General features: G+C 66.2%; 45 protein-coding genes and 1 riboswitch (1 of these 46 running past the window's edge). Of the genes, 16 read left to right on the plus strand and 29 right to left on the minus strand.

The genetic code is table 11. The annotated features are described in order from the left end of the window. The first annotated feature begins 381 nt into the window (after positions 1 to 381). Complete coding sequence (locus ACM9HJ_RS24190; protein ID WP_416574348.1) at positions 382 to 636, plus strand: TraK family protein; 255 nt, start codon at positions 382 to 384, stop codon at positions 634 to 636. Positions 637 to 645: 9 nt separating this feature from the next. Here the strand turns inward: ACM9HJ_RS24190 and ACM9HJ_RS24195 are convergent, their stop codons facing one another. The 9 genes from ACM9HJ_RS24195 to ACM9HJ_RS24235 all read right to left on the minus strand — a co-directional run bounded on the left by ACM9HJ_RS24195 (position 646) and on the right by ACM9HJ_RS24235 (position 16,151). After that, positions 646 to 3,795 carry a tetratricopeptide repeat protein gene (locus ACM9HJ_RS24195; protein ID WP_416574349.1) on the minus strand — a complete coding sequence of 1,050 codons (3,150 nt, stop codon included), beginning with the start codon at positions 3,793 to 3,795 and terminating at the stop codon, positions 646 to 648. Between the two features lie 5 nt (positions 3,796 to 3,800). After that, positions 3,801 to 4,937 (minus strand): AAA-like domain-containing protein, encoded by a 1,137-nt coding sequence (locus ACM9HJ_RS24200; RefSeq protein ID WP_416574350.1) that lies wholly within the window; start codon positions 4,935 to 4,937, stop codon positions 3,801 to 3,803. A 293-nt stretch (positions 4,938 to 5,230) separates the two neighbouring features. Beyond that, complete coding sequence (locus ACM9HJ_RS24205) at positions 5,231 to 6,928, minus strand: thiamine pyrophosphate-binding protein (RefSeq protein WP_416574351.1); 1,698 nt, start codon at positions 6,926 to 6,928, stop codon at positions 5,231 to 5,233. Positions 6,929 to 7,089: 161 nt separating this feature from the next. Beyond that, positions 7,090 to 8,619, minus strand: a complete 1,530-nt coding sequence (locus ACM9HJ_RS24210; protein ID WP_416574352.1) for a class I SAM-dependent methyltransferase — start codon at positions 8,617 to 8,619, stop codon at positions 7,090 to 7,092. Positions 8,620 to 8,728: 109 nt separating this feature from the next. Beyond that, a complete protein-coding gene (gene gyrB, locus ACM9HJ_RS24215; RefSeq protein WP_416574353.1) occupies positions 8,729 to 11,299 on the minus strand; it encodes a DNA topoisomerase (ATP-hydrolyzing) subunit B in 2,571 nt (856 codons plus the stop codon). A gap of 187 nt (positions 11,300 to 11,486) precedes the next feature. Next, entirely contained in the window at positions 11,487 to 12,668 is a 1,182-nt protein-coding gene (recF, locus tag ACM9HJ_RS24220; protein ID WP_416574354.1) for a DNA replication/repair protein RecF, read from the minus strand. Positions 12,669 to 12,711: 43 nt separating this feature from the next. After that, positions 12,712 to 12,900: a hypothetical protein gene (locus tag ACM9HJ_RS24225; RefSeq protein WP_416574355.1), complete on the minus strand. Its 189-nt coding sequence runs from the start codon at positions 12,898 to 12,900 to the stop codon at positions 12,712 to 12,714. Positions 12,901 to 13,022: 122 nt separating this feature from the next. After that, positions 13,023 to 14,141: a DNA polymerase III subunit beta gene (gene dnaN / locus ACM9HJ_RS24230; RefSeq protein ID WP_416574356.1), complete on the minus strand. Its 1,119-nt coding sequence runs from the start codon at positions 14,139 to 14,141 to the stop codon at positions 13,023 to 13,025. A gap of 192 nt (positions 14,142 to 14,333) precedes the next feature. Further along, positions 14,334 to 16,151 (minus strand): DUF885 domain-containing protein, encoded by a 1,818-nt coding sequence (locus ACM9HJ_RS24235; RefSeq protein ID WP_416574357.1) that lies wholly within the window; start codon positions 16,149 to 16,151, stop codon positions 14,334 to 14,336. A gap of 219 nt (positions 16,152 to 16,370) precedes the next feature. On the opposite strand from ACM9HJ_RS24235, the gene ACM9HJ_RS24240 reads away from it, so the two are divergent. The 6 genes from ACM9HJ_RS24240 to ACM9HJ_RS24265 all read left to right on the plus strand — a co-directional run bounded on the left by ACM9HJ_RS24240 (position 16,371) and on the right by ACM9HJ_RS24265 (position 23,252). Beyond that, positions 16,371 to 18,476, plus strand: coding sequence for a winged helix-turn-helix domain-containing protein (locus tag ACM9HJ_RS24240; RefSeq protein ID WP_416574358.1), 2,106 nt, complete (start codon positions 16,371 to 16,373; stop codon positions 18,474 to 18,476). Positions 18,477 to 18,583: 107 nt separating this feature from the next. After that, positions 18,584 to 19,042, plus strand: a complete 459-nt coding sequence (locus ACM9HJ_RS24245) for a (2Fe-2S)-binding protein (RefSeq protein WP_416574359.1) — start codon at positions 18,584 to 18,586, stop codon at positions 19,040 to 19,042. 14 nt (positions 19,043 to 19,056) lie between these two features. After that, the gene (locus ACM9HJ_RS24250; protein WP_416574360.1) at positions 19,057 to 21,246 is read left to right on the plus strand and encodes a molybdopterin cofactor-binding domain-containing protein; all 2,190 of its coding nucleotides are present in this window, start codon (positions 19,057 to 19,059) and stop codon (positions 21,244 to 21,246) included. 120 nt (positions 21,247 to 21,366) lie between these two features. Next, entirely contained in the window at positions 21,367 to 21,681 is a 315-nt protein-coding gene (locus ACM9HJ_RS24255) for a ferredoxin family 2Fe-2S iron-sulfur cluster binding protein (protein WP_416574361.1), read from the plus strand. Between the two features lie 12 nt (positions 21,682 to 21,693). Continuing rightward, positions 21,694 to 22,401, plus strand: a complete 708-nt coding sequence (gene tenA / locus ACM9HJ_RS24260; RefSeq protein WP_416574362.1) for a thiaminase II — start codon at positions 21,694 to 21,696, stop codon at positions 22,399 to 22,401. Next, entirely contained in the window at positions 22,398 to 23,252 is an 855-nt protein-coding gene (locus ACM9HJ_RS24265; RefSeq protein WP_416574363.1) for an EamA family transporter, read from the plus strand. Before tenA ends, ACM9HJ_RS24265 begins: the two co-directional genes overlap by 4 nt. 112 nt (positions 23,253 to 23,364) lie before the next feature. Here the strand turns inward: ACM9HJ_RS24265 and ACM9HJ_RS24270 are convergent, their stop codons facing one another. The 3 genes from ACM9HJ_RS24270 to ACM9HJ_RS24280 all read right to left on the minus strand — a co-directional run bounded on the left by ACM9HJ_RS24270 (position 23,365) and on the right by ACM9HJ_RS24280 (position 25,687). Continuing rightward, positions 23,365 to 24,258 carry a CPBP family intramembrane glutamic endopeptidase gene (locus tag ACM9HJ_RS24270; RefSeq protein ID WP_416574364.1) on the minus strand — a complete coding sequence of 298 codons (894 nt, stop codon included), beginning with the start codon at positions 24,256 to 24,258 and terminating at the stop codon, positions 23,365 to 23,367. After that, the gene (locus ACM9HJ_RS24275) at positions 24,255 to 25,199 is read right to left on the minus strand and encodes a CPBP family intramembrane glutamic endopeptidase (protein ID WP_416574365.1); all 945 of its coding nucleotides are present in this window, start codon (positions 25,197 to 25,199) and stop codon (positions 24,255 to 24,257) included. Before ACM9HJ_RS24275 ends, ACM9HJ_RS24270 begins: the two co-directional genes overlap by 4 nt. Positions 25,200 to 25,309: 110 nt before the next feature. Continuing rightward, entirely contained in the window at positions 25,310 to 25,687 is a 378-nt protein-coding gene (locus ACM9HJ_RS24280; RefSeq protein ID WP_416574366.1) for a helix-turn-helix domain-containing protein, read from the minus strand. A gap of 266 nt (positions 25,688 to 25,953) precedes the next feature. Between ACM9HJ_RS24280 and ACM9HJ_RS24285 the strand changes: the two genes are divergently transcribed. Then, positions 25,954 to 28,257, plus strand: a complete 2,304-nt coding sequence (locus ACM9HJ_RS24285) for an ATP-binding protein (protein ID WP_416574367.1) — start codon at positions 25,954 to 25,956, stop codon at positions 28,255 to 28,257. Positions 28,258 to 28,260: 3 nt separating this feature from the next. On the opposite strand, the gene ACM9HJ_RS24290 is transcribed toward ACM9HJ_RS24285, so the two are convergent. Then, positions 28,261 to 29,058, minus strand: coding sequence for a polyphosphate kinase 2 family protein (locus tag ACM9HJ_RS24290; protein ID WP_416574368.1), 798 nt, complete (start codon positions 29,056 to 29,058; stop codon positions 28,261 to 28,263). 222 nt (positions 29,059 to 29,280) lie between these two features. Between ACM9HJ_RS24290 and ACM9HJ_RS24295 the strand changes: the two genes are divergently transcribed. Then, positions 29,281 to 31,458, plus strand: a complete 2,178-nt coding sequence (locus tag ACM9HJ_RS24295; RefSeq protein ID WP_416574369.1) for a M3 family metallopeptidase — start codon at positions 29,281 to 29,283, stop codon at positions 31,456 to 31,458. A gap of 145 nt (positions 31,459 to 31,603) precedes the next feature. On the opposite strand, the gene ACM9HJ_RS24300 is transcribed toward ACM9HJ_RS24295, so the two are convergent. Genes ACM9HJ_RS24300 through def form a run of 4 tightly spaced genes read right to left on the minus strand, consistent with a single transcriptional unit; the run spans position 31,604 to position 34,774 of the window. Then, a complete protein-coding gene (locus ACM9HJ_RS24300) occupies positions 31,604 to 32,638 on the minus strand; it encodes a COX15/CtaA family protein (protein WP_416574370.1) in 1,035 nt (344 codons plus the stop codon). Positions 32,639 to 32,696: 58 nt separating this feature from the next. Then, on the minus strand, positions 32,697 to 33,311 hold the full coding sequence (locus ACM9HJ_RS24305; protein ID WP_416574371.1) for a thiamine phosphate synthase: 615 nt from the start codon (positions 33,309 to 33,311) through the stop codon (positions 32,697 to 32,699). Then, a complete protein-coding gene (gene fmt, locus ACM9HJ_RS24310; RefSeq protein ID WP_416574372.1) occupies positions 33,308 to 34,234 on the minus strand; it encodes a methionyl-tRNA formyltransferase in 927 nt (308 codons plus the stop codon). The genes ACM9HJ_RS24305 and fmt overlap by 4 nt, the downstream gene beginning before the upstream one ends. Before the next feature lie 33 nt (positions 34,235 to 34,267). After that, a complete protein-coding gene (gene def / locus ACM9HJ_RS24315) occupies positions 34,268 to 34,774 on the minus strand; it encodes a peptide deformylase (protein WP_416574373.1) in 507 nt (168 codons plus the stop codon). A gap of 161 nt (positions 34,775 to 34,935) precedes the next feature. Then, positions 34,936 to 35,040, plus strand: a riboswitch (TPP riboswitch). Here def and thiO point away from each other — a divergent pair. From thiO to ACM9HJ_RS24330, 3 genes are all read left to right on the plus strand, one after another. Next, positions 35,033 to 36,181, plus strand: a complete 1,149-nt coding sequence (gene thiO / locus ACM9HJ_RS24320; protein ID WP_416574374.1) for a glycine oxidase ThiO — start codon at positions 35,033 to 35,035, stop codon at positions 36,179 to 36,181. Its footprint overlaps the riboswitch before it by 8 nt. 11 nt (positions 36,182 to 36,192) lie before the next feature. Next, positions 36,193 to 36,393: a sulfur carrier protein ThiS gene (thiS, locus tag ACM9HJ_RS24325; RefSeq protein WP_416574375.1), complete on the plus strand. Its 201-nt coding sequence runs from the start codon at positions 36,193 to 36,195 to the stop codon at positions 36,391 to 36,393. Between the two features lies 1 nt (position 36,394). Continuing rightward, the gene (locus tag ACM9HJ_RS24330; protein WP_416574376.1) at positions 36,395 to 37,165 is read left to right on the plus strand and encodes a thiazole synthase; all 771 of its coding nucleotides are present in this window, start codon (positions 36,395 to 36,397) and stop codon (positions 37,163 to 37,165) included. Here ACM9HJ_RS24330 and ACM9HJ_RS24335 read toward each other — a convergent pair. Then, complete coding sequence (locus ACM9HJ_RS24335) at positions 37,162 to 38,154, minus strand: 2-dehydropantoate 2-reductase (RefSeq protein WP_416574377.1); 993 nt, start codon at positions 38,152 to 38,154, stop codon at positions 37,162 to 37,164. The two genes, ACM9HJ_RS24330 and ACM9HJ_RS24335, sit on opposite strands and share 4 nt — an antisense overlap. 1 nt (position 38,155) lies before the next feature. Next, positions 38,156 to 38,713, minus strand: coding sequence for a DUF962 domain-containing protein (locus tag ACM9HJ_RS24340; RefSeq protein ID WP_416574378.1), 558 nt, complete (start codon positions 38,711 to 38,713; stop codon positions 38,156 to 38,158). A 158-nt stretch (positions 38,714 to 38,871) separates the two neighbouring features. On the opposite strand from ACM9HJ_RS24340, the gene ACM9HJ_RS24345 reads away from it, so the two are divergent. After that, a complete protein-coding gene (locus ACM9HJ_RS24345) occupies positions 38,872 to 39,516 on the plus strand; it encodes a TetR family transcriptional regulator (RefSeq protein WP_416574379.1) in 645 nt (214 codons plus the stop codon). Here the strand turns inward: ACM9HJ_RS24345 and ACM9HJ_RS24350 are convergent. From ACM9HJ_RS24350 to ACM9HJ_RS24390, 9 genes are all read right to left on the minus strand, one after another. Further along, positions 39,505 to 41,325 (minus strand): SLC13 family permease, encoded by a 1,821-nt coding sequence (locus ACM9HJ_RS24350; RefSeq protein ID WP_416574380.1) that lies wholly within the window; start codon positions 41,323 to 41,325, stop codon positions 39,505 to 39,507. The genes ACM9HJ_RS24345 and ACM9HJ_RS24350 overlap by 12 nt on opposite strands. Beyond that, positions 41,315 to 42,058 (minus strand): rhodanese-related sulfurtransferase, encoded by a 744-nt coding sequence (locus tag ACM9HJ_RS24355; RefSeq protein WP_416574381.1) that lies wholly within the window; start codon positions 42,056 to 42,058, stop codon positions 41,315 to 41,317. Before ACM9HJ_RS24355 ends, ACM9HJ_RS24350 begins: the two co-directional genes overlap by 11 nt. Positions 42,059 to 42,124: 66 nt before the next feature. Beyond that, positions 42,125 to 44,125 (minus strand): heavy metal translocating P-type ATPase, encoded by a 2,001-nt coding sequence (locus tag ACM9HJ_RS24360; protein ID WP_416574382.1) that lies wholly within the window; start codon positions 44,123 to 44,125, stop codon positions 42,125 to 42,127. A gap of 26 nt (positions 44,126 to 44,151) precedes the next feature. After that, positions 44,152 to 44,544, minus strand: a complete 393-nt coding sequence (locus ACM9HJ_RS24365; protein WP_416574383.1) for a hypothetical protein — start codon at positions 44,542 to 44,544, stop codon at positions 44,152 to 44,154. Positions 44,545 to 44,566: 22 nt separating this feature from the next. Beyond that, on the minus strand, positions 44,567 to 47,800 hold the full coding sequence (locus ACM9HJ_RS24370; protein ID WP_416574384.1) for an efflux RND transporter permease subunit: 3,234 nt from the start codon (positions 47,798 to 47,800) through the stop codon (positions 44,567 to 44,569). 12 nt (positions 47,801 to 47,812) lie between these two features. Further along, entirely contained in the window at positions 47,813 to 49,042 is a 1,230-nt protein-coding gene (locus tag ACM9HJ_RS24375; protein ID WP_416574385.1) for an efflux RND transporter periplasmic adaptor subunit, read from the minus strand. Further along, on the minus strand, positions 49,039 to 50,307 hold the full coding sequence (locus ACM9HJ_RS24380) for a TolC family protein (RefSeq protein WP_416574386.1): 1,269 nt from the start codon (positions 50,305 to 50,307) through the stop codon (positions 49,039 to 49,041). The genes ACM9HJ_RS24375 and ACM9HJ_RS24380 overlap by 4 nt, the downstream gene beginning before the upstream one ends. 67 nt (positions 50,308 to 50,374) lie before the next feature. Then, positions 50,375 to 50,647 carry a hypothetical protein gene (locus tag ACM9HJ_RS24385; RefSeq protein WP_416574387.1) on the minus strand — a complete coding sequence of 91 codons (273 nt, stop codon included), beginning with the start codon at positions 50,645 to 50,647 and terminating at the stop codon, positions 50,375 to 50,377. A gap of 136 nt (positions 50,648 to 50,783) precedes the next feature. After that, the gene (locus ACM9HJ_RS24390; protein WP_416574388.1) at positions 50,784 to 52,628 is read right to left on the minus strand and encodes a DUF885 domain-containing protein; all 1,845 of its coding nucleotides are present in this window, start codon (positions 52,626 to 52,628) and stop codon (positions 50,784 to 50,786) included. A 173-nt stretch (positions 52,629 to 52,801) separates the two neighbouring features. Between ACM9HJ_RS24390 and ACM9HJ_RS24395 the strand changes: the two genes are divergently transcribed. Continuing rightward, on the plus strand, positions 52,802 to 53,596 hold the full coding sequence (locus ACM9HJ_RS24395; RefSeq protein WP_416574389.1) for an alpha/beta fold hydrolase: 795 nt from the start codon (positions 52,802 to 52,804) through the stop codon (positions 53,594 to 53,596). A gap of 150 nt (positions 53,597 to 53,746) precedes the next feature. Further along, positions 53,747 to 54,325 (plus strand): class I SAM-dependent methyltransferase, encoded by a 579-nt coding sequence (locus tag ACM9HJ_RS24400; RefSeq protein WP_416574429.1) that lies wholly within the window; start codon positions 53,747 to 53,749, stop codon positions 54,323 to 54,325. Between the two features lie 120 nt (positions 54,326 to 54,445). Here the strand turns inward: ACM9HJ_RS24400 and ACM9HJ_RS24405 are convergent, their stop codons facing one another. Further along, positions 54,446 to 55,327, minus strand: a complete 882-nt coding sequence (locus ACM9HJ_RS24405) for a LysR substrate-binding domain-containing protein (protein ID WP_416574390.1) — start codon at positions 55,325 to 55,327, stop codon at positions 54,446 to 54,448. 211 nt (positions 55,328 to 55,538) lie between these two features. Between ACM9HJ_RS24405 and ACM9HJ_RS24410 the strand changes: the two genes are divergently transcribed. After that, positions 55,539 to 57,671, plus strand: partial view of a TonB-dependent receptor gene (locus ACM9HJ_RS24410; protein WP_416574391.1) — the 5' portion only. It continues 612 nt past the right edge of the window; the window shows 2,133 of its 2,745 coding nt (coding positions 1-2,133); its start codon is at positions 55,539 to 55,541; the stop codon falls past the right edge of the window.

Here is a 57,671-nt window from a genome sequence, read left to right on the forward strand (position 1 = left end):
CCTATCCCCTACCCTTACCCCTCACCTGTGGACAAACCGCGCGGCAACCGCATCTGCCGCATCGCCAGGAAGGCGTGAAAGAAAGCGCCTTTTCATGGCACGAAACCGGCCTGCCAACGCCCCCATCTGCACTTTCCTGCAAGGAAGTGAACAAAGCCGCCTTTGCTCATTTGTTTGCAGCTTGTTGCGGAAACTCTCAGTCCCTCGCAGGGCCTAGCAGAACTTTGCAGCGATTCGGCGGGCAGGATAGGAGGTGTGGCGCCACACCTCGACATGGCCTTATTCGCAGTGCTGCTCAACGGCCCGATCCCGACATCAACCCCAGCCCCCAATGGACTGCCCTGTCGCCCCTGACGGGGCGATTATCATGGAGCCAGAAAGATGGACTTCAACGGCGAAACCCTGATCCAATCGCTGATCCGCAAGGGCCTGACCGACCCGGAAGCCACCCGCCGGGAACGGAATACGGCCATCCTCTACACCCTGCGCCCCCAGATCGAGGAAGCCCTGGCCAATGGCTGGACCATCAAGGCCATCTGGGAGCGCCTGACGAGGGAAAGCCGCGTCCGCATGCCGTACTCGACGTTCCGGCGATATGTGCATCGGAAGGTCATGCCAAGCTTAGAACTCCGATAATTCATATCACTACGTTTTGCGTGGGCGTCCACGCCGACGCGAGGGCGGTTCCGTCGCCGTCTGTCGGCGGTGGCGACGTGGGGCATCCATTTTGTAATAGATGAACTGCGCCGGACCCCGCACCTCGGGGTTCACATCCAGCAGCACCGCCTCACCTCTGACAAAGGCTTTAAGGGCGACATAGAGCGGTGCTACCTTGTCGGCAAAGTCGGTTTCCTCAAACCAGGTGATCAGGCGGTCGCCATAGCCCTTCCGCTCCATCAGCCGGAACAGACGGTTCAAATCATCGGCAAAGTACCAGCCACCGTCGTCCAGTTCCCCGTTCAGGACCCTGGACAGCGAGTCGCTGGCAAGGCCGAAATTGTCCTGGCCCAGCGCCAAGGCCGACTCCAGCAAGGCCTTGCCATGGGGCGGCAGTTCTTCCAACTCAGGCCACAGCACCTGTGCTGCCGACACCTGGTCGTCCAGCAAGTAGGTCCAGGCCAGATTGGCATTGGCCAGCACCGGCTCCACGGGAATGGCAGCTTGGAACAGTTCCCTAGCTCTGACTAGGTCCCCCCCAGTTTCAATCAGCAGATCACCAAGATTTATACGCGCTCCTGCTACTTCCTCCCGCAGGCCCGGCGCAGTGTCGTCGGCGAAGCGAACGATCAATGAATCAAAGGTGGCAATCGCGGCGCTGTGGTCACCCATCTCGTCAAGCGCCACCCCCTTGTTGACCATTGCCCGTGCCACATGCACCCGCAGGTCCGACGCGGTGTCGGCGGCGAAGCGGGTGATCAATGAATCAAAGGTGGCAATTGCGGCGCTTTGATCACCCATCTCGTCAAGCGCAACCCCCTTGATGACCATCGCCCGTGCCACTTGTTCCCGCAGGTCCGGCGCGGTGTCGTTGACAAAGCGGGCGATCAAGGAATCAAGGGTGGCAATCGCGGCGCTGTGGTCACCCATCTCGCCAAGGGCAACCCCCTTGTTGACCATTGCCCGTGCCACATGCACCCGCAGGTCCGGCGTGGTGTCGTCGGCGAAGCGGGCGATCAATGAGTCGCAGGTGGCAATCGCGGCGTTGTGGTCACCCATCTCGCTAAGGGCGGCACACTTCGAGACCATTGCCCGTGCCACCTGCACCCGCAGGCCCGGCGTGGTGTCGTCGGTGAAGCGGGCGATCAATGAGTCGCAGATGGCAATCGCGGCGTTGTGGTCACCCATCTCGCCAAGTGCGGCACACTTGGCGACCATCGCCCATGCCGCTTGCTCCTGCAGGTCAGGATTAGTGTCGTCAGCGAAGCGGGCGATCACCGAATCAAAGGTGGCAATCGCGCCGCTGTGGTCGCCCATATTGCCGTGGGCGAAACCCTTGTTGACCAGCGCCATGGCCACTTGCTCCTGCCGGTCAGGATCAGTGTCGTCAGCGAAGCTGGCGACTAATGAATCGCAAGCGGCAATAGCGGCGCTGTGGTCGCCCATTTGGCTGTGGGCAAAACCCTTGTTGACCAGCGCCATTGCCACCAGTATCCGCCGGTTAGGCGCGGTGTCCTCGGCGAAGCGGTCGATAACTGTCTCATAGGCGACAATCTCGGCGCTGTGGTCGCCCATTTGGCCGTGAGCAAAACCCTTCTTGACCATCACCCATGCCACTAGCTCCTGCAGGCGCGGCTCGGTGTCGTCACCAAACCGGGTGATGATATCAGTGAAGATGGATACGGCGGTGAGAAAATCTGACTTTTCAACCAAGGAGTGCCCTTGCGACAGCAGCGCCACGGCTGTTGCAAGCTTGTCGTCATGTAGGGTGTTTTCTGAGGTCGCTGGATGGTTTGCTCCTTCAACAGCCTCTACCAGTGAATGACCGATTGCGCCGCGTGCCTTTGACAATGCATACGCCTCACGGATGGCCATCTGGTAGTCGGGATGACAGAGTTGCCCCATGCCATATGCGGAAATTCTTTTGGAAATCTCATCTAGCTCATCTGCGGAATAGAAGCTGTTCAAGAAATGCACCAGCCAACGCAGCTTATGCTTTGTTCGGCGGGTACCGTGGCGCATCAGATACCAGATGTTCAGGAAACGCTCGGCAATTTGATGGCCCGTTGATGAACCGGACACGTCGGTTGTTTCGATGAGCCCATCCTTGCGCAGTTTAATCAACATTGGAGACAGGGTTGTGGTGGCGATATTGGTGATATCGGCCAGGATGCCAACGGTGATGGGGTCCCAATGAAGGGCGATTGCGTCGATCACCGCCCGTTGCTGTGCTGTCTGGTATTCCTCGATCCGCGCCTTGTAATAGGGGGTCACATGGTCCAGCAGATTATCAAGATCGGCCATCGCCTCGTTGGTTTCCGACGCTTCCAGCAGGCGATAAATCAGGGTAAGGACGCGCGGATTGCCACCGGTCAGGGTGTGCAGCGTACGTAACCGCTCCGGCTGGCTATTCAGGACGCGGATTACTGGCAGGCCATGGTCACCCCGGCGGTGAGCCAATGCCCGCATACAGGTCTCGGTATCACGCTGGTTCAGCGGTTCTAGATGGTGATGATAAAAAAAATCGTAAAAGGCGGCCTTCCGATCCGCACTTTGTTCCAAAGATTGTGTGGCGGCACCAACCATGATCGGGCCCCGCCGATCCTGTAGATAACGCCGCAGAACCCAATGTTGTTTATCCTTCAGATTGTTCAGGATCAGGTCGAGATTATCGACCAGCAACACGGGGCGGCGTTGCAATTGCGCCAGAGCCTTATTCAGTTGCTCGATGGGCGCGTCATCGCCCGCCCAGGCTGATGTTGGCAGGGCCTTATCCAGACTGGTCGCCAAGTCCAGCAGTCCCGCCTGCTCCGCCCATTCGGCCAGCGATTCCCCGCAATTGCGCCAGAAATCACCAATGGCCAGGATATTATACTGTTCTTCCCGGAACGTCAGGGGGATGAACTGTGCTGCCAATTCTGGGTCACGATTAATGGCAATGGCCAAACGCCGTAGCAGCGAGGATTTTCCCATCCCCCTGGCTCCAATCAAGATTTGATGATCCCCGCCACCATCTGGGTCGATGGCCCGCAACCGCCGCAGCAGCGTTTCCAGCACATCGGTCCGGGCCACGAAATTGGCCACGAAATCATCGTCGCTAAGGGTGCTTTGATTATAAAGAAGGGGGCTGGCGGTCATGGCGGTCACTCAACTCCATATTCTTTCCAATACCGACGAATAAGCCCGGATCGGAAGCAATAACGTTCATTCGACAGAGTAATCAGCCCATCATTATACAGCATGTCCAGAACATCTCTGACCTGGCGCTTGGTCACGCTGCCTTGCCGTTTCTGTGCCCCGGCCAGCAGGGTTTCTGTCGTCTCGCCATCGACATGCTGTGACAGTGTCTCCAGCACATATAACGCGATATCACGGTCATTTTTCGGCAGATTCTTATTGATGTGCTCTGGCCAGACGGCGAATTCTGATTTGCGATTGGGGCGAAGTAACTTCTCAAAGGCTGCTTTGAAATCATCTACCGTCGCGCGGGGGGAAATGCCATCGGCCCCCTTGGCAGAGGGACGCACCTCATTGGCAATCAATTTTAGGTAAAATGGGGCAAGCCAGCCAAGATCATCGAACATTGCATGGAAAGTGGCATCATCGGCGTCAAAAAGATGATTGAATTGCTGCTGAATTCTGGGGTCGCGCACGTAGGAGAGGGCTTGTTCTGGTGTAAAGGGCTCCAGAATGTAGGTTTCAAAATCGACAAAGGCCCCTTCAATTCCATATCGGCGGGCAATCGTGTTCAGTCCGATGGACCCAGTCAACAACCAACGCACATTCCGGTATCGTTGCTGAAGTGCGCGCATCTGATAGGCGAATGTATGGGCTTTTTTGGCATCCGCCTGTGCCAGCATCAGATAGAAATAGGCAATTTCATCAACAAGTATTACAGTATTTTGTTGCGCCTCGTTCAGAGAGGCGATCAGTGTTTCCGCAAACTCTATCGCATTTACCTTGGCCAACGCGTCCAACGGCGTGCCATTATATTGGCCGCCAAGAATGCTCGTAAAACGATGGCGTAGTTTCTCCGTCAGGCGTTCACGGATAGGAAGTTGCTCCTCAATTTGCTGGCATAGTTTTTTGGCGAAATCTTCAGGCGTCTCGATGCCCTCGACGTCGATTTCGACTGCGATCCAGCCAGCATCACGCAGATCTGTTGCCAGCCGGTTGATTGTCCAGGTTTTGCCAATGCGCCGTGGGGCGGGCATATGGATGCTGATGCCTTGCTCCAACTTGCGCTTCAGTTGGGCGCGCTCTATGTGGCGATGGTGCATTGCCCGTTCTCCAAATTTATTTAATCAGAAATATATTCTAAAATAAATAAATGTCAACGGACACTGCGGTTATCTTTCTGGGTAGCGTGCCAGCGATTCAGTCAGAGCTTTGAACTTACATTCTAGCTTACATCAATGCGTTAAGTTAAGATTATATGTTTTAAAACAATGGTATATAATATCATAGAAGAAGCTTCCCAAGCTTACGACGAGGGTTCGATTCCCTTCACCCGCTCCAGTTTTCGACATGGTCGATAAAGACGAACGGCGCCCATCGGGCGCCGTTGTCATTTTCACCCCCCCGCCAACGCCTTTTCCCTGATGCCCGCCAGCGTGCTGGTCGGCGTGATGGCTTCCGGGTCCAGGCGCACATGCACCAGGGCCGGGCGGCCGCTGGCGATGGCGGCATCGAAGGCCGCCTGGAACTCCCCCGCCTTCTCCACCGTAAAGCCCACCCCGCCATAGGCCCGCGCCAGGGTGGCGAAATCGGGGCTGTAGAGGGCCGTACCCAGGACGCGGCCGGGAAATTCCCGTTCCTGATGCATGCGGATGGTGCCGTACATGCCATTGTCGATGACCACGGCGACGATGGCGGCACCATGCTGCACGGCGGTGGCGAACTCCTGGCCATGCATCAGGAAGCAACCGTCGCCGGCCAGGGCCACGACCGTCCTTTCCGGGTGGCGCAGCTTGGCCCCCACCGAAGCCGGCAGGCCATAGCCCATCGACCCGCTGGTCGGCGCCAGCTGCGTGCCATAGGCCCGATAGCGGTGGAACCGGTGCAGCCAGATGGCATAATTGCCGGCCCCGTTGCACATCACCGAATCGGCCGGCAGGGCGCGCAGTGCATCCACCACCTCCGCCATCTGCACCGGGCCGGGATTGGCCGGCACATGGTCGGTCCAGGCGCGATAGGCGGCGCGTGCGCCCTCCCGCCAGGCAACACGGGAGGCCGGTACCGGATGGGTCAGCGCGTCCACGGCGGCGGAGACAAAGGCACGCGGGCTGGCCTGGATCGACAGGCGGGCCTGATAGACGCGGCCCAGCTCTTCGGCCCCCGGATGCACATGCACCAGCAGCACGCCGGGATCGGGAATGCCCAGCAGCTCATAGCCCTGTGACGGCACCTCCCCCAGCGTGCCGCCCAGCATCAGCAGCAGGTCGGACTGCTTCACCCGTGCCAGCAGGGCCGGGTTGGCACCGAAGCCCAGGTCGCCGGCATAGGCCCCGCTCATCCCGTCCACCAGCATCTGGCGGCGGAACTCCACGGCCAGGGGGATCTGGTGCGCTTCAGCGAAGCGGGTGAAGGCGGTGGCACTGTCGGTCGTCCAGCCGCTGCCGCCCAGGATGGCCAGCGGCCGTTCCGCCGCCGCCAGCAGGCGGGACAGATCCGCCAGGGCGGCGGGATCGGGGAAGGCTTCGGCGGGCGGTACGGCAGGCGCATCGGCCACATCCGCCAACTCGGCCAGCATATCCTCCGGCAGGGCGATGACCACGGGGCCGGGCCGCCCCTGGCAGGCCACGCGGAAGGCGCGGGATACCAGTTCGGGGATACGCGCCGCCTCGTCGATCTCGAACGCCCATTTGGTCATGGAACCGAAGAAGGCTGCGTAATCCACCTCCTGGAAGGCCCCGCGATGGCGCATGTCGCGGGCCACCTGGCCCACGAACAGGATCATCGGCGTGGCGTCCTGCTGGGCGATATGGATACCGGCAGAGGCGTTGGTGGCACCGGGACCGCGGGTGACGAAACAGATGCCGGGCCGTCCCGTCAGCTTGCCCTGGGCCTCGGCCATGATGGCGGCCCCGCCTTCCTGGCGGCAGGTGATGAAACGGATATTGCTGTCATGCAGGGCATCCAGCACGGGCAGATAGCTTTCGCCCGGCACGCCGAACACCATGTCGACCTTCTGCGCCTCCAATGCCGCGACCAGCAGGCGGGCGCCCGTGCGGGCCGCATCGGTGCCGTTGGTCGTGCCGAACTTTTTCATCACTCTGCCTCGTATATCGTTCACGGCGATTGTGCGGGGAAGAAGCGGCGGATTGAAGCGGCGGATCGCATGAAAATCCACACGAAGCCCGGCGAAACGGCGGCGATGGCCAGCGAATTGATGGACACATCATCAGCAGGCGATTGACCGGGCCTTCGGGATCAGACGATCTGGAGCTGCTTCAGGACGTGCCAGGTGGTCGTCATCAAGACATCATGGCGGCTGCGCAGTTCGGCCAGGTTGCCCTCATCATCCATCATCTGTCCGTCGCGGATGAAGCGCTGGTTGCGGGCCCGCATATGCGCCCAAACCGCCGCCGCGGGGTCGACGTCCCCTCTCTCCAGATGCGCGGACAGCAGCAGCTGCGCCGTCTGGTCGATGGCAAAGGCGTTGCCGGTCAGGGGTGAGGCCAGGTAGCCGGTATCCCCGGAATGGCGGGCCCGTGCCATCACAGCCCGGTTGAAGCGATCGGTATGGGGCCGGGCGGCGGCGGCCTGCTCCGGTGTGACGCAGGGATGCGCGTGGTTCTGGGAGACCAGAATGGTCAGGGCCTGGCAGATCTGCGCCAGCAGGAGGTCCGGAAAGGCGGCCGCCAGTTCCCCACCCGTGATGGGACCTTGCGCCAGCTTGTCCACGATGGGCAGGTAGACCTCCTTCGCCAGAACCAGCTGGCCCAGCGGAGTCGTCAGCCGCAGATCCTGCAGGCTGGCAACGGGCGCCGTCAAGACGAAAGGCGTTTGCAGCCACATCGTCTCTGCCCGGGCGGCATGCAGCGGCAGCGGCCCCTTCACGAACAGGTCGCGACGGAACTGCTGGTTCAGGATGTAGTCCTTCATCCCTTCCCGCCGGGTCGGGTTCTCCACCCCGGACAGCAGGGCCAGTTGTTCCGCGCTGAAAATCAGGCTGTCGATCCCCTCCAGCGCGCGTGCCGAAGCGATCCAGGTCAGCTTGGCCGCCGACAGCTCATCGACGACATCGGCATGGTAGAAGGGGGTCCAGTCGCGGTTGAAATATTCATGCGCGATGTAGGAACGCGGCTGGCCGCTGATCTGCTTCAACCGGTCCCCGACACCGGGATTGGACAGGAAATAGCGGGCATTGCCCTGGACCAGCGCCTCCGCCGCCTTCAGCGACTGGTCTATGCGGGTCAGGATCGGCCCGTCGCCGGCCGCCGCATGATCCACCAGCAGCCGCCGCAGCGGCATCATGGCCGCCCAGCCCGGCAGGGTGTTGTAGGAAATATAGACCAGCCCACCGACCTTCAGTCGCCGGGCGATGAACCGCACAATGGCCTGGCGGTTTTCCACGCTGATCCAGCTATAGATGCCATGCAGGACGATGATGTCGAAATCCGGCAGGTCGGTCCGCTCCACCATCTCCGCGAAGCTGCTGTCCAGGAAATGGATATTGCCTGTGCCGGCCTCCGCCGCCAGTTCACGCGCCCCGGCGATCTGCGAAGGGTTGAAATCATTGGCATAGAACTGGATCTGGGGATTGGCTGCCGCCAGCAGGTTGGCCGTGAAACCCTGGCCGCAACCCAGCTCGCAATAGGTGAGCGGACGGGCCGGGTCGGGTACCACCTGGTTTGCGGCAAGGGCCGTGAGCGACAGCAGGGTTGGCGCCAATTCCCGGAAGAAGCCGTAGGTATAGGTGATTTCCGCCACATACCCGTCGGACCAGTCATTCGACATCAGCCATCATCCTTCGTTCAGGCGCCCCGTCCCCGGGACGCCTGCTCCGCCAAACGAATCCCGGCTTGGCGTGGGGAGCCCGCTCCCCGCCCATACCCGCTGCCGGCCGTCAGACGTCCAGGTTCGCCACCTTCAGCGCATTTTCCTGGATGAAGGCGCGGCGCGGTTCGACCACATCGCCCATCAGGGTGCTGAACACATCCTCGGCATCGTCGGCGTGGCTGACCTTGACCTGCAGCAGCGAGCGGACATTGGGGTCCAGCGTGGTTTCCCACAGCTGGTCGGGGTTCATCTCCCCCAGGCCCTTGTACCGCTGGATGGTCAGGCCGTGGCGGCCCTGGTCGATCACACCCTCGAACAGCGAGGACGGGCCGGTGACATGGCGCAGGTCCTTGACGCGGTGGCGCAGGGTGCCGGCTGCCGTATAGGTGGCGGACAGATGGTCCAGCATGGCGTCCAAGCGGCGGGCTTCCGCGCTTTTCAGCAGGTCTCCGTCCAGCACATGGCGATGGGTCACGCCGCGGCGGGTGCGCGCCAGGACCAGGCCATCGACATCGGCCGAACCCTGCCAGCCGCCCACGGCGGCGGGCGTGGCATCGGCGGCCATGGCATCGCCGGCGGCCAGCGCCCGGTCGCGGGCCAGCACGTTCAGGCGCTCGGCGACCAGCACCGCCAACGAAGTGGCGCGATCGGTATCCTCCAGCAGCTTGGGCGACAGGGCGCCGACGATGGCGGCCTGTTCCACCACGTCGCGGTTGCCGGCCTTGCGGGCCAGCGCCTGGATGGCGGCCTTGGCGGCACGGGCCTGTTCGACCAGACCGCGCAGATCGTCACCACCCTTGGCGCTACCATCGGCACCCACCAGGAACACGTCATCCGTGCCCTGGGTGATCAGGTAATCCTCCAGCGCGCGGTCATCCTTCAGATAGCGTTCCTTGGCCGTGCCGCGCTTCACGCGGTACAGCGGCGGCTGCGCGATGTAGAGATAGCCATTCTCGATCAGTTCCGGCATCTGCCGGTAGAAGAAGGTCAGCAGCAAGGTACGGATATGGGCGCCGTCGACGTCGGCGTCGGTCATGATGATGATCTTGTGGTAGCGCGCCTTTGTGATGTTGAAGCCGAATTCCGGGTTCAACTCGTCACGCCCGATGCCGGTACCCAATGCTGCGATCAGCGTGCCGATTTCGGCCGAGGACAGCATCTTGTCGAACCGCGCGCGCTCCACATTCAAAATCTTGCCGCGCAGGGGCAGGATGGCCTGGTTCTGGCGCGATCGGCCCTGCTTGGCGGAACCGCCGGCCGAATCACCCTCCACGATGAACAGTTCCGACAAGGCCGGGTCGCGTTCCTGACAGTCGGCCAGCTTGCCGGGCAGGCTGGCCATGTCCAAGGCGCCCTTGCGGCGGGTCAGTTCACGCGCCTTGCGGGCGGCCTCACGCGCCGCGGCGGCTTCCACCACCTTGCCGACGATCCGCTTGGCGTCGTTGGGATGCTCCTCGAACCAGGTCGACAACGCGTCGGCGCAGATCGCCTCGACCACCGGACGCACTTCCGACGAGACCAGCTTGTCCTTGGTCTGGCTGGAGAATTTCGGGTCCGGCACCTTGACGGAGATGATGCAGGTCAGGCCTTCACGCATATCGTCGCCCGACAGCGCCACCTTCTCCTTCTTCAGGATGCCGCTTTCCTCCGCATACTTGTTGACCGTGCGGGTCAAGGCGGCGCGGAAGCCGGCCAGGTGGGTGCCGCCGTCACGCTGCGGGATGTTGTTGGTGAAGCACAGCGTCGTCTCGTGATAGCTGTCGTTCCATTGCAGTGACACTTCCACGCCGATCGACACGCCGGCTTCCGACGCGCGCTCGTTCTTGGCATAGATGCCGGGCTTGTGCAGGGCGGTCTTCGACCGGTCCAGATAGGCCACGAAGGCTTCCAGCCCGCCCTCATAGAACAGCTCGACCGTCTTCGGCTCCACACCGCGCGCGTCGGTGAAGATGATCAGCACACCGGAATTGAGGAAGGCCAGCTCGCGCAGGCGATGTTCCAGGGTCTGGAAATCGAAATCCGTCTTGGTGAAGGTGGCCTTGGACGGCAGGAAGGTCACCTCTGTGCCGGTCAGAGCCTGACCGGCGCGCTTGCCCTCGGCCACGATGGGGGCGGGGCCGACATCGGCCAGCGGGGCGGTGGCGTCGCCATGGGCGAAGCGCATTTCCCACACCCGGCCCAGGCGCCAGATGCGCAGGTCCAGGATTTCCGACAGGGCGTTCACCACCGACACGCCCACGCCGTGCAGGCCGCCGGACACCTTGTAGCTGTTCTGGTCGAACTTACCGCCGGCATGCAGCTGGGTCATGATGACCTCCGCCGCCGACACGCCCTCTTCCTTGTGGATATCCACCGGAATGCCGCGGCCATTGTCGCGCACGGTCACCGAACCGTCGGCGTTCAGGCGCACATCCACCCTGTCGGCATGACCGGCCAGGGCCTCGTCGATGGCATTGTCCACGACCTCGTACACCATGTGGTGCAGGCCGGACCCGTCATCGGTATCGCCGATATACATGCCGGGGCGTTTGCGGACGGCGTCCAGGCCCTTCAGCACCTTGATGGAACTGGCCCCGTATTCCTCTGCGGCAGCGGAAACGGACAGGGCGGCGGCGGGGTTGTGATCGGTGTTCGTCATGGTGCCGGAGTGTAGCAGAAAGAGGCTGAAAACAGGGGTAAAAGCGTGTTCGCGCTGTCAGATTTCCGCATGGTGCGGTCCCGTTTTCATTGACCGTGTCCGGTCAATGACCTCAGGCGCCGGCGCTGCCGTCCGGCAGCTTGGCTAACGCCGCATGGGCGGCGCGGCGACAGTCGCCGCCGCCCCCTCAATCCGACAATTCAACATTGTCGGATTGAGGGTTAAGCCGCGATTGCGCAACGGTCACATGGGTCGCGGAAGCCCCCAGCGGCCGGAAGATATCGGCATCGGTGCCCGTCATCCAGGCCTGGCTGCCCGTGGCCAGGATCTCATCGAACAGCGCCTGTCGGCGCCCCACATCCAGGTGGGCCGCCACCTCATCCAGCAGCAGTAGCGGGGCCGTCCCCGTCTCCGCCCGCATCAGGCGGGCATTGGCCAGGACGATGGCGATCAGCAGCGCCTTCTGCTCACCCGTGCTACCCAGTTCGGCCGGCATGTCCTTGGCCCGGTAGGTGACGGCCAAGTCGGACCGGTGCGGCCCCACCGTGGCCCCACCCGCCGCCGCATCGGCCCTACGTCCCTCGGCCAGGGCCTTGCGGAACGCATCTTCGGCTTCCAGCGCCGGGCGCCCGGCAAGCATGGCATCGACGGTGCCGATGATGGCGATGCCGGGGGCGGGAAACGGTCCCACGCCCTGGGCGGCAGCGGCTTCCAGCCGGGCGGCCATGTCGGCGCGGGCGGCGGCGACGGCAATGCCCGTCTCCGCCATCTGGCCCTCCAGCGTGGACAACCAGGCGGGATCGACCGGCCCGTCGCGCAGGATGCGGGCGCGTTCCCGCAGCGCATTCTCATACTTGGTCAGGCGGCCGGCATGGCCGGGATCGAACCCGAACACCAGCCGATCCAGGAATCGCCGCCGCCCCGCCGCCCCTTCCAGGAACAGCCGGTCCATCTGCGGCGTCAGCCAGACGACGGAGATATGTTCGGCCAGCGCGATCTGCCCCTTGGCGGGGCGCCCGTCGATATGTACCAGACGGCGCTCGCTCTCCCCACCCGCCGGGTCGCGGCCGGTGCCGATCTCCACGGGGCCGGTGGCCGTCGCCACACTGGCGGCGATGGCCCAGCCGGGACCGCCCGTCCATTCGGCGGCCGAACTGTCGCCGATCCGCTCGATCTCCGAAAGCTTGGCCCTTCGCATGCCACGGCCCGGCGCCAGGAAGCTGACCGCTTCCAGGATATTGGTCTTGCCGGCCCCGTTTTCCCCCGTCAGCACAACGGGCCGCGCATCGCATTCAAGCCGCGCGCTGGCATAGGAACGGAACCGGGTCACCGTCAGGCGGGTGACGGCCAGGGTGGGAAGCGACGGCATCAGGTGGGGGAGGTCCGGATTACGGGATGGTGGCGAGCGGGGATCACTCGACCTCAGCGGCGGCGCGTCGCTCGGCGATCAGTTCATCAGCAAGGCTGACACCTTCCGGAACATACTGACGGACCAGGGATTGGACGCGCTTCACGGCGGCATCGATGTCTTCCGGCGCGACCCTGCGGTCATTGGTCTGACGATTGATATGCATCGACACCGAATCGCCCTTTCTGTTCAAGAAAATGATTCTGACATGCCCCCACATCGTGTCAAGACGGCAAGGGAACCATCACCCCAAACAAAACACCCCGGCCGATCTCCCGGCCGGGGTGTCCCTGAAACTCAATCCATCTAACCGGATCACACCCGCATCGGCATCAGCACATACAGCGCCGAGGCATCGGCGGCGTCGCGGACGATGGTGGGGGAGTTGCCGTCGGCCATCTGCAGGCGGGCCTTGCCGCTTTCGATCTGGCCGGTGATGTCTAGCAGGTAGCGGCTGTTGAAGCCGATCTCCAGCGGGGTGGAGGCGTAGTCGACCTCCAGCTCCTCCGACGCCGAACCGGCATCGGCGGCCGTGGCCGACAGGGTCAGCACGCCCTGGCCCAGCGACAGCTTCACGGCGCGCGACTTCTCGGTGGAGATGGTGGCGACGCGGTCCACGGCGGCGGCGAACAGCTTGCTGTCCACGTCCAGCGACTTGTCATTGCCGGCGGGGATCACGCGCTCGTAATCCGGGAAGGTGCCGTCGATCAGCTTGCTGACCAGGGTGACATCGCCCAGGGAGAAGCGGATCTTGGTCTCCGACAGGCCGATCTCGACCATGTCGCCGACCTCGTCCAGCAGCTTGCGAACCTCCAGCACGGTCTTGCGCGGGATGATCACGCCGGGCAGGCCGGCCGCACCCTCGGGCAGCGGCGTCTCCACCCGCGCCAGACGGTGGCCGTCGGTGGCCACGGCGCGCAGGGACGGCTCTTCCCCGGCCTTGCCCTTGGTGGCATGGACATGGATGCCGTTCAGGTAATAGCGGGTTTCCTCGGTGCTGATGGCGAACTTGGTACGGTCGATCAGACCCTTCAGCACATCGGCCTTCAGCGCGAACTGGTGCGGCCAGCTGCCATGGGTCATTTCCGGGAAATCGGCAACCGGCAGGGTGCCCAGCTTGAAGTTGGAACGACCCGACCGCAGCGTCAGCACATCGCCCGTGGCATCCAGTTCCACCTGGCTGCCATCGGGCAGCTTGCGGGCGATGTCATAGAGCGTGTGGGCCGGGGCCGTCGCCGAACCGGGCGTCAGGATCTCCGCCGTCACGGTTTCGGAGATTTCCAGGTCCATGTCGGTGGCGACCAGCGACAGGGTGCCGTTCCCCGCGTTCAACAGGACATTGGACAGGACCGGGATGGTGTTGCGCCGTTCGACAACGCTCTGCACATGCCCGAGGGAGCGAAGCAGGGCGGCACGTTCGATGATGATCTTCATCCTGGATCCGGTCGGCTATGGTCCCCGAAGAGGGGACGTCAACGTTGCTTGATCCCCGCCAAAGCGGCGGGAAGGGGCGCTACCATAGCATAACACATCGGACATGACAGGGGTTTGCTGCATGGATTCCCCCCTTGTCTGATGGGTAGGGTGCCCCCGTCCGCCATAGCGGACGGGGGATTGTAAGGGCGGTTATTTCACCCCTTTCACCCAGGCATCTACCTGCGCTTCCAGCACCGTCAGCGGCAGGCCGCCGGAGCCCAGGATGACGTCGTGGAAGCCCTTGATGTCGAACTTGTCCCCCAGGGCGGCCTTGGCCTTGTCGCGCAGGTCCAGGATCTTCAGCTGGCCCAGCTTGTAGGCGCAGGCCTGGCCGGGCAGCACGATGTAGCGGTCGATCTCGATCGTCACCGCGCCCTCGTTCATGCCCGTGGTGTCGCGCATATAGGCGATGGCCTGTTCACGGGTCCAACGCTTGGCATGGATGCCGGTATCCACCACCAGGCGCACGGCGCGGAACAGCTCGTCCCGCAACCGGCCCAGATCGCCATAGGGGTCGTTCTCATACATCCCCATTTCCTTGGCCAGCCGCTCGGCATAGAGCGCCCAGCCTTCGGCGTAGGAGGTGAAGGGATAGACCTTGCGGAAGGTCGGCACCTCCTCGATCGTCTGGGCCAGCGCGATCTGGAAATGATGGCCGGGCACGGCTTCGTGATAGACCAGGGTCGGCAGGCTGAATTTCGGTGCCCGCGACTTCTCCCCCAGATTGATGAAGAAGATGCCGGGACGCGAACCGTCCAGCGCCGGACCGTTGTAATAGCCGCCGGGCGACGTCGCCTCGGCATATTCCGGCACCGCCTGGATATCCAGCGGCTGCTTGGGCAGCTTGTTGAACCATTCCGGGGCCTTGGCCATGACCGTGTCGGTCATGCGCTTCAGGTCGGCCAGTTCCTGGTCATAGCTGTCGCGGCCGGGCGGGTAATGCTGGGCCGGGTCCTTGTCCAGCGCCTGGATGCGCTCGCCCACCGTGCCGTCATCATGGCCCAGGCTTTTCAGCAGCACATCCATCTCGCCGGAAATGCGGGCCACTTCCGACAGGCCGATATCGTGGATGACGTCCGGCTCGATATCGACCGTGGTGTTGGCCCGCAGGGCCAGCTTGTAGAAGCGCGCGCCGTCGGGCAGGCGCCAGACGCCGGCATCGGAATTGGCCTTGGGCCGGATTTCCTCACGCATCAGCTTGGCCAGCGTCTGATAGGCGGGATAGACGCCGGTCTCCACGGCCTTGGTGGCCTCGGCGATCAGACGGGCGCGTTCAGCATCATCCACGCCGGCCTTTTCCAGCCGATCCTTGAAGGTGGTGACCAGCGGGTTTTCCGCCACCGGCCCCTTGGTGAAATTGTCCAGGACCAGCAGGCTCTTGTCGATGACGAAGTCGGGCGGTACCACACCGGCAGCCCGCTGGGCGCGCACGGAATTGCCCAGTTGTTCGAACTTCTTCGACACGGCGTTCAGGCGGCTGATATAGCGCTCGGCCGATTTCACATCCTTGACCACATGGGCGTTCGACAGAAACTGCGGCAGGCTGACGGGCGGGGAGAACAGCTGATCGACGGGATAGAGCCCGCCGCCCGGCACCGCCCAGGGGAAATCCAGCTGCGCCAGCTGCGTCTCATAAAATTCCAGCATCACCTGTTGCGACAGGGCCTGCTGCCCGGTCAGGCCGGTGAAACCCTTGATCTCCGTGATGTAGCGGGCCAGGTCCTTCTTGAACCGTTCCTGGTCCTCCAGCTTGATCTCATCCAGCTCGCCGGAATGGAAATCAACGAAGGTGCCGTCGATGAAGCCCAGCTGGGTCATCAGTTCCGGGCTGTCCAGGATCTGGGCGAAGGTCTGGCGCTCAATGGTCGGATGGATGGGCAGCGGGCCCCACAGCCCGTAACCGACGGCAATAGCGGCCAGGCCGACGACACCCCCCACGGTGCCCAGCAGAATCTTCTTCAGTTTCACTGTCGTAACCCCTCTGTTCGCGCCGCCCGTTTGTCCCTCTGCCGGTCGGTCGCGGGCGGAGAGGCTACATGCAGCAACCGACCTGCGCCAGCATGGTGGTGACCAGCGGGGACCATTCCGGCAAACGGGCACGGGACCAAAAGACCCGCGCCATTTGCCAAGCCGGATGGTTCACGGCACTCTCTCGCCCCAGTGATTCAGGGATGGGACGGGTGCGGCATGGGCGTGGCGATGGGCAACATCGATCTGGCGGTGGAGCCGGATTTCCGCCTGGGCCCCTGGCAGGTGCGCCCCTCCCTCGGCATGGCGTGCCGCGACGGGGCGGAGGTGAAGCTGGAGCCGCGCGTGCTGCAGACCCTGATCGTTCTGGTCCGGGCCGACGGGCGGACGGTGTCACGCGCCGAACTGATGCGCACCGCTTGGGGGCTGGAGGTCGGTGACGATGCCATCGGCCGCTGCATCGGCAAGCTGCGCGCCGTGCTGGCCGTGGACGGGGTCATCGGGTTCGAAACCATTCCCAAGATCGGCTACCGGCTGAATGTCGATGGCAGCATCGCCGAACCGGTGCCGGAGCTGCCGGAACTGCCGCCGATCACACCGAAGCCGGCCAAGCGCTCCCTCCCTCTGTTCTGGATCAGTATAGCCGGTCTGGCGATCCTAGCAGCAGCGGGTTCCCTGATCCTGACCCGCGACGGCGGCGACACCGCTCCACAGGCCCAGGTCGTGCCGGTGACCAGCGATCCGGGGCAGGAGGTGCAGCCCGCCATCAGCCCCGGCGGCGGTCAGATCGCCTATGCCAGTGATCGCGGCGGTGGGCGTTTCGACATCTGGGTACAGTCGTTAGCCGGCGGCACGCCGGTGCGCCTGACCGATGATCCCACCAGCGACCTGTCACCCGCCTGGTCGCCCGATGGCGGAAGGCTGGCCTTCGTACGGGTCGACCCGACGCAGCCCTGCCGCCTTGTCGTGCAGCCGGTCCCGTCCGGGCCGGAACGCATCGTCGGGTCCTGCACCATTTTCCGCGAGGTGAAGGTGGCGTGGCTGGACAATGACCGGCTGGTCTATGCCGACAAACAATCGTCGACTGCCCCCTCGCGCCTCTGGTCGCTGCCCCTGTCCGGCCCCGATGCCGGCACGCCCAAGCCGCTGACCGAACCACCGCCCGGGTTCAATGGCGACGGCGACCCGGCCTTGTCGCCCGACGGCAAGCGGCTGGCCTTCATGCGCCACCGCGCCGTCGGCGTATCCGACGTCATCGTCCGCGATCTGGCCACGGGGGCCGAAACCCAGGTGACGCGGGATGGGCGCAAGCTGCACGGGCTGGAATGGTCGGGCGACGGGCGCTGGCTCTACACATCCTCCTCCCGCGCCGGCGATTTCGGCCTGTGGCGGGTGGACCCCGATGGCAGGGAGCCGCAGGTGCGCATCGCACCGGGCCTGAACCAGCTGGGCCGCATCGGGGCCGGCGGCGACCGGGTCGCCGCGGAGGTAAGGATCAACCGGTCCACCCTGCTGCGCCTCTCCCCCGACGGCACGCAAGACGCCATGGTGCCACCCAGCAACCGGCTGGACTGGGACCCCGATATCAGCGCCAAGGGCGCGCTGGCCTTCGCGTCCGACCGTTCCGGCATGTTCGAGATCTGGGTGGCCGAACCCGGACAGGCCCCGGCCCCGGTGACGCAGTTCCAGGGCCCCTTCACCCAGTCACCGCGCTGGGCGCCCGATGGACGGCGATTGGCCCTGGTCTCCACGGTGGACGGTGCCCCCGGCCTGTTCATCCTGGACGGCACCTCGGGCCGGCTGCGGCAGGTGGCGCCGGATGCGGGGGCGGAGGATCGGGCACCCGCCTGGTCGCGCGATGGGCAGCGCCTCTATTTCGCGTCCAACCGGCTGGAGGGCTGGCGCATCTGGATCACCCGCCCGCCCTATGATCAGGCCATGCCCATCACCGAACCCGGCTGGCGCGTCGCCAAGGAGAGTGCGGACGGCCGCTGGCTCTATATGGTGAAGGAGGGTGAGGGCGGGCTGTGGCGGCAACTGTCCGATGGCGGCCCGGCGGAAAAGGTCGCCGACCTGCCCGATGCCTATGACAGCGAGAGCTGGGTGGTGGGGCCGGCGGGCGTCTATCTGGTCGAGCGGCCGGGCAACGGCCTTGCCCGCATCCTGCTGCTGCCCGCCGATGGCGGGCCGCTGCGGGTGGCGGCCGAACTGCCCGACGCCCTGACCAAATCCTCGCTCGCCCTGGACCCGGACGGGCGGCTGGTGGTCGGCAAATATCTGGGGGCGATGGTCGACATCGTCGATGTCCGCATCGGTGGACGGTGATCGGCACAATATCGGCGTCCCATCGGCTGGCCATCGGCCCTTCGACCTTCCCGGAACCCAGGCTTCCCGCCACCCTGGCCGCACCATGATGCGACCGGGTGGTTGGAATGCGATATGAGATCGATGTGAATGGCAGCCGGCACGGGGTGGACGCCCCGGCGGACATGCCGCTGCTGTGGGTGCTGCGTGACCTGCTGGGCATGACCGGCACCAAATATGGCTGCGGCGTCGCCCAGTGCGGGGCCTGTACCGTGCTGCTGGATGGCCAGGCCGTGCGCGCCTGCCAGTTCCCCATGGAACAGTATGCCGGGCAGAAGGTGGCCACGGTGGAGGGGCTGTCGGCTGACCGCACCCACCCGCTGCAACGGGCCTGGATCGCCGAACACGTGCCGCAATGCGGCTATTGCCAGTCGGGCATGCTGATGGCGGCCGACGCCTTGTTACGCGAGACACCGCAGCCCAGCGACGCCCAGATCGATGCCGCCATGACCAACCTGTGCCGTTGCGGCACCCTGCCCCGCGTGCGCCGCGCCATCCGCCGCGCGTGCGGCCAGTTGCCGGCCTGAGGGGGAGACGGATCATGGTCATGTCGTTTCACCGCCGTTCCCTGTTCCGCGCCATGGGGGCGGGCCTGACCCTGGGCCTGCTGCCCGGCGGGGTCATGGCCGTGGCCGCGCCCGGCCAGGGGGCGACCGTCAATAATTGGCTGCATGTCGGGGCCGATGGCGCCGTCACCCTGTTCAGCAATGCCCAGGAGATGGGCCAGGGCGGGTTCAGCGGCGTGGCCCAGCTGCTGGCCAATGAGCTGTGCGTGGCCTGGGACAAGGTGGCGGTGAAGCCCGCGCCCATCATCGATGCCATGGGCATGGCCGGCGGCACGTCGCACTGGACGGGCGGCAGTTCATCCATCCGCAGCCAGTGGGACAAGCTGCGCAAGGCCGGGGCCGCTGCCCGCCAGATGCTGGTCACCGCCGGTGCCCGCATGCTGGGTGTGCCGGAGGGTGATTGCCGCGCCGTGGACGGCCATGTCCACCATTCCCCCAGCGGGCGACGGATCGCCTATGGCGCGATCGCCGACATGGCGGCCCGCCTGCCCGTGCCGGCGGAGCCCAAATTGCTGGACCGTGTCGACTGGACCCTGGTGGGCCAGCCTTTGATCCGCAAGGATATCGGCGCCAAGGTCGATGGCAGCGCCACCTATGCCACCGACATCAAGCTGCCGGGCCTCTTGTCCGCCACTTTGATGCAATGCCCGGTGTTCGGCGGCCGGCTGGTCTCCGTCGATCCCGCCCCGGCCCTGGCCGTGCCCGGCGTGCGCCATGTGGTGCCGGTGAAGGATGCCTCCATCCCCATTCCCGGTGCCGACCGGCCCATGGTCCTGGTCGATGCGGTGGTCGTCATCGCCGACCATTGGTGGGCGGCGCGCCAGGGGTTGCTGGCGCTGTCCCCCGTCTGGGATTTCCACGGCAAGGATGATCTGGATACCGACGGCATGCATGGCATCGTGATGGCCAGGCTGGACGATCCCGGCAGCATAGCCAAGAACCGGCGGGAGGAGGATGAGGGCGCCATCCGTGCCGCCCATACCGCCGGCATGGCCACGGCCGTGAAGACCCTGACCTGGGATTACCGCGTCCCCGCCCTGGCCCATGCGCAGATGGAACCGATGTCGGCCGTGGCCGATCTCAGCCCCGGCCAGGCCACCGCCTGGACCGGCAGCCAGTTCCCCAGCTCCGTCCGCCGCATCCTGTCGGGCCTGTCCGGCCTGGCGGAGGACAAGGTGACGACCAATATCCTGATCTCCGGCGGCGGGTTCGGGCGGCGGTACCTGAACGATTATGTCGGCTATGCCGCGTATCTCTCCAAACAGGTCGCCGCCCCGGTGAAGCTGATCTATTCGCGGGAGGAGGATCTGTCCCAGGGCCGTTACCGCCCCGCCACCGGCTGCCGCATCAAGGTCGGGCTGGACGCGGACGGCATGCCCGTGGCCATCCACACCCATTGCGCCCCGGCATCGGGCAATGTCTGGGTCTCCATGGTCTCCCCGGGTACGGCGGCACAGCCTGATCACCAGCCCAGCTATTACCTGCCCAACCCGCTGACCACCATGGCCGAAGTCGGCTTGCCCGTACCCAACGGCCCCTGGCGGGCACCGGGCAGCACCCAGGGCGCCTTCTTCTTCGAGACGTTCGTGGATGACCTGGCCCACGCGCTGGACCAGGACCCCGTCGCCTATCGCCGCCGGCTGCTGGCCGGCAATCCCCGCGCGCTGCGGGTGCTGGATGCGGCCGTGGCGGCCAGCGGCTGGGGCCGGACGCTGCCTCAAGGGACAGGCTTGGGTGTCGCCATCTGGAACAGCTTCCAGTCCATCGCCGCCCAGGTGGTGCAAGTGGCGGTGGACGGCGACAAGGTGCGGGTGGAGAAGGTGTGGTGCGCCTTCGATTGCGGCACCATGGTCAATCCCGACAGCGTCAGGGCGCAGGGCGAGGGCTCCATCCTGATGGCCCTGTCGGCCAGCCTAGCGGAGAAGGTGGAACTGTCGAAAGGAGCGGTCACTACCCGCAATTTCGACCTGTACAGCCTGATCCGCATGGACCGCATCCCCGAAATGGAGATCATCCCGATCGAAAGCCCCGACGCACCGGTGGGTGGTGCAGGGGAGCCGATGACACCGCCGCTGCCCCCGGCTTTGGTCAATGCCATCTTCGCCGCCACCGGACGGCGATTGCGGTCGCTGCCCCTGACCGATCACGGGTTCCAGGTGGCATGACGGGCGGGTGGTGCTGCATGCCCCATCCGCAGCACCACCCTTCCCTGTCCAAACGGCGCTTTACTTGGGCGCCGCCGCTTCGTAACAAGACGCGACGTCTTGTTTTGGAGTTCGGGCGCAATGCCGAAGATGGTGTTCATTGAAACCGACGGCACCCGCCGCGAGGTGGATGCCCCCCTGGGCCTGTCGATTCTGGAAGTGGCGCGCCGCCACGATATCGACCTGGAAGGAGCCTGCGAGGGCTCGCTGGCCTGTTCCACCTGCCATGTCATCGTGGCGCCGGAATGGTACGACCTGCTGCCCGACGCGCAGGAGGACGAGGAGGATATGCTGGATCTGGCCTTCGGCCTGACCAAGACCTCCCGCCTGGGCTGCCAGATCCGCATCAGCCCGGAACTGGACGGGCTGACGGTCAAGCTGCCGGGCGCCAAGTAAGGCAGCCTTCCCATGCCGCCGGTAAAGCAGACATTGCCCGACATCGCGACGCCGGGCAGCCTGTTCGACCGGCTGCGGGCGGCATCGCGCCCGTCCTGGGACCGCTATGTCCGCCACGGTTTCGTGGCCGGGATGGGTGACGGCACCCTGCCGGAGGCCTGCTTCCGGCATTACCTGATCCAGGATTATCTGTTCCTGATCCATTTCGCCCGCGCCTATGCGCTGGCCGCCTTCAAGGCCGATACCCTGTCCGACATGCGCGCGGCGGCCCGGTCCATGTCCGCCATCCTGGACCTGGAAATGGGCCTGCACGTCAAATATTGCGCCGGCTGGGGCCTGGATGAGGCGGCGATGCAGGCCACGCCGGAGGCGCAGGGGACCCTGGCCTATACCCGCTTCGTGCTGGAACGCGGGCTGGCCGGCGACGTGCTGGACCTGCATGTGGCACTCGCCCCCTGCATCGTCGGCTATGCGGAGATCGCATCCAACCTGCTGGCCGATCCGGCGACGAATCTCGACGGCAATCCCTATGCCGACTGGATCGCGATGTATGCCGACCCCGAATACCGCGTCGTGGCAACGGCGCAGGTGGAACTGCTCGACCGGCTGTCGACCACGCGCGGGGGTGAGGCGCGGTTCAAAGACCTGTGCCGCACCTTCGATGCGGCCAGCCGGCTGGAGGCCGGGTTCTGGGACATGGGCATGGGGCTGCTGCCATGAAGGAGGCCCAGGACCACAAGCTGGCCCTGCTGGCGCCCTTGCTGCTGGTCCTGTCGGTCGCCATGCCGCCGCTGGGCGGCGGGCTGGCCAAGGACGTGTCGCAGGGCCATGACATCCTGGCCCTGTCCTTCCTGCGCAATGCCCTGGCGGCTTTGGTCATGCTGCTGGTCGTGCGCCCGTCCTTCCGCGACCTGACGCCGGTGCAATGGCGGGCGGCGGTGGCGCTGGGGGCGGCGCTGGCCATCATGAACGCCAATTTCTATCTGGCGCTCGCCCGGCTGCCGCTGGGTGTGGCGGTGGCCATCGAGTTCCTGGGCCCGCTGGGCGTGGCCATGATCGGGGCGCGGCGCATCGCCGATTATCTGTGGCCGGCTCTGGCGCTGGTGGGTGTGCTGCTGCTGACGCCGCTGGCGGGAACGGAAAGGCTGGACCCGCTGGGCCTGATGTTCGCCATCATCACGGCCGGCGGCTGGGCCGCCTATATCCTGCTGTCGCGGCGGGTGGGCCAGGCGATCCCCGGCATGAAGGGCCTAGCCCTGGCGCTGCTGTTCGCCACGCTCTTCACCCTGCCGGTGGGCCTGCCCGTGGCCGGTCCCTATTTCGCCAGCCCGGAGATGGTGGCCAAGGTGGTGGCCGTTTCCATGCTGTCGACCCTGCTGCCCTATGCGCTGGAATTCGTGGCGCTGCGGCACGTGTCCACGGCACTGTTCGGCATCATGATGGCGCTGGAGCCGGCCCTGTCGGCCGTGGTCGGCCTGCTGCTGCTGGGGGAGGTGCTGTCGCTGTCTGCCGTCGCGGCCATCGCGCTGATCTGTGCGGCGGCCGTGGGATCAAGCCTGGCGCGGCGATAGAGCGGTTTTCCTTGTGCCGGGAAAACCGCTCCGGCGGCGACTGCCGCCGCGCGGCACATGGCGCGTAAGCCAAGCCGCGGATGCGGCGCCGGCGCCTGAGGAACACGAAAAGCTAGACCTGTTTTCGGTCAACCGAAAACAGGTCTAATCCCCGCTCCACGAACCCCGTCCTGATCCCCGCCAGCCAGTAGAAACCGATGGTCAGTGCCTGATGCAGGGCGAACTCGCCCCAATCGGCCAGCCCGTCCAGGTCCGGCGGATCGGAATCGACGCGGGTCAGCAGGTCGGGGAAGGAGAAATCGGCCCCGCCGATGAAGATGGAGAACAGCACATTGTTGATGATGTGCACACCCATCGCCGCCTCCAGCCGGCCGAAGCGGGTGGTGATCCAGGACAGGAACAGGGCCATGGCCATGATCTCCGCCCGCTGCCCCCATACCGCCCGCGCCCCAGACCCTTCATGCGCCAGGGTGAACAGCAATCCCGTCAGCAATGCCGCCGGCAGCGCATGGCGGAACAGCAGCTGTGCGCCCTGGGCCAGATATCCGCGGAACAGCAATTCCTCCGCCGATGCCTGCAAGGTGAACAGCAGTACGCTGACCGGGGCCAGCGTCAGGAAGACCAATGCCGCCGTGCCCGTGGGCTGCAACTCCCCATTCCACAGCCCGATCGCCACCTGCGCCAGCAGCGGCACGGCCCAGACCAGCGCCGACCGGCCCAGCATGCCCCAATCGGCCGGCCGGCCGGGCGCCACCAGATCGCCCAGCCGCATTCCGTGCACGAAATGTGCGACCAGGGCCAGGGCCGGGATGGCCATGGCATTGATGGCCAGCAGCGCGAAGGACTGCATCACGGGCACATCCGGCACGGTGCGCATGAAAAGAAAGACCGGCAGGCCCAGCACGACCAGTGCCGCAATCGTCAGGAGAATGCCCAGCAGGTAGGACCGGCGCGACTGTCCCGTCGCCAGCCCGGCCAGATGCACCGGCACCACGGGACCGTTCATTCCGGCCGCTCCCGTTCCCGCCAGCGTCCTTCGACAAAGCCGGTACGCAGACCGATGAACCAGTAATTGGCACAGACCGCGCCATAGACCAGCGTCTGGGCCAGCAGCGCATTGATGCTGAACTCCCTGTCGGGGAGATCCTCCTGGAATCCGCTGACCGCTGGCAGACCGTAGTCGGGTCGGGCGGCGAGCGTAAAGACGATCAGGTTATGGGCGAAATGCACACCCATGGCCGGCTCCAGCCGCCCGGACTGCGCCGTCAGCCAGGACAGCGCCAGACTGATCATCAGGATGTTGGTCTTGCGGTCCCAGCCTACATCCCATCCGCCCGTGTCATGCAGCGCTAGGAAGATCAGGGCGACGGGCAATGCGGCCAGCGCCGCATGGCCGAACAGCACCTGGAACCCCTGCGCCAGATATCCCCGGCAAACCATCTCTTCCGCCGTGGCCTGCAACGCCACGATCACCAGCATCATGGGCAGAAGCGCCAATGCCACCTTCCAGTCGCCCAGGCTCAATTGCCCGCTCATCACGGCCATGATCACGATGGGGGTGAAGGCCAGGGCATAGGTGCCGGCCGACCGGGCCATCATGCCCAGGTCCAGATGCTGTTCGGGCGCTACCACGCTCATGAGCGAACGGCCCTGCATATTCACCACCACGCCCAGGACCAGGATGATGGCGGCCAGGGCCAGCAGATTGGTGATGCGGCGGATGGCGGGGTCTCCGGCGGCCCAACCCAGCGACAGGCTAATCGTCTCCGACACCCCGCCCGCGACCCAGGCCACGGGAAAGACCAGCAGACCCAGCGCCAGCATCCCCGCCAGGTAATGCCAGAAGGACAGGCGCAGATGCACGCCGACCTGATGGACCGGCACGGGCCGCCAGCCCCGATCCTTGCCCTGCTGCCGCATGAAGCCTTCCGTCCGCTGTTCCCCCATGGGTTTACCCGCAGGCGGCGGGTGGACGCAAGCCAGGGACCCTATGGCAAAAGTCCGGGCAGCAAAAAGGGGAGCCGAAGCTCCCCTTGATGGCCACGGTCTGGCGCCACTTAATCCCGCCAGATATAGCCGGTGCCGGGATCGTTGCCGATGGCATCGAACCCGTCATCCACATCGCGGAATTTCTTGCGGATGCGCTTAATGAAGGCGCGGACATTGGCGCGATAGCCGGCATGGCCCTTGCCGGCCATGAAGCCCGGCCCATGCACCAGGTCGTACAGTTCGCGATAGCTGACGGGCTCCCCCTGCCGGTGGATCATCAGGTGCAGCATTTTCAGCTCCGTCCCCGTGACGGGAACGGGCCGGCCGCGCCATGTGGCGCGGCCCACGTCGAGCCGCAGTTGCAGGTCGCCCTGCACCAGATTGGAATGGCCGACCGGCCCCTTGGACGGGGCGGCCGCGGCGAACATTGGACCGCTGAGCGACATGGGCTTGCTCCTTCTTAAGGTTTCGTCGGCTTCCTCCCCCGCCGACCTCTCTTGTGACTTTAGGATCACCCGGCCGCGATGGCGCGGACAGGGCTGAAAAATGGCGGGCCTGCGGCGCTTTTCACACCCAGCCTTTTGCGCCGCGCCCCTCGGCACAAGGGGTACCGCCGGTGTGACATGCCTAACCATTCCCGTGACAAGTGGCCCCCGGCATGGTTGAAAGGGAAGGAAAGGTCAGCCGCCCGTGCCGTCCAGGGAACACGACCATGGAAGCCCTGCCCCGTCTTGATGTCCTGACCCTGTTGGTCACCTTCGCGGCTGTTTCCGTGGGGCTGGCCTGCTCGCTGGGCGTCTATTGGTGGCGCCAGCGCACCATTCCCGGCCTGGGCCTGCTGACGGGTGGCATCATCATGGGGGCCACCGGTGTCGCCATACTGGCGGCGCGTGACTACATGCCGCTCTGGCTGTCGGTGACGACGGGCAATCTGGGCGTCGGCTTCGCTCATGTCCTGGTGCTGCTGGGAATCCGACGTTTCTGTGGCCGGCCATTGCGCGCCACCATGCCCCTGGTCACCCTGGCCATCCTGACTGCGGTGCTGGTCTATGATGTGTTCAATCGCAACGACATTATCCTGCGCTCCATCGCCGCCACCATCTGGCTGGTCGGCATCAAACTGAGCATAGCGTACGAAAGCTGGCGGCAGGGGCGGCGGGTGGCACCGCGCCTGTGGATCGTCATCACCCTGTTCTTCACGGGCATGGCCCTGATCCTGCTGGTGCGCATCGCCGATATCGTGCTGCGCCAGGATGTGGGCGGCTTCTTCTCCCCCAGCCCGGCGGCGGCGCTGAATTTCCTGACCTCCATCGTCGGGCTGGTGGCCGGCTGCATGGCGATCATGGCGCTGTCCAACGAATGGCTGCAGCGCCGGCTGGAGAGCGAGGCGGCGGAGAATGCCCGCGTGGCGCGCGAGCGCGACCAGGCCGCCCAGACGGCAGATGCCGCCAACAAGGCCAAGTCGGTGTTCCTGGCCGCCGTCAGTCATGAGATCCGCACCCCGATCAATGCCGTGATGGGCGGGCTGGAGATCCTGAACGGCCCCGGCCGGCCGGATCCTGCATCCCCCCAGGGCAAGGTGCTGGAAGTGATGGACAAGGCCGGGCAGTCGATGCTGGCCCTGCTGGACGATCTGCTGGACATCACCCGCATCGAGGCGGGGCATCTGTCGCTGCTGCCCCAGCCCATGGACCTGCACCAGCGCCTGCACGATGCCATCGACCTGATGGCGGGCCGTGCCGCAGCCGGTGGATTGAGCCTGGAACTATCCATCGCGCCGGACGTACCGCGCCATGTCAGCGTGGACGCCGCCCGCCTGCGCCAGATCCTGCTGAACCTGATCGGCAACGCCATCAAGTTCACCGAACGCGGCGGGATCAAGGTGGTGGCCGTACGCCAGCCGCCCAGTGTAGGCCATGCCAGCGCCACGCCGGGCGCCGTGCTGGTCCGCATCACCGTGGCCGACACGGGCATCGGCATCTCGGCCGCCAAGCTGCCCCATGTCTTCGACGCCTTCTATCAGGCCGAGGGCGGGGACAGCCGCCGCTTCGGCGGCGTGGGGCTGGGCCTGGCCATATGCAAGCGGCTGGTGGGCATGATGGGCGGCAATATCCAGGTGGACAGCGCACCCGGCCATGGCACCGTCTTCACCGTCGACCTGCCCATGCCGCTGGCCGCCGCCCCGGCCCAGGCGCCGGGCGGGGCGGCCCGCGTCCTGCCCTACTGGACCAGCCGGCCGCCGGTGCTGCTGGTGGAGGATGACGCCGTCAACCAGTTCGTGGCCACCCAACTGCTGACCCGCCAGGGCGTGCAGGTGATCACGGCGGAGGATGGGGAAACCGCCCTGCGCATGCTGGCCCAGCAGCGGGTGCGGCTGGTGCTGATGGATATCGGCATGCCCGGCATGGATGGGTTCGAGACGACGGCGCGGCTGCGCGAAACCGGCGGGCCCATGGCCACCGTGCCCGTCGTGGCCCTGACCGCCAATGTCCTGCCCGAAACCGTGTCGCGCAGCAAGGCCGTGGGCATGCAGGGCTTCATCGCCAAGCCCATCAAGCTGGAGGAATTACTGTCCACCCTGGCCCGCATCATCCCGCCCGACGGAATGGGGAACGTGGCCCTGGCCGGCAATGGCGGAACGGACGCCGCATCCACCGGCAACCAGCGCCCGGCGGATACCGGGCCGATGGGGGCACTGCGCGGGCGGCTGGGCGGGCAGGCCGTCGACGCGCTGCTGGCGCTGGCCGCCCAGAACGTCGCCGATGCAAGGCGCAGCCTGCGCCCGGTGGCCGCCGAGGATGGGCCGCCCCCGGACGTCGCCGCCATCCGTCGCCTGACCCTGCGCATGGCCGACGGGCTGGACAGTGTCGGGTTCCCCGGCGACGCCCAGGCGCTGCGCGATTGCCTGGGCCTGCTGCGGCCGGGCCAGCCGGTCAACACGGCACTGGCCGCCATGGACGCCATCCTGGCCGACGCCCAGGCCCGCCTGCCACGGGCGCGGACGGCGGCGGAGTAAGCCTTACTTCAACAACTTCTCCATCGCCTTCTTCACGGCCGGGTCGATGGGCGGCGGACTGATATCCACGCCTTCGGCCAGCGCCGCCACGACATGGCGCAGCACGGCCACGCGTGCATACCATTTGGCATCGGCCGGCACGGCATGCCAAGGCGCGTGGCCCGTGCTGGTATGGGCGAACATCTCGTCGATGGCCTCCTCGTAATCGCCGCGCCGGTCGCGGTTGCGCAGATCCTCCGCCGTCAGCTTCCAATGCTTGTAGGGATTGTTCAGCCGTTCCTTGAACCGCTGGAGCTGTTCATCCGGGGAGATGTGCATGAACAGCTTCACGATGCGCACGCCGTCATCGATCAGCAGCCGTTCGAACTCGTTGATCTCGTCATAGGCGCGGCGCCATTCGGCCGGCCGGGCGAAGCCTTCCACCCGTTCCACCAGCACGCGCCCGTACCAGGACCGGTCGAAGATGGCGAAGGTGCCGGCTTCCGGCAGCCGCTGCCAGAAGCGCCACAGGTAATGCTTGCCCTGCTCCACCGCCGTGGGCGCGGAAATGGGCCAGACATGTGTGCCTCGAGGGTCCAAATTCTCCGTCAGGCGGCGGATGGCCCCGCCCTTGCCGGCAGCGTCCCAGCCCTCGAACACGATGATGGCCCGGCGCTTGGAATGCCAATAGGCCTGCTGGACATGCAGGATCTCGTCCTGCAGCTTCGCCAGCTCCTTCTCATAGGCGCCCTTGTCGGCGATGCGGTGGGCCTTCATGTCCAGGTCGGCCAGACGGGGGAAAGCGGCTTTGTCCTTGCTCATCTTCTTTCCTGGGAAATGGCGTGTCGGGGCCAGTCTAACGACCCTGTCCCCCACCCATCCAGCCGGCATTCCGGCATAAGCCGCCATGATCCATGACAATTGCCGGGCATAGGCCGGTTCATTGTAACGGTTTTGTTTCACCCCTTGTCAGGGGGTGCCCGATGCCCGACCCATGTCGGTTCGGACAATCCCTATCCAATAATGTGGGGGCAGGCAGTGAAGATGATGTTGAAGAACGGGGCTTCGGCCCTGATCCTGGCCATGGTCGGGGCGATGGCCCCGGTGACGGCGATGGCGGCGGACGCGTCCGTTCAGGTCGCGCAGGCGGAGACGAACACGGTGACCAGCGACAATCCCTTCTTCCACCCGTGGAACACGCGCTTCGGCGTCCCGCCCTTCGACGCCATCAAGCCGGAGCATTTCAGGCCGGCCTATGAGAAGGCGATGGCCGACCATCTGGCGGAGATCAAGGCGATCACCGACAACAAGGACGCCCCCACCTTCGCCAACACCATCGACGCGCTGGAGAAGAGCGGACAGATGCTGGGCAATGTGGCCCGCGTCTTCTCCAACCTCTCCTCCTCCCACACCAATGACCAGCTGCAGAAGATCCAGCGCGAGATGGCGCCGGTCCTGGCCGCGCACAACAACACCGTCAACCTGAATGCCGATCTGTTCGCCCGCGTCGACGCGCTGTACGACACGCGTGACAAGCTGAAGATCAACAACGAGCAGCGCCGGGTCCTGGAACGCTATCATCTGGATTTCGTGCGCGCCGGTGCGGAACTGAAGGGCGAGCAGCGTGAGCGCATGGCCACCGTCCTGCAGCGCCTGGCCGTGCTGTCCACCCAGTTCAGCCAGAACGTCCTGGCCGACGAGAAGGAATACAAGCTGGTCCTGACATCGAAGGACGAGATGGCGGGCCTGCCCGACTTCGTGGTGGCCGCAGCCGCCCAAGCCGCCAAGGAACGCGACCTGGAGGGCAAGTATGTCATCACCCTGTCGCGTTCCTCGATCGAACCGTTCCTGACCTTCTCCGCCTCCCGGGGCTTGCGCGAACAGGCCTGGAAGGCCTGGATCGCGCGCGGTGACAATGGCGACGCCCATGACAACAACGCCCTGATCAAGGAGATCGTGCAGCTGCGCATCGAGCGCGCGAACCTGCTGGGCTACAAGACCTTCGCCGATTACAAGCTGGCCGACACCATGGCCAAGACGCCGGACGCGGCCAGCAAGCTGCTGATGCAGGCCTGGGAACCGGCCAAGAAGCGCGCGGCAGAAGAGCGGGACGAGATGCAGGCGCTGGCCGCCAGGGAGGGCCAGAACATCCAGATCGAGCCCTGGGACTGGTATTACTATGCCGAGAAGGTGCGCAAGGCGAAGTACGACCTGAACGAGGAGGAGATCAAGCCCTACCTCCAGCTGCCCAAGGTCATCGAGGCGGTGTTCTATACCGCCAACCAACTGTTCGGCATCACCTTCACCGAATGGAAGGAAGCGCCCCGCTACCATCCCGACGTCAAGGTCTATGAGGTCAAGGACCGCAACGGCAAGCATCTGGCCGTCTATTACATGGACAATTTCGCCCGGCCGTCCAAGCGGTCCGGCGCCTGGATGTCGTCGTTCCGCGAGCAGGAGAAGCTGTCGGGCGACGTCACGCCCATCGTCATCAACAACAATAATTTCTCCAAGGGCGCCGACGGGGCGCCGACGCTGCTCTCCTTCGACGACGCCTCCACCCTGTTCCATGAATTCGGCCATGCCCTGCACGGCATGCTGTCGAACGTGACCTATCCGCAATTCTCCGGCACGTCGGTGCTGCGCGACTATGTGGAGTTCCCCAGCCAGGTCATGGAGCATTACATCTCCGACCCGGACATGCTGAAGCGCTTCGCTGTCCATTATAAGACCGGCGAGCCCATGCCCCAGGCCCTGATCGACAAGATCAAGGCGGCGGACACGTTCAACCAGGGCTTCGCCACCGTGTCCTACACCTCTTCGGCGCTGGTCGATCTGGCCTATCACAGCCTGACCGATGCCAAGGACCTGGACGCGGACAAGTTCGAGCGCGAGACGCTGGACAAGCTGGGCATGCCGAAGGAGATCGTCATGCGCCACCGTTCCCCGCATTTCAGCCACATCTTCTCCGGCGATGGCTATTCGGCCGGGTACTACGGCTATATGTGGGCCGAGGTGCTGGACGCCGACGCGTTCGACGCCTTCACGGAGACGGGCAACATCTTCGACAAGAAGACGGCCAAGCGGCTCTATGACACGATCTTCTCCACGGGCGGCACCCGCGACCCGATGGAAGCCTACGTGGCCTTCCGCGGCCGTCCGCCGAAGGTGGAGCCGCTGCTGCGCAACCGTGGCCTGCTGGAAGGGGCCGGCGCGCATTAGAGCGGTTTTCCTTGTGCGGGGAAAACCGCTCCGGCGGCGACTGCCGCCGCGCGTGCGGCGTGAAGCCAAGCCACGGATGTGGCGCCGGCGCCTGAGGAACTGAAAGCTAGAACAGAAGGGCCGGAGCGATCCGGCCCTTTTCCTTTCACCCCCGCCGGAGCGTATGGATCGACCGGATCAGCAGCGCGATCACCACCAGTGCCCCACCCTGGTGCGCGGCCCCCAGCGGCACCGGCACCATATGCAGCAGGGTGGTGATGCCCAGCACAACCTGCCCGCCGATGCCCAGCGCCAGCCATAGCGCGGCACTCTTCGCCACATCCGGCAGATCGGCCCGCTGTCCCACCCGCCAGGCATAGGACAGGATCGCCAGCGCGGTCACGATGGCCAGCCAGCGATGGGTGAACTGCACGGCCGCCGTATTCTCCAGCAGGTTCAGCCAGCCGGGCGACAGGGTCCACATTTCCGGCGGCGCGAAATCGCCATTCATCAGCGGCCAGGTATTATAGGCGAAGCCGGCATCCAGCCCCGCCACGAAGGCCCCCCAGACCACGGTGACCGACACCAGTGCCATGGCGGCCCAGCCATGCCGGCGCAGGTCGTCCCGCTCCGGCCGATGGATGGCACCGGGATGGCGCATGCCCAGACCCGCCTGGATCAGCAGGGCATAGAGGATCAGGGCCATGGCCAGATGCATGGCCAGCCGATAATGGCTGACATCGGTGCGCACCGACAGGCCCGACTGCACCATGAACCAGCCGATGAAGCCCTGCAGCCCACCCAGCAGGAACAGGCCCACCAGCTTGGGCAGCATCGCCCGTGTCACCTGGCCCTTCACGGCGAACCAGGCCAGCGGCAGGGCGAAGACCACGCCGATCAGACGGCCCCACAGGCGGTGGAACCATTCCCAGAAGAATATCTGCTTGAAATCCTCCAGCCCCATCCCCCGGTTCAGGATCTGGTATTCAGGAATCTGCTTGTATTTCTCGAACTCCGCCAGCCATTGCGCCTCGTTCAGCGGCGGCAGGGCGCCGGTGATCGGCTTCCATTCGGTGATGGACAGACCGCTTTCCGTCAGGCGGGTGATGGCCCCGATGATGGCCATGACGAAGACCATGCCGGCACAGAGCAAAAGCCAGTTGGCGACGGCGCGGTGGCCGGAAGCGGAGGCGGCAGACATGACGGGCCGTTCGATGGATGAAAGATGCGGCTGATATGGGGGCCTGACGCCCCGCCGGTCAAATGCCGGGCTTGCGGCCCGGCGTCGCAGCCAGCAGCAGGGCCATGGAGGACGGGTCCCGCATCGCCCCCCCCATCACCGCTCCCCCCGCCGCCCCGGCACCGATGCAGGCGGCGATAGTACCGGCATCGACACCACCCAGGGCCAGGGTGGGCAGGGGCAGGTCGGCCAGCACAGCCGGTCCCAGGGCCGGGCCATATCCCGGCTTGGACACGGTCAGGAAGATGGGGCTGAGCGTGGCGTAATCGGCGCCGGCCCTGGCTGCCGCCTCGACACCGGCCCGGTCGTGACAGGACGCGCCGATCAGAGCTTCAGGCCCCAGCAAGGCCCGGACGGCGGCGATGTCGGCGCCATCGGGCAGATGCACCCCGTCGCAGAGCGGGGCCAGGTCGGGATCGCCATGGATGGTCAGGATGCCGCCGACATCGGCCAGTATTGGCTTCAGGGCGCGCAGCAGGTCGACCTGTTCGGTAGCGGGCAGGTCCTTCTCCCGCAGGCTGACCCACCGGCACCCGGCCGCGACGCAGGTCTTCACCACCGGCAGCAGCCCATCCACGGCCTGCGTCCGGTCGGTGATCAGCAGCAGGGGCGGATTGGGCAGGGGGCGCGTCACGCGATCAGCTTTCCCCCGACCACATGCGGATAACCGCGCAGGAAGGCGCCGCCATCGACCGGACCCTTGCCCGGCCGCTGCACACGAACCAGCCGCAGGGCCCCATCGCCACAGGCCAGCGTCGGGCCGGCATCCAGCAACGTCCCCGGCTCGCCCTTCCCATCCACGGGCAAGGTTTCCAGCACCTTCAGCTTCTCGCCATTGGAGAGGTCGATCCAGGTGCCGGGCCAGGGGGTCAGGCCGCGCACCTGCCGGTCCAGCTCCGCCGCCGGGCGGGACAGGTCCAGCCGCCCCTCCTCCTTGGCCAGCTTGGCGGCATAGGTCACGCCCGCTTCCGGCTGCGGCACCGGCTTCAGCGACGCATCCGCGATGCCGGGAAGTGCTTCCACCATCAGCCGCGCCCCCATGCTGGCCAGCGCGTCATGCAGTTCCGCCGCGTTCATCCGGGGTGTGATCGGCAGAGCATCCTTCAGCAGCATGGCACCGGTATCCAGCCCGGCATCCATCTGCATGATTGTCACGCCCGTCTCCGCATCGCCGGCCAGGATCGACCGCTGGATCGGCGCCGCCCCCCGCCAGCGCGGCAGCAGGCTGGCATGGACATTCACGCAGCCCAGACGCGGCGCATCCAGGATCGCCTGCGGCAGGATCAGCCCATAGGCGGCGACGATGGCGCAATCGAGATTGAGCGCGGCAAAGGCTTCCTGTTCATCCGCCTTGCGCAGGCTCTTGGGGGTGCGGACCTCAATCCCCAGGGCTTCGGCCCGGCGATGCACGGGGCTGGCATGCAATTGCTGCCCGCGCCCGGCGGGACGCGGCGGCTGGGAATAGACGCAGACGACCTCATGCCCGGCCGCGACCAGGGCATCCAGGATAGAGACGGAGAAATCCGGCGTGCCCATGAAGGCGAGACGCAGCGGCATGGGGAACCTTCCGGGCTATGGGAACGGGTGCGCTTACTTCCGCGCCTTGTTGTATTTGCGCAGGATCATGTTGCGCTTCAGCGACGACAGATGGTCGATGAACAGCACGCCGTTCAGATGGTCGATCTCATGCTGGATGCAGGTGGCCAGCAGCCCGTCGGCATCCATCTCCCGCACCTCGCCCGCCCGGTCGACATAGCGCACGCGCACCATCTTGGGCCGGGTCACATCGGCATAGATCTCCGGGATGGACAGGCACCCTTCCTGGGTCACGGCCAGCTCGTCCGAGGTCCAAATCAGTTCCGGATTGACCATGGCAATGGGGTCGGGTTTTTCCGTGCGCTGGTCGGTGACATCCACCACGATCAGCCGCTCCAGCAAACCGATCTGCGGGGCGGCCAGGCCGATGCCCGGCGCCTTGTACATGGTCTCCAGCATGTCATCCATCAGGCCCACCACGCGGCCATCGACATTGGCCAGCGGCTTGCACTTGGTCTTCAGGCGGGTGTCGGGAATGGTCAGGATAGGCAGCAGCGACATGGGAGGTGGTTCCGAGGGGGTCTGGACGGCGGATAGGGCACAATGTCCCATATGGGGCAGATATGCGCGCACGCGGCCAATGGTCAAGCGCGATCCGGGCGGGGCGGAATTGCCACGCCTCATCCCCTTGCATTCCGTCCGTGACAGGCCCATGACATAGCGCATGGACCCTGGGGTGCCGCATGGCCTAACGGTCGCGGCTGAGATCACACCCATAGAACCTGATCCGGGTCATGCCGGCGAAGGGAGAAGGCGGAAATGACATCCTATAAACCCGTGAGCAAGCCGCGCGTCGCCATCATCGGCGGCGGCATCATCGGCATGTCCATCGGCTGGCGCCTGGCCCAACAAGGGGCCGAGGTCGAGATTTTCGAGCGCGCCAAGGCCGGGCAGGCGGCCAGCCGGGCCGCCGCCGGCATGCTGGCGGCCGGCGTGGAAGCGGAACCGGGCGAACAGTCGCTGCTACCGCTCTGCCTGGAAAGCCAGGCTCGCTGGCCGGGCTTTGCACAGGAGTTGGAGGCGCTGACCGGCATACCCGTCGGCCTGCGTACCGAGGGCACGCTGGTCGTGGCCAGCACCCGGGACGAGGTGGAACTGCTGCGGTCGAACTATGAATTCCAGCGCAAGCTGGGCCTGGACCTGTCCTGGCTGACCGGTGCCGCCGCCAAGGAGCGGGAGCCGTTCTTGAACCCGCGCACCGCCGCCGGCATCTTCAGCCCCAAGGATGGGCAGGTGGATAACCGCCTGGCCAGTGCTGCCCTGCGCGTGGCAATGGAGAAGACCGGCGCGCGCCTTTACGAGGGGGTGGAGGTCACGGGCCTGGATGTCCAGGGTGGCCGTGTGCGGGGTGTCGTGCTGGGTGACCGGGTGGTGCCCGCCGATCAGGTGGTGATCGCCGCCGGCGCCTGGTCGAAGCTGATCCCCGGTCAGGCCAGCCCGCCGCCGGTGCGGCCGGTGAAGGGACAGATGATGTCACTCACCATGGACCCGGCCAATCCGCTTTTGACCCATGTCGTCTGGGCGCCCAAATGCTATCTGGTGCCGCGCATCGATGGCACCCTGATCATCGGGGCGACGACGGAGGAGAAGGGGTTCGACGCGCAGATGACGGCCGGTGGGGTGCTGGCCCTGCTGGATGCCGCCTGGCGGGCCCTGCCGGGGGTGGAGGAACTGCCCATCAAGGAGATGTGGACGGGCCACCGCCCCGGTTGCCGCGACGATGCGCCCATATTGGGCATGGCGCCGGGCCTGGATGGCTTGGTGCTGGCCACCGGCCATCACCGCAACGGCATCCTTCTGGCCCCGATCACGGCCGACGCCATATCCTCCTTGGTCCTGACCGGCCGGACCGACCCGCATATCGCCCCCTTCGGGGCCGACCGTTTCAACGCCGCCCGTGCGGCGTGAAGGATGGGAACATGATCATCATCAATGGCAAGGATCGCCAGCCCGACGATTACGCCCTGACCGCCGTGATGGCGGCGGATGGGGTCGATCCGGGGGCGCGCGGCATCGCCGTGGCCGTCAATGACAGTGTGGTGCCGCGTGGCCGCTGGGCCGATACGGTGCTATCCCCCGGCGACCGGGTGGAAATCGTCAAGGTTCTGCAAGGTGGTTGAGATGAAGGATCCACTGAAGATCGCCGGCCAAAGCTTCCGGTCGCGCCTGTTCCTAGGCAGCGCCGGCTATCCCAACCAGCAGGTGTTCCTGGACAGCCTGGAAGCCTCGGGCGCTGAAATCCTGACCGTCTCCGTCCGTCGGGCCGACCTGACGGGCTATGGCGAGGGGCTGCTGGATCTGGTGGCAGGCCGAGTCTGGCTGCTGCCCAACACCGCCGGCTGTTCCACGGTCAAGGATGCCGTGCTGACCGCGCAGCTGGCGCGGGAGGCGATGGACACCAACTGGATCAAGCTGGAACTGATCGGCGACCGCGAGACGCTTTACCCCGACGTGGAACAGTTGCTGCGCGCGGCGGATGAGCTGGTGCGCGACGGGTTCGTGGTTCTGCCTTATTGCACCGACGATCCCATCATCTGCCGCCGGCTGGCCGATGTCGGTTGCGCCGCCGTCATGCCGCTGGGCGCACCGATCGGCACGGGGCTGGGCATCCTCAATCCTTACAATATCGAAATGATCTGCCGGAACAGTAGCGTTCCCGTGGTGCTGGATGCCGGGATCGGCACCGCCAGCGACGCGGCGTTGGCCATGGAGCTGGGCTGTGACGCGGTGCTGCTGAACACAGCCGTATCGAAAAGTATCGATCCCGTAATGATGGCCGCCGCCATGCGCGCCGGCGTGGAAGGCGGGCGCATGGCACGGCTGGCGGGGCGTATCCCCAAGCGGCTGCGGGCCGAGGCGTCGAGCCCGGAACTGGGGCTGATCGGGACCTAAACCGCCCCCGCCGCCAACCCTGGCGACCCGGCCCCCGCCTGTTCCGCCGCCCGGATCAAATCCCGGACCCGGCGGTTGACGGGGGCGTCCAGCCCGTGCCGTTCGGCCAGATCGATCACCGCCCCCTGCAGCCGGTCGATCTCGGTCGGCCGATGGCGCTCCAGGTCTTCCCACATCGACGACCGCGCCAGCGGATCGATGGACAGCATGCGCCGTGCCGCCAGTCGGAATAGCGGATCGGGCAGGCACAGCAGCCACGGCAGCAGGTGCGGTGCCAGGGCGGCAGACTTGGCCGGCTTGATCCCCGCCCGCCGCAATGCCCGCAGCCCTTCCCATTGCTGGTGTGCCAGCAGAAGGCGCCAGGGCCGGGCCGCCACCTGCTGCGCCAGCGGCAGGCCGGACAGGGCGTTCAGCGCATTGTTCAAATTGATCAGCAGCTTGCCCCACAGGACCGCGTCCATGTCGGCGCTTTCCGCCACGGGCAGGCCCGGCACGTCCAGTTCCGCGCGCACGCCATCCTGCCCCGCCGCGATCATGATCCGCCCGCCGGTTCCCCGATGGAACCGCCCGTCGGGCAGTTGCACGATGTTGAACGGCACCATGCCGGCCAGCACCCGATCCGGTCCCAGCCGTTGGGCCAGGATGCCGGCATTGCCGACGCCATTCTGCAGGCTGATGACCAGCGCATCGGGCGGGGCATGGGTGGCGATCAGGTCGGCCATCGCGCTGGTGTCGGCGCATTTGACCGTCACCAGGATCAGGCCGGCATCGGCCATGGCAGCAGCGGGGTCCGTGTCCAACCGCAGGCCGGGACCAGTCGGCAGCGTGCGGTCCAGCCCGTCCAGGTCGCTGACCCGCAGCCCACCCGCCGCGATCCGATCCAGCAGCGATGCGCGGCCCAGCAGGGTGACGGGCCGCCCCGCCAGGGCCAGGCAGCCCCCGGCATAGCAACCGACGGAACCGGCCCCGGCAATCAGGATATGCCGCATCTCAGCCCTGATGCGCCGGCAGGCCCAGGGCACCGGGACCACCGATGCCATCGGCCACCAGCCGTTCCACCTGTTCCTCCACCTCCTTGCGCAGGCCCAGGGCGAAGTAACCCTCGGCCACCAGGAACAGCGGTGCCACGAATATCTGCAGCAGGTTGGCGGTCAGGGCCGGCTTGTTGCCCTCGAACTTGTGGCCCAGCAGTTGTACCGCCCAGCCGCCGATGAAGGTGGACAGGCCGATGGTAACCGCCATGGCGCTCGGCAGGGTGGTTACATGATCGGCCAGCATCAGGAACGGCACCGACATTGCTGCCAGCGTGCCACCGATCATCGGGTCCAGATAGACATAATAGGCGGCCAGCACCGCCATCAGGATCAGCGCCACGCTGACCTGCGTCCCGCCCAGCGGCACGGTCAGATAGGACAGGCCCAGCATCACCGCGAACACGATGGTCGGCACCCCGAAATAATGGGTCAGCCGGTTATGCGGGTGCCGATGATATGCGGAATAGAAAGCCATGCTGCGGGCCAGCCGGCCGGGCTTGAACTCACTCGCCATCCCATCCTCCCATTTTATCGCAGCGGCATTCCATGCCGCTTCATGTTCCCTCAGGCGCCGGGCCGGCAGTCGCTGGCCTGAAAAACAGACCGATTGGTTTGTTTTTACATCGAACAGGGTTTCATGGCAATGATGAAAGCAGAGAATCTTTCAGGTGCATGATGAGCGTAACCGACCAGGAAAAGCCGGCCCGCCGCAGCCAGTCGGTGCGGCGTGACGAGATGCGGCAGCGGCTGGCCGCCGCCACCCTGGACGCACTGGCCGACCACGGCCATGCCGGGGCGTCGCTGTCGGTGATCCTGGAGCGGGCCGGCGTGTCGCGCGGCGCCTGGGCCCATCATTTCGATACCAAGGCGGAAATGCTGGCCCTGGCGGCGGAGGGGTTGCTGCATGGCGCGGTGGAGGCCGCCCGCACCCTGGCCCTGCCCGTCCCCGACCCGGCACAGCCGGTGGAGGCACGGCTAACGGCGATGATCGAGGCGGCCTGGACCCGGTTCTATACCGGCCGCCATCGCGACCTGCTGTTCGAGGTGGCGCTGGCTGCGCGCACGGATGCGGAGTTGCGGGCCCGGCTGGCGCCCATCTTCTCCGGCTTCTTGGCGGCAACAGGCGGCAATTGGGGCCTGGCCTTGCGGCCGGGTCCGGACGGGCTGGCGCAGATGGCCGATCTTATGGTGCTGACCATCTATATGCTGCGCGGCATGGCCATGCAGGAACTGGCCGCCGGCCCGGCACCGGGGCATGAGGCGCTGCGCCAGATGTGGGCGCGGATATTGTCCGGCTGGCTGGGTTCAGAACGGTAGGACGATCGGCACCAGCAGCACGCAGACCGCCATGGTAATCAGCGAGAACGGCACCCCGATCCGCATGAAATCCATGAAGCGATAGCCGCCAGGCCCCACCACCAGCGTGTTCACCGGCGAGGAGACGGGGGTCATGAAGGCCGTCGAGGCGGCTAGCGCCACAATCATGGCAAAAGGTGCCGGCGCCATACCCAGCGTGCCAGCGATGGAGATCGACACCGGCGCCATCAGCACCGCCGTGGCGGTGTTGGAAATGAACAGGCCCAGGATTGCCGTCACCGCGAACAAAGCTGCCAGGATCAGCCGCGGCTGCGCATCGCCCACAACGGAGACCAAAGCATCGGCCGCCAGCGCCACCCCGCCCGTGCGTTCCAGCGCCAAAGCGAAGGGCAGCATGCCGGCGATCAGCACCAGCGTCGACCAGTGGATCGACCGATAGGCCGTACGCATATCCATGATGCCAAGCGCACCCAGGGCCAGACAGCCCAGCAACGCCGCCTGGGCATTGGGCAGCAGGCCCGTGGCCATGCACACCACCACGGCCAGCAGCACCGCCAGCATATGGGGGGCGCGCGACCGTTTGGGCGCGTATTCCTCCGCCTCTTCCGGCAGGTCCAGCAGGATCATGTCGCGGCGCTGTTCGGACAGGCGGCGGATCGACCGCCAGGGACCGGCCAGCAGCAGCGTATCGCCCACGGTCAGACGCCGGCGGGCCGGCACCCCTTCCAGCGGGGCATTGGCCCGGCGGACACCGATCACGGCCACATCATGGATGGTGCGGAACCGCGCCTCCATCGGCGACTGTCCGGCCAGGGAGGAACCGGACGGAATGATCACCTCCGCCATGCCGAAATACTGGGTGCGGCCAGCGGCATGCTCCGGGTCCAGCGGCAGCTCCGTCAATCCATGCTGGGCCTGGAAAGCGGCGGCATCGAAATCACTGCCGATAACGTCCAACAGCAGGATGTCACCGCCACGCAGTTCCGTCTGCGCCTCCGGCCGCACGAAGGCATGACGCAAACCGGCACCACGTTCGATGGCGACGATATTCACCCCGGCGGACGCGCGCAGGTCCAGTGTCTCCAGCGGCTTGCCCGCCAGGTCCGACCCCGCCGATACCAGCAACCGCACCTGCCGCCCCATAAGCCCATAGCCGGCCGCCCAGTCGCGCATGCCGGGGCGCGGCGGCGGCAGTTCCGCCTTGCCGGACAGGCGTCGGCGCACCAACAGCATATAGAGGATGGCTAGCACCAGGACGGGAATGCCGAACGGCGTGAAGGCGAAGAAGCTGAAACCTTCATGGCCCCGCGCTTCCAGTTCGGCACTGACCACCATGTTGGGCGCCGTGGCCACCAGGGTCATCATGCCGCTGATCAATGCGGCCATGGATAGCGGCATCATCAGCCGGCCCGGCGGCAGTGCGGTGGACCGGGCGATGCGCAGCATGATGGGGATGAAGATCGCCACCACACCGGTGGAACTCATGAACGATCCCAGCCCCGCCGCCGCCAGCATCAGCAAGGTGATCAGCCGCCCCTCGCTGGCCCCCGCCCCCTTGGCCATGCCATCGCCCAGCGCTTGGGCCACGCCGGTGCGCACCAGCCCCTCGCCGATGACGAACAGGGCGGCGATCAGGACGACATTGGGATCGGCGAAACCGCGCAGCACCTCCGGCACGCTGACCACATCGGTCAGGGGCAAGGCCGCGATGACGATCAGGCCCACCGCATCCATGCTGGGCCGCCCGCGGGCGAACAGAATGATGGCCAGGGTCAGCAGGCCCAGGACGGCGATCAGTTCAAGGCTCATCACTGGTTCCCGCAACGGGCACCAGCCCATGGCCCAGCGCCACCCGCTCGTCAAAGACGAAGCAACCGCCTTCCCACAGACTGTCCGCCGGACCGATCCGTTCCAGATAGTTCAGGATGCCACCCTTCAGGTGATAGACCTCACCAAACCCCTGTTCCAGCATATAGGCCGTGGCCTTCTCACACCGGATGCCGCCCGTGCAGAACATGGCGACCTTGCGGTGTTTGGCCGGGTCCAGTTCACGCTTCACATAGTCGGGGAATTGGCCGAAGCTGGCCGTGCCGGGATCGACGGCACCCTTGAAGGTGCCGTGCGTGACCTCGAAACTGTTGCGGGTGTCGATGACGATCGTGTCCGGATCGCTGATCAACGCGTTCCAGTCCTCCGGCTCCACATAGGTGCCGACGGCGCGCAGCGGGTCGATGCCCGTCACGCCCATGGTCACGATCTCCTTCTTCAGCCTGACCTTCAGCCGGCCGAAGGGTGGAGCGTCGGTATGGGACCAGCGGGGCTGCAACGGCTCCGTCAGGCCGGCGATGCGGGCGATTTCCGCCACCACATGGTCCATCACATCGGCAGGTCCCGCGATGGTGCCGTTCAGCCCCTCATCGGCCAGTAGCAGCGATCCGCAGACACCATGGGCCGCCATCATGTCGAACAGCGGTTGGCGCAGATCGCGGAACTGCGGCAGCGGATGGAAACGGTACAGGGCGGCGACGGCGATGGCGGACATGATTGGACGCGGACATTCTTAGACGGGGTGCGGGGCTTATACCCCACACGACCCCCAAGGCGTCAGTCAATTCGTGCCGCGCCAGGCCAGCAGGCGCAGGGCGTTGAACACCACCAGCAGGGTCGATCCCTCATGCAGGGCCACGGCGGGGCCGATGCCCAGGCCCAGGATGGTGGCCGGCACCAGCAGCGCCACCACACCCAGGCTGACCACCAGGTTCTGGCGGATGATGGCGCGGGTCTGCCGGCTGAGGCCCACGGCGAAGGGCAGGTGCGACAGGTTGTCGGCCATCAGCGCCACATCCGCCGTCTCCAGCGCCACGTCGGACCCGGCGGCCCCCATGGCGATGCCGACATGGGCGCGGGCCATGGCCGGCGCATCATTCACCCCGTCCCCCACCATGGCCACCACGCCGCTATCGGCCAGCCGCCCCACGGCATCGACCTTGTCGGCGGGCATCAGATCGCCCCAGGCCTCGTCCACGCCCACCTGCCGGCCCACGGCCTGGGCCACTGGCGCGGCATCGCCAGAGATCACGATCAGCCGCTTGATGCCCAGACTGCGCAATTTCTCCAGGCTGGGTTGGGCTTCCGGCCGGGGGCTGTCCATCAAGCCGATGGCACCCAGGTCGCGGTCGCCATGGCGGACCAGCATGGTGGTGCGGCCCTTCGTACGCAAATTTTCCGCTGCCATGCGAACGGCATCGGACAGGGGCGTGATGCCATCGGCACCGAACAGGTCGGCCTTGCCGACGAGCACCTTCTGCCCCGCCATCAGGGCCGACAGGCCCTTGCCCGTCAGGCTGGACAGGTCGGATGCCGCCGGAACCGGCACACCTTCCAGTCTTTCCCGCCCGTCACGGGCCACGGCGCGGGCCAGGGGATGGTCGCTGAGGCTTTCCACGGCGACGGCGATGGACAGCAGTTCGTGCTCCGTCACGCCGGGCGCGGGGACAATATCGGTCAGGCGCGGGCGGCCCGCCGTCAGGGTGCCGGTCTTGTCAAACGCGATGGCGGTCACCGCGCCCAACTGTTCCAGCGGCGCCCCGCCCTTGATCAGCACCCCGCCGCGCGCGGCCCGCGCCACGCCGGACAGGACGGCGCTGGGCGTGGCGATGGCGAGCGCACAGGGGCTGGCCGCCACCAGCACCGCCATGGCGCGATAGAAACTGTCACGGAACGGTTCATCCACCACCACCCAGGCGAACAGCAGCAGCACGGCCAGCCCCAGGACCAGGGGCACGAACACCCGCTGGAACCGGTCGGTGAAACGCTGGCTGGGGGATTTGCGGGTCTGGGCCTCGGCCACCATGCGCACCACGCGGGCCAAGGTGCTGTCGGTGGACAGCCGCGTCACCTCGATCTCCAGCAGCCCATCGCCATTGATGGTGCCGGCGAAGGCGCGGTGGGCGGGTTCCACCCGGTCGGGGGCGGCGCGTGCCCCGGCCGGATCGGGCGCGGGGACCTTGTCGACGGGGATGCTTTCGCCGGTCACCGGCGCCTGATCCACGCCGCTGCGCCCCGCCACAACGAATCCATCGGCGGGCAGGCGGGCACCGGGCTTCACGATGACCACATCACCCAGGGCCAGGGCTTCGACCGATACCTCCACCGGCCCATCCACCCCACGGCGGAGCGCCGTGCGCGGCGCCAGCACGGCCAGCGCCTCGATCGCGCGGCGTGCGCGGCCCATGGCGTGATGCTCCAGCGCATGGCCCAGCGCGAACAGGAACAGCAGCAAGGCCCCTTCCGCCCAGGCCCCCAGACTGGCGGCCCCGGCGGCAGCCACCAGCATCAGTGTATCGATCTCGAATTTCTTCCGCCGCAGGTTCTCCACGGCCTCGCGCACCGTGAAGAGCCCGCCCAGCAGGAAGGAAAGGACATAGAGCGTCAGGGGAACCCAGCCGGGGCCGTCCACCAGCTTTTCCACGCCATAGCCCACCGCCAGCACCACGCCGCTGGCGATCGCCAGCGCCAGTTCCGTGGCGGGGCCCAGCGGGCCGCCATGATCGTGGCTGTGGCCGCCATGGTCATGGTCGGCATGGTCGTGATGATGGTCGTGACCCATGGGGTTCCCCCGATGCTCGATACGCCTCAGTGCGAATGACCACCCAATTCATACTTGGCCTGGCCGGTCTTGCCATCTGTCGTGCGCAGGCTCAGCACGATATCGGCACCGTCCGGCACCGCGCCCGTGCCTTCCAGCCGGTCGCCCGCCGGCTTCAGGGCGATGGTGCCCACGCGGGTCGTACCCTGGGTCAGCAGCAGGCTGCCCTGCACACCCTCCGGCGATACGGTCTTGGCGCCATGGTCGGACAGGTACACGGCAACGGTGCCGGTGCCGACGACCAGTTCGGCCTCCATCCCGGCCACATCCTGGATAAGCCCGCCATGCGGCCCCTTGGCGGCGTGGCCATGGCCGTCGGCGGCCATCGCCGCTACGGGCATCAGGGCAATGAGGGCGGCGGTCAGAAACGATTTCAACATGGTTCTTCTCCTCTTGGGATTTTCAATGGGCGGTCGGGACGGGCGTCGGCGCCTCATCCTCTTCCGCCGGCTGGATCGGGGCGGCGAAGCGGCGATAAAGGGCGGGCAGCAGGATCAGGGTCAGCAGGGTGGCGGTGATCAGGCCGCCGATGACCACGGTGGCGATGGGCCGCTGCACCTCCGCCCCCACACCGGTGGACAGGGCCATGGGCACGAAGCCCAGGCTGGCCACCAGGGCGGTCATCAGCACGGGGCGCAAACGCGTGAAGGCCCCTTCCCGCACGGCCTGGTCCAGCCCCATGCCCGACAGCCGCAGCTGGCGGATATAGGAGAGCATGACCAGACCGTTCAGCACGGCGATGCCCGAGAGCGCGATCATCCCCACCGCGGCGGAGATGGAAAACGGCATGCCGCGCAGGAACAGCGCCAGGATGCCGCCGGTGAGCGCCAGCGGCACGCCGCTGAACACCAGCATCGCGTCGCGTCCGGACCCGAGCGCGCTGTACAGCAGCAGGAAGATCAGCGCGAAACAGGCCGGCACCACGACCGACAGCCGCTCGCGCGCCGCGATCAGGTTTTCGAACTGCCCGCCCCAATCGACCCAGTATCCGGCCGGCACCTGCACCTGGGTGGCGAGGCGCTCCTGCGCCTCCGTCACGAAGGACCCGATATCGCGACCGCGGACATTGGCCTGCACCACGATGCGGCGCTTGCCGTTCTCGCGGCTGATCTGGTTGGGGCCTTCGGCGAAGCGGATACTCGCCACCTCGCCCAGCGGCACCGTGCGCGCGCCCTCCCCCTCACCCGCCGGCAGCGGGATGGGCAGGGTGGCCAAGGCGTCGGGATCGTTGCGCAGCCCGTCGGGCAGGCGGACCAGGATGTCGAAGCGGCGGTCGCCCTGATAGACCAGCCCCGCCTCACGCCCACCCACGGCCACGGCCAGCACCTCCTGCACGTCGGCCACCGACAGGCCGAAGCGGGACGCCCGGTCGCGGTCCACCTCCACATTCATGAAGGAGGCACCGGAGACCTGTTCGACGCGCACATCGGCCGCCCCCGGCACCGCCTGCACGATGGCGGAGATTTTGTTGGCCGTGTCCAGCAACGTCTCGAAATCATCGCCGAACACCTTGATGGCGACATCGCCGCGCACGCCGGCCAGCAACTCGTTGAAGCGCAGCTGGATGGGCTGGCTGACCTCGTACACCTGGCCGGGCAGCGACCCGACGGCCGCTTCCAGCCTGGCCACCAGTTCCGCCTTGGACAGGCCGGGATCGGGCCATTCGTCGCGCGGCTTCAGCATCACGAACATGTGGGAGATGCCGGGCGGCATCACGTCGGTACCGATCTCCGCCGTGCCGGTCTTGGAAAAGGCGAAGGCCACTTCCGGAAAGGCGGCAACGGTCCTTTCGATCTCCAGCTGTTGTTCGGTGCCCTGGGCCAGGCTGGTGCTGGGGATGCGGAAGGCGTTCAGCGCTACATCGCCCTCATCCAGCTGCGGGATGAATTCCTGGCCCAGCTGCGTGAACAGCAAAAGCGACAGGGCGAACAGGGCACCGGCGATGCCGGCGGCCCTGGCCGGTGCCGCCAGCGCCCGTTCCAGCAGCGGGCGGTACCAGGTGCCGGCCCGGCGGATGATGGCGTTCTCCTTCTCCTCCACCTTGCCCGACACGAAGATGGCGATCAGCGCCGGCACCAGGGTCAAAGACAGGATGAAGGCCGCCACCAGGGCGATGATGACGGTGAGCGCCATCGGCTGGAACATCTTGCCTTCCACCCCGGTGAAGGTCAGCAGCGGCAGATAGACGGTGATGATGATGGCCTGGCCATAGACCGAGGGCTGGATCATCTCCTTCGATGCGTCCATCACCTCCGCCAGCCGTTCCCTCAGCGTCAGGACGCGGCCCAGATGGTGCTGGCGCTCCCCCAGCCGGCGCAGGCAGTTCTCCGCGATGATCACGGCCCCATCGACGATCAGGCCGAAATCCAGGGCGCCCAGGCTCATCAGATTGGCGCTGACCCCGGCCTCCAGCATCCCCGTCGCCGTCATCAGCATGGTGACGGGAATGACGAGCGCCGTGATCAGGGCCGCGCGGATATTGCCCAGCAGCCCGAACAAAACCGCGATGACCAGCAGGGCCCCCTCGGTCAGGTTCCTGGCCACTGTCTTGATGGTCGCCCCCACCAGGTCGGTGCGGTCCAGCACCGTCTTGGCGATGATGTCGGCGGGCAGGGAACGGCGGATATCCTGCAGCTTGGCATCCACCGCATCGGCCACGGTACGGCTGTTCTGCCCGATCAGCATCAGGGCGGTGCCCACCACCACCTCGCGCCCATTCTCGCTGGCCGACCCGGTGCGCAGTTCCTGACCGGTCTGGACGGTGGCCACATCGGACAGGCGCACGGGCACGCCGCCACGCGTGGCCACGACCACGCCGGCGATCTGCTGGGCGGTGGAGATGCGGCCGTCGGAGCGGACGATGAACAGCTCCCCGTTCCGTTCCAGCTGTCCGGCACCCAGGCTCTGATTGGCACGTTCCAGCGCCTGGGACAGGTCGGCGAAGGTCAGTCCGAAACTGACCAGCCGCACCGGGTCGGGCAGCACATGGTACTGGCGCACATGGCCGCCGATCGTGTCGATGCCGGCCACGCCGGCGACACCCTTCATCTGCGGCGCCACGATCCAGTCCTGGACCGTACGCAGATAGGTTGCCCGCTCCACCTCGGTGGACAGGATCTCCCCTTCCGGCGTGCGGTAGCTGCCATCCGGCTGCCAACCCGTCTGACCGGCCTTGGCTTTGGCGGCGTCGAAGGGACCATATTCCACGGTCCACATATAGACCTCACCCAGGCCGGTGGAGATCGGGCCCATGGTGGGCGACAGGCCGGGGGGCAGACCTTCGCGCGCCTCGTTCAGGCGTTCACCCACCTGCTGGCGGGCGAAATAGATATCCACCTTTTCCCCGAAAATGGCCGTCACCTGCGACAGGCCGTTGACGGAAATCGACCGCGTGCTTTCCAGCCCGGCGATACCGGCGAGCGCGGTTTCCACCGGGTAGGTCACCTGCTGTTCGATCTCGAACGGCGACAGGGCGGGTGCAAGCGTAGTGATCTGGATCTGGTTGTTGGTGATGTCGGGAACGGCATCGATGGGCAGTTGCAGCAGCGACCGCGCCCCGAACAGGGAGGCGACCGCCACCAGCAGCACCACCAGGAAGCGGCGCCGGATGGCGAAGGACAGGATGGGTTCGATCATCATCCCCTCCCGTCAATGCGCATGGCTGTGGGCGGCTTCGCCCCGCGAGGCTTCGGCCTTCAACAGGAAGGTGTTGCCGGCGGCCACCTTCTCACCCGCGAACAGGCCGAAGACGATCTCGGCATGGCGGCTGTTGCGCCGGCCGACCTCCACCACCCGCGGTTCGAACCCCTCATCATTGCGCACGAAGACCATGGTTTCGCCGTTCAGCACTTGCAACGCGCTGGCCGGAACGGCGATGTCCGCCATCTCCCCGCCCGCCTGGATCGTGCCGGACCCGAAATCGCCGGGCCGCCATTCGCCGTCGCTGTTATCCAATGCCGCCACGACACGGGCCGCCCCGGTCTGCGGGTCCAGCGTGGCGCCGGCCGACACCACCCTGCCGTCGGCCGCACGCCCACCCTGTCCCGTCAGGCTGACGGGCTGGCCTTCGCGCACCAGCGACAGGTCAGCGGCATAGACGGGCAGTTCCACCCAGACGCTGGACAGGTCGGCCACGGAGAACACCTCCTTCTCCGCCGCCAGCAGCTCACCGCGCACCGCCTCGCGCCCGATGACGCGGCCGGCGATGGGGGAACGCACCTCCAGCCGGCCCAGATCGGCCGACCTTTTGTCCAGGCCCGCGATCTCCGCCGCCGACAGGCCCAGCACCGACAGCCGCTGGCGCGATGTGGCCAGGGTGATACGCGCCGTCTCCGCCTCCATCCTGGCCGTCAGGAAGTCCTGCTCGGCGGAGACCTTCTTGCGCCACAGCCCCTCCTCCCGCACCAGGTTGGTGCTGGCCAAGGCTTCGCGGCGCTGGGCCGACAGATAGTCCGCCTTGGCTTCGGCCAGGTCGCGGCTGTCCAGGACCAGCAGCACGTCGCCGGGCTGGACCGGCTCGCCCAGGCGCTTATGCACCTCCGTCACGATGCCGGAGACGCGGAGGGTCACGTGCACCAGCTTGTCGGCATCGGCCACCACCGTGCCCATGACCCGGATGTCGCGGGACACGGCGGCGGGCCCGGCCTCCACCAGGGTGATCTTGGCGCGGGCAATGCGGGCGGCATCCATGTGGATGGCGCCGCCACCCTCTTCCCCATGTTCGTCATGACTTTCGCCCCCGCCATGGTCATGGCTGTCGGCGGATTTGGTGGTGCTGGGCTTGTCCTTACCGGTGACGGCGGAGATCGCGTAACCGCCGGCCAGCAGCAGGGCCAGGGCGGACACGCCGGCCAGGATGGTCTTCTTCGTGATGTTCATTTCGTCACCTCCGCGCCCTGGGCGGTCAGCCGTTCCAGCTCCGCCCGCGCGTCATGGAAACCCTGGAAGGCGTTGATCAGGTCGGTGCGCGCCTCCACCAGGGTGCGCTGCGCCTCCAGCACCTCCAGGTAGGAGAACTTGCCCTGGCCATAGCCTTCATTGGCCAGGGCGAAGGCCTGCTCCGCCGTGGGGATGATGCTGTCACGCAGGCTGGTCGCCGTATCGCGCGCGGCGGCCAGGTTGAAGCGGGCGGCCGTCAGGCGGCGTTCCAGGTCGATGCGCTCGGCCGCCAGATCGGCCTCCGCCGCCACCAGATCGGCGCGTGCTTTTGCAATACCGCCACGGTTGCTGTCGAAGATGGGGATGGGGACGCTGACCCCCACCAGGAAGGCGTTCTCCCCATCCTCCTTGAACTGCCGGAAGCCGGCGGAGAGCGTCACGTCGGGAACCAGTTTCGCCTGTTCCACCGACAGTTCCGCGCGCCCGCGCGCCGCTTCGGCCTGCAGCCGGCGCAGGTCGGGCGCCTCGCCCGCCGCCTGCGGTTCCACCCCGTCGATGCGGGAGAACCAGCCCTCATCCAGTTGCAGGCCAGCCGGGTCCAGCCCCGTCAGCCCGGCCAACACCTGGCGCGCCGCCGTCTGTCGGCGGCCCGCCTTGTCGACTTCCAACTGGGCCTGCCGGCGGGCGATGTCGGCGCGGTTGGCCTGGATGGGCGCCTCACGCCCCGCCTCCACGCGGGCCTTGATGGCGTCTTCCACCGCCACGGCCAGACGCAGCCCGTCGCGGGCCAGCTCCACCTGCCGCGATGCCGCCACCGCCTCGCTGAAGGCCAGGCGCACGTCGCGGGTCAGGTCCAGCCGCGCCAGGTCCAGGTCGGCCGCCGCCACGTCACGGGCGGCACGGGCGGCTTGCGTCCGACGACCGCGTTTGCCGCCCAGCTCGACCGTCTGGGACAGGCTGTAGGTACGTTCCGACGACCGGAAATCCTTGTAGGGGCCGGAACCGGAAAAGTTTTCCAGCTCGAACCCGACCTCCGGATTGGGGCTGGTGTCGGCCTGGGTGACGGCACCACCGGCGGCATCCAGCCGAGCGCGTGCCGCCAGACCGCGCGGGGCGGATTCCAGCGCGCGGGCGATGGCCGTCTCTGGCGTCAGCAGGGAGGTGGTTTCAAGCAGGGATGGGGCGGCGGCGGGCGCTGTTTGCGCCCATGCCGCCGGGGCCCCGGCGATGGAAATCGCCAGGGCGACCGCATAATGCAGCCGCATGGATACTCCGCGAGTGACGAACGGATCTCAGGCGCCACCAAGGGCACCGGTGACGGGGATCGGTTCGTCAGGCGCGCGGGGGTTCGTCGGGCAGGGCCGGATCGGCGCTTTCCGGCAGGACGGGCGCCAGGGCCGGATAGGCCGTCTGGCTCCACACCACAGGCTCCACCACTCGTGCCGTACGGACATGGTCGGCCACATGGATGTGGCTGCACTCATGATGGCAATCGGTGGAGAAGCTGCCGGCGGGCGCGTGGCTCACCGCGGCCTGCATATGCCCATGTCCCGTGCCGGCATGGCTGTGCGACAGGTCCCGGGCGTGAAGCCCAGGAACGTTCATCAGGAACGCCGCAAGCAGCAGAAGGGTGGCCAGGAAGCGCATGGGTCTTAAGGTAGGCGTCGCGGGCCAGGGGCACAAGTCCCCATGACCCGCGATTATGGGCATCCAACCCGTCCTTATGGTCGCACTCGGTATTTCATGCCGTCAGGCGTGCTTCCACCAGCGCACCCAGCCGCGACAGAGGCACATTGCCCGTCATCACCAGCGCGTCGTTGAAGCTCTTGAACGCGTACTTGGCCCCCAGCTTCGCCTTCAGATCATCACGCACGCGGTTGATCTGCGAATGCCCGATCTTGTAGGCGCAGGCCTGACCCGGCCAGGAGCAGTAGCGATCGACCTCGCCCGCCACCTGCACGGCGGTGGAGCCATTATTGGTGACGAACCAGTCGATGGCCTGCTGGCGCGTCCAGCGCTTGGCATGGATGCCGGTATCCACCACCAGCCGGCAGGCGCGAAACGCCATGGATTGCAGATAGCCCAGCTGGCCCACCGGGTCCTCCTTGTACACGCCCAGCTCATCCGCCAGCTGTTCGGCATAAAGCGCCCAGCCCTCGGTATAGGCGCTGTAGGCCAGCAGGGTGCGGATCAGCGGCAGCTTGAAGCTGTATTCCCCCTGCCAGACATGGCCGGGGATGCCCTCGTGATAGCTCAAGGTCGGCAGGGCGTGGCGCGGCCACATGCTGGTGTCGCGCAGATTGATGTAATAGGAGCCGGGCTGCGTCCCATCCATCGATCCGGCACTGGCATAACCGCCGGGGGCACCGGCCTCGATGGACACCGGCACGCGCTTGACCACCAGCTTGCCGGGCACCAGCGTGTTGAAGGCCTGGGGCATGCGGGCCCGGATATCATCGACGCGGCCATTGATATAGGCCAGCAGTTCCGCCCGTCCCTTGTCGTCGTTCGACCAGAGATATTTGGGGTCCTTGCCCAGTGCGGCCATGCGCTCCCCCACGCTGCCCTGGGTCAGGCCCTGGGCGCGCAGCAGCGGGTCCATGCGGCCCTGCAACTCCTTCAGCTGCGCCAGCCCCATGGCATGCACCTCGTCCGGCGACAGGCTGGTGGTGGTGGCGGCACTCAGCGACCAGGCGTAATAGTCGCTGCCCTGCGGCAGGGCCCAGGCGCCGGCATCGCTGCGCGCCCCCTTGCGCTGCGTCTCGAACGCCGCCAATTGCCGTTTCAGCGCCGGCAGCACCTTGTCGGTGGCGATGCGCGCGGCGTCGGTGCCGCCGGCATGGCCGACCGTTTTGGCGCCGGCCTCGAAATGCTTCACGATCTCCCATTCGGCCACGGGGATGGCCAGGGCGCGGGTCATCTGGCCGATGGCCTTGTCCAACAGGAAGTCGGGCAGCCTATAGCCCTGGCCACCCTCCAGCCGCAGCCGTTCCGTCTCCGCATCCAACGCCGTGCCATAGGCGGTCAGGCGCGACAGATAGCTGTCGGCATCATCCTTGGCCTCGATCTTGTGCTGGCTGGTCAGGAAATCGGGGATCTCCACGAAGGCACCCAGGTTCTGGGCCACGGCATAGGGGCTGTTGCGGTAGGAATAGCTCTGGTTCAGCATGGCCATGTCGCCGAAGCGGAAGCCATGACCGGTGACCGACAGTTCCAGGGACGCCTGCGCCACCTCCAGATTGGCCAGCATTTCCGACGGCAGGCCGCTGCGGTCCAGCGCCTTCACGGCAACCAGCTGCTGCTTCACCACGCCGCGCTGCGCCTCGATCCCCGCCAGCGACCGGTCGCCCAGCACGGCGCGCAAACCCGCATGCCGGTCCTTGTCGATGCCCAACTGCGTGGCATTCTCCGGATACCAGGACAGCAGCGTATCGCTGAGCTGGTTCAGGAAGGCATCAGCCTTGGTCCCGGCATCGCCGGCGGCGGCACCGGCACGGGGCACCAGCCCCAGCATGGCCAGCGACGCGGTGCCGGCCAGCAGTTGGCGGCGGTTGACGGAAGCGGAATGCGCGATCTTGTTGTTCATGCTTGCTGCCTTCACCTGGGTCCGAACGGAAGGGCCGGCATTATGCGACAGCGATGCCCCCTTCCGTCCAGCGCGAACCGGTCGCCAGAGTGTTGGAAAATGGTGCCGTTCCTGTTCAGCCACACGGGTCCAGTCGGGTAGGATGCGGGCCACAGCGCTTGCAGGACAGGGTGATGAGCAGCCAAACGACCCCGCCGATCCAGGTTTGCGACCGCATGGTTCCCGTTGCGGACCACAATCTGTTCACCCGCACCTGGCGGCCGGCAGCGGCGGACAGCGCTGCACCGACTCTGTTGCTGTTCCATGATTCGCTGGGCTGCGTGGAGCTGTGGCGGGACTTTCCGGAAAGGCTGGCGGCCGGCACCGGCCTGCCCGTGCTGGCCTATGACCGGCTGGGCTTCGGCCGGTCGGACGCCCCTCCCGGCCGACTGACCCCGGATTTCGTGGCGGCGGAGGGGCGAGAGACAGTGCCCGCCCTGTTGGACGCGCTTTGCATCGGCCCCTTCCTGGCCCTGGGCCATTCGGTGGGCGGCGGCATGGCCGTTGGCACCGCCGCTGCCCTGCCGGGCCGCTGCCGTGCCGTAATCACCCTGGCCGCCCAGGCCTTTGTCGAGGATCGCACCCTGGACGGCATCCGCGTCGCCCAGGCGCAGTTCCGCGATCCGGCCCAGGTGGCGCGGCTGGCCCGCTATCATGGCGACAAGGCCGCCTGGGTGCTGTCGGCCTGGATCGACAGCTGGCTGGACCCGGCCTTTGCCGGCTGGACGCTGGATGAAAGTCTTTCAGGTGTCACCTGTCCGCTGCTGGCCCTGCATGGCGATGGCGACGAATATGGCTCCACCGCCCATCCCGACCGGATCGCGACACCGGGGCGCGGACGGGCGGTCGTGCTGACGGGTTGCGGCCATGTCCCGCATCGCGAGCATCCCGACCGGGTGCTGGCGGAAATCGCATCGTTTCTGGGGTAAGCGGGTTGTGATGGGGGACGGCGATATCGGCTGGGACCTGTCGGCCCAGGCCTGGATCGACAGCATGGGGGATGAGGGCGATTTCGGCCGGCGCTTCGTGCTGGACGCGCCGATGATCGCGCGTATCCGGGATCGGGGTTCCGCACCGCCCTGGATGTCGGCTGCGGCGAAGGGCGGTTCTGCCGCATCCTGCGCGACCTGGGTATCCGCACCACCGGCATCGACCCGACGCGGGCTTTGCTGGACCGCGCCCGGACCCTGGACCCCACGGGCGATTACCGGCTGGAAACGGCGGAGGAGATGGCGGTGCCGGCCGGTGGTGTCGACCTTGTTGTCGCCTATCTCAGCCTGATCGACATTCCCGATATCAACCGCGCCATCCCGCGCATGGCCGCAGCGCTGCGGCCGGGCGGTACCCTGCTGATCGCCAACCTGACCAGCTTCAACACCGCCGGTCCCATCGATGGCTGGGCGCCCGACGGCAAGGGCGGGGAGCATTTCCCCATCGACCATTACATGGAGGAGCGTGCCGACGCCGTCGGCTGGCGCGGCATCCGCATCCTGAACTGGCATCGCCCGCTCAGCCGCTACATGTCGCTGCTGCTGGACCAGGGCCTGATCCTGCGCCATTTCGCCGAACCCGTGCCCCATGTCGGCCCGCCGGAGAAGATGGAGCGCTATCGCCGCATGCCCTTCTTCCTGATCATGGAATGGCAGAAGCCAGGGTGAGCCAACGGCGTGAGATTGCCTCATGCCGTTGGAGGCCGGCGACTGCCGGCCCGCGCCCACGTGGGCGCGTAAGCCAAGCCGCCGGATGGCGGCGCCCGGCGTCTGAGGGCGCTGTGTAAATCAGCCGAACGAAGTTCGGCAATGGGCCATGAAAGCTTGTGCGGCTTTCGGCAGGGGCACGTTTTCCGCCATCATGAACGCATAATCATGCGGGATGCGCGGGCGGAAGCGGCGGATGGCGACGCCATGGCCGACATAGGAGGTGGCCATCAGCTCGTTGACGATGGCGATGCCGATGCCCAGGCTTGCGAAGATGCAGGCCGATCCGATCGTGTGGGTTTCCAGCCGCACCTCCGGATAGACATTCGCCCGCTGGAACGCCTCCTCCACCAGCACGCGGGAATAGCGGCCCTTGCCGGTCAGCACCAGGGGCTGGCCCTTCAGGTCCTGCGGCCGGATCGTCTCCAGCGCGGTCAGCGGATGATCCTGCGGCAGGACGCAGACCGTCTCCGTGGTGATGAGTTTCTCGTATTTCAGGCCCGGATGCACGCCGGGCGGATAGAAGCCCAGGTCGAAGGACCGGCCCACCACCAGCTCGCGCGCCGTGTCCAGGTCGCGCGGGTCGATGGTCACCCGCACCTCGGGATAAAGGCCCATGAAGCTGGCGATGGCACGGGCCAGCGGCCCCTCCACCAGGCTGGGCGGGGCGACGATGCGCAATTCCCCGATGCGGAAGGCCGAGATGTTCTCCGCCATCTGCGCCACGCGGCTCAGCCCGTTGAGCGCATTGTCCACCGCCTCGAACAGGATGGCGGCTTCGGGCGTGGGGATCAGGCGGCCATTCTCGCGGTGGAAGATGTCGAACCCGACCTGTTCCTCGCATTGCGCCAGCAGGCGGCTGATGGCCGGCTGACTTATGCCCAGCTTGCGCGCGGCGGCGGTGGCGGAGCCTGTGCGCATGGTTTCGCGGAAGGCTTCCAGGTTGCGGATATTCACCTTCATCGGCCCGCCCTCCGCCATCGATATTCCAGCACACCCAAAGGTGCGGGAGAAGGCGCGCGGCCCGCCATCCCATAACGATTTTGGTATGCCCTTATTGGGATATATCATGTCGTTGTTATGGGTCGCGACACGTTCCTACTGTTACCCCACAATCAATTGGTGACCGCCGTATGTTTGCAGGACGGGCACCAGGGAACAGGGGTATAAGAAGATGAGATCACGTCGCACGGCCCGCCTGTTGGCCGGCAGTTCCCTCGCTCTATTGTCGGTTCTGCTGGCCTCGCCTTCGCAAGTTCTGGCCCAATCGGGCGATGCCGACCAGTTGGATGAGATCGTGGTCACCGGATCGCGCATCGTGCGGCGTGACGCGCTGTCGGTCGGCCCGCTGACCACCATCACGGCCGAAGACATCCTGAACGCCGCCCCCGTCTCCGTCGGGCAGCTGCTGCAGGACCTGCCGGGTGCCGGTGTCAGCCTGAATTCCAACGGCACCCAGGGGACATCCTTCGGCGTCTCGGCCATCAACCTGCGCAACCTGGGCAGCGTGGAAGGCAGCGGCAACCGCGTGCTGGTACTGGTGGACGGGCATCGCTGGGTCAATGCCGCCGGCGGGCGCGGCTTCCGCGATTTCGTCGATCTGAACACCATCCCCATGGGCATCGTGGAAACGATCGAGGTGCTGAAGGATGGCGCATCGGCCATCTATGGCGCCGACGCCATCGCCGGCGTGGTCAATGTCATCACCCGCAAGAAGCTGGACGGGTTCGAGGCCAAGCTGCAAAGCGGCATCACCACGGAAGGCGACGGCCGCTCGATCAGCGGTGAGGTGAATTACGGCCACAGCTTCGACAATGGCTCCATCCTGCTGTCGGCCTCTTACGTCGACACCACCAAGATCCTGACCGAGGATCGGGCCCTAACGCGCCGGGCGCTGACCCCGCTGACCGCCCCGCCGACCAGCCCGCGCGGCCTGTACCAGTTGAACGGCATCTCCACGGCGGCGGCCCCGCTGACCCGCATTCCCGGTGCTTCCGGCACCAGTGCCGCCGATTTCCGCACCGCCCGCCTGCCCGATGATGATTACAACACCCTGGTCCAGGGCAAGTACGCGGGCGGCCCCAGCGAACGCGCGGGCCTGTTCGGCCGGGTGACCACCGACCTGTCCGACGACATTGAGTTCAAGGCGGAGCTGCTCTATAACCGCCGCGAATCTGCCCAGCTCTTCTCGCCCTTCCTGCTGGATGTGCGCGGCAGCAACGGCTTCTCCATCGGGGCCGATCACCCGTTCAACCCCTATGACCGGGCCTTTTCCGGCAGTGCCTTCCGTATCCAGATCGTTCCGGAGACGGTGGGCGACCGCAACAATATCCAGACCGTCGACACGTTCCGCAGCACCGTGGGGCTGGAAGGCAAGACGGAGCTGATGGGCAATTGGCGCTGGGATGCGTTCTTCAGCTATTCCAAGAATGATGCGGTGTTCAAGCAGTTCAACCAGATCAGCTATGACAAGCTGGCCCTGGCTTTGGGCCCCAACGACCGATGCCGGGCCAATGGCTGCGTGCCCGTCGATCTGTTCGGCGTGATGACGCCCGCCATGGCCGATTATATCCGCTATAATTCCCGCGACGAGAACGGCACCGGCCAGTACGACGCCACCTTCAATGTCTCCGGCGCGCTGTTCGACCTGCCGGCGGGTGAGGTCGGCGTGGCGGCCGGCGTGGAATACCGCAAGGAAACCGCCTATGACCGGCCCGACCGAGGCGTGAATGCCACGCCGGTCTATGTGACGGGCCTGGCCGCCACCTCGGCCCCGACGCGCGAGCCGACCAACGGGTCCTACGATCTGCGCGAAGCCTATATGGAACTGAACCTGCCGCTGCTGGCCGACCTGCCGGCGGTACAGTCGCTCGACCTGTCAGCGGCGGTGCGGTACTCGGACTATTCCACCTTCGGCAGCGCCAGCACGACCAAGTTCGGCCTGTCCTACCGCCCCTATGACGATCTGCTGGTACGCGGCACCTTCTCCGAAGGGTTCCGGGCCCCGTCGATCCTGGAATATTACCAGGGGACGCGTGAGACGCAGTTCCAGGGCACCGATCCCTGCAATGGCGGCGGTGCGGGCCGGGCGGGTTGCGCCGGCGTGCCCACCGCCTATACCCAGACCCGTTACGGCAACGGGTTGCTGAAGGGCACGATCGGCGGCAATACCGATCTGGACCCGGAAACCGCCGATACCTGGAGTGCGGGCTTCTCCTACACGCCCACTTGGGCGGATGGCCTGTCGCTGACCTCCGACTGGTATTCCATCACCGTGGATGATGCCATCGCGTCACAGACGCCGCAG

It is taken from the genome of Niveispirillum sp. KHB5.9, assembly GCF_048066115.1.
Classification (GTDB): Bacteria; Pseudomonadota; Alphaproteobacteria; order Azospirillales; family Azospirillaceae; genus Niveispirillum.

What these genes read in the sequence shown, in the direction of transcription:
- ACM9HJ_RS24190 (WP_416574348.1), top strand. Translation starts at nt 382, where the DNA reads ATGGACTTCAACGGCGAAACCCTGATCCAATCGCTGATCCGCAAGGGC.
- ACM9HJ_RS24195 (WP_416574349.1), bottom strand. Translation starts at nt 3,795, where the DNA reads ATGACCGCCAGCCCCCTTCTTTATAATCAAAGCACCCTTAGCGACGAT.
- ACM9HJ_RS24200 (WP_416574350.1), bottom strand. Translation starts at nt 4,937, where the DNA reads ATGCACCATCGCCACATAGAGCGCGCCCAACTGAAGCGCAAGTTGGAG.
- ACM9HJ_RS24205 (WP_416574351.1), bottom strand. Translation starts at nt 6,928, where the DNA reads ATGAAAAAGTTCGGCACGACCAACGGCACCGATGCGGCCCGCACGGGC.
- ACM9HJ_RS24210 (WP_416574352.1), bottom strand. Translation starts at nt 8,619, where the DNA reads ATGTCGAATGACTGGTCCGACGGGTATGTGGCGGAAATCACCTATACC.
- gyrB (WP_416574353.1), bottom strand. Translation starts at nt 11,299, where the DNA reads ATGACGAACACCGATCACAACCCCGCCGCCGCCCTGTCCGTTTCCGCT.
- recF (WP_416574354.1), bottom strand. Translation starts at nt 12,668, where the DNA reads ATGCCGTCGCTTCCCACCCTGGCCGTCACCCGCCTGACGGTGACCCGG.
- dnaN (WP_416574356.1), bottom strand. Translation starts at nt 14,141, where the DNA reads ATGAAGATCATCATCGAACGTGCCGCCCTGCTTCGCTCCCTCGGGCAT.
- ACM9HJ_RS24240 (WP_416574358.1), top strand. Translation starts at nt 16,371, where the DNA reads ATGGGCGTGGCGATGGGCAACATCGATCTGGCGGTGGAGCCGGATTTC.
- ACM9HJ_RS24245 (WP_416574359.1), top strand. Translation starts at nt 18,584, where the DNA reads ATGCGATATGAGATCGATGTGAATGGCAGCCGGCACGGGGTGGACGCC.
- ACM9HJ_RS24250 (WP_416574360.1), top strand. Translation starts at nt 19,057, where the DNA reads ATGGTCATGTCGTTTCACCGCCGTTCCCTGTTCCGCGCCATGGGGGCG.
- ACM9HJ_RS24255 (WP_416574361.1), top strand. Translation starts at nt 21,367, where the DNA reads ATGCCGAAGATGGTGTTCATTGAAACCGACGGCACCCGCCGCGAGGTG.
- tenA (WP_416574362.1), top strand. Translation starts at nt 21,694, where the DNA reads ATGCCGCCGGTAAAGCAGACATTGCCCGACATCGCGACGCCGGGCAGC.
- ACM9HJ_RS24265 (WP_416574363.1), top strand. Translation starts at nt 22,398, where the DNA reads ATGAAGGAGGCCCAGGACCACAAGCTGGCCCTGCTGGCGCCCTTGCTG.
- ACM9HJ_RS24270 (WP_416574364.1), bottom strand. Translation starts at nt 24,258, where the DNA reads ATGAACGGTCCCGTGGTGCCGGTGCATCTGGCCGGGCTGGCGACGGGA.
- ACM9HJ_RS24275 (WP_416574365.1), bottom strand. Translation starts at nt 25,199, where the DNA reads ATGGGGGAACAGCGGACGGAAGGCTTCATGCGGCAGCAGGGCAAGGAT.
- ACM9HJ_RS24280 (WP_416574366.1), bottom strand. Translation starts at nt 25,687, where the DNA reads ATGTCGCTCAGCGGTCCAATGTTCGCCGCGGCCGCCCCGTCCAAGGGG.
- ACM9HJ_RS24285 (WP_416574367.1), top strand. Translation starts at nt 25,954, where the DNA reads ATGGAAGCCCTGCCCCGTCTTGATGTCCTGACCCTGTTGGTCACCTTC.
- ACM9HJ_RS24290 (WP_416574368.1), bottom strand. Translation starts at nt 29,058, where the DNA reads ATGAGCAAGGACAAAGCCGCTTTCCCCCGTCTGGCCGACCTGGACATG.
- ACM9HJ_RS24295 (WP_416574369.1), top strand. Translation starts at nt 29,281, where the DNA reads ATGATGTTGAAGAACGGGGCTTCGGCCCTGATCCTGGCCATGGTCGGG.
- ACM9HJ_RS24300 (WP_416574370.1), bottom strand. Translation starts at nt 32,638, where the DNA reads ATGTCTGCCGCCTCCGCTTCCGGCCACCGCGCCGTCGCCAACTGGCTT.
- fmt (WP_416574372.1), bottom strand. Translation starts at nt 34,234, where the DNA reads ATGCCGCTGCGTCTCGCCTTCATGGGCACGCCGGATTTCTCCGTCTCT.
- def (WP_416574373.1), bottom strand. Translation starts at nt 34,774, where the DNA reads ATGTCGCTGCTGCCTATCCTGACCATTCCCGACACCCGCCTGAAGACC.
- thiO (WP_416574374.1), top strand. Translation starts at nt 35,033, where the DNA reads ATGACATCCTATAAACCCGTGAGCAAGCCGCGCGTCGCCATCATCGGC.
- thiS (WP_416574375.1), top strand. Translation starts at nt 36,193, where the DNA reads ATGATCATCATCAATGGCAAGGATCGCCAGCCCGACGATTACGCCCTG.
- ACM9HJ_RS24330 (WP_416574376.1), top strand. Translation starts at nt 36,395, where the DNA reads ATGAAGGATCCACTGAAGATCGCCGGCCAAAGCTTCCGGTCGCGCCTG.
- ACM9HJ_RS24335 (WP_416574377.1), bottom strand. Translation starts at nt 38,154, where the DNA reads ATGCGGCATATCCTGATTGCCGGGGCCGGTTCCGTCGGTTGCTATGCC.
- ACM9HJ_RS24340 (WP_416574378.1), bottom strand. Translation starts at nt 38,713, where the DNA reads ATGGCGAGTGAGTTCAAGCCCGGCCGGCTGGCCCGCAGCATGGCTTTC.
- ACM9HJ_RS24345 (WP_416574379.1), top strand. Translation starts at nt 38,872, where the DNA reads ATGATGAGCGTAACCGACCAGGAAAAGCCGGCCCGCCGCAGCCAGTCG.
- ACM9HJ_RS24350 (WP_416574380.1), bottom strand. Translation starts at nt 41,325, where the DNA reads ATGAGCCTTGAACTGATCGCCGTCCTGGGCCTGCTGACCCTGGCCATC.
- ACM9HJ_RS24355 (WP_416574381.1), bottom strand. Translation starts at nt 42,058, where the DNA reads ATGTCCGCCATCGCCGTCGCCGCCCTGTACCGTTTCCATCCGCTGCCG.
- ACM9HJ_RS24360 (WP_416574382.1), bottom strand. Translation starts at nt 44,125, where the DNA reads ATGGGTCACGACCATCATCACGACCATGCCGACCATGACCATGGCGGC.
- ACM9HJ_RS24365 (WP_416574383.1), bottom strand. Translation starts at nt 44,544, where the DNA reads ATGTTGAAATCGTTTCTGACCGCCGCCCTCATTGCCCTGATGCCCGTA.
- ACM9HJ_RS24370 (WP_416574384.1), bottom strand. Translation starts at nt 47,800, where the DNA reads ATGATCGAACCCATCCTGTCCTTCGCCATCCGGCGCCGCTTCCTGGTG.
- ACM9HJ_RS24375 (WP_416574385.1), bottom strand. Translation starts at nt 49,042, where the DNA reads ATGAACATCACGAAGAAGACCATCCTGGCCGGCGTGTCCGCCCTGGCC.
- ACM9HJ_RS24380 (WP_416574386.1), bottom strand. Translation starts at nt 50,307, where the DNA reads ATGCGGCTGCATTATGCGGTCGCCCTGGCGATTTCCATCGCCGGGGCC.
- ACM9HJ_RS24385 (WP_416574387.1), bottom strand. Translation starts at nt 50,647, where the DNA reads ATGAACGTTCCTGGGCTTCACGCCCGGGACCTGTCGCACAGCCATGCC.
- ACM9HJ_RS24390 (WP_416574388.1), bottom strand. Translation starts at nt 52,628, where the DNA reads ATGAACAACAAGATCGCGCATTCCGCTTCCGTCAACCGCCGCCAACTG.
- ACM9HJ_RS24395 (WP_416574389.1), top strand. Translation starts at nt 52,802, where the DNA reads ATGAGCAGCCAAACGACCCCGCCGATCCAGGTTTGCGACCGCATGGTT.
- ACM9HJ_RS24405 (WP_416574390.1), bottom strand. Translation starts at nt 55,327, where the DNA reads ATGAAGGTGAATATCCGCAACCTGGAAGCCTTCCGCGAAACCATGCGC.